General features: G+C 71.5%; 50 protein-coding genes (2 of these 50 only partly in view). 30 read left to right on the top strand and 20 right to left on the bottom strand.

The window, feature by feature from the left end; genetic code table 11:
* A protein-coding gene (locus ACWDXC_RS15385; RefSeq protein ID WP_219519098.1) for a tyrosine-type recombinase/integrase crosses the window boundary here: on the top strand, window positions 1-90 show its final stretch. 930 nt of this gene lie to the left of the window's left edge; 90 of the gene's 1,020 nt are visible here — the last part of the coding sequence; the start codon falls outside the window, past its left edge; the stop codon is at window positions 88-90.
* On the opposite strand, the gene ACWDXC_RS15380 is transcribed toward ACWDXC_RS15385, so the two are convergent.
* Window positions 12-641 (bottom strand): hypothetical protein, encoded by a 630-nt coding sequence (locus ACWDXC_RS15380; protein ID WP_449981880.1) that lies wholly within the window; start codon window positions 639-641, stop codon window positions 12-14. The genes ACWDXC_RS15385 and ACWDXC_RS15380 overlap by 79 nt on opposite strands.
* Window positions 638-1,483, bottom strand: a complete 846-nt coding sequence (locus tag ACWDXC_RS15375; RefSeq protein WP_449981878.1) for a MerR family transcriptional regulator — start codon at window positions 1,481-1,483, stop codon at window positions 638-640. The genes ACWDXC_RS15380 and ACWDXC_RS15375 overlap by 4 nt, the downstream gene beginning before the upstream one ends.
* Before the next feature lie 77 nt (window positions 1,484-1,560).
* Here ACWDXC_RS15375 and ACWDXC_RS15370 point away from each other — a divergent pair, with 77 nt between their 5' ends.
* From ACWDXC_RS15370 to ACWDXC_RS15360, 3 genes are read left to right on the top strand one after another with little or no spacing between them, the layout of a single operon-like run.
* The gene (locus tag ACWDXC_RS15370; RefSeq protein WP_449981876.1) at window positions 1,561-2,322 is read left to right on the top strand and encodes a MerR family transcriptional regulator; all 762 of its coding nucleotides are present in this window, start codon (window positions 1,561-1,563) and stop codon (window positions 2,320-2,322) included.
* Window positions 2,323-2,362: 40 nt separating this feature from the next.
* Window positions 2,363-2,683, top strand: a complete 321-nt coding sequence (locus ACWDXC_RS15365) for an ArsR/SmtB family transcription factor (RefSeq protein ID WP_219519086.1) — start codon at window positions 2,363-2,365, stop codon at window positions 2,681-2,683.
* Window positions 2,680-3,507, top strand: a complete 828-nt coding sequence (locus tag ACWDXC_RS15360; RefSeq protein ID WP_449981873.1) for an SRPBCC family protein — start codon at window positions 2,680-2,682, stop codon at window positions 3,505-3,507. The genes ACWDXC_RS15365 and ACWDXC_RS15360 overlap by 4 nt, the downstream gene beginning before the upstream one ends.
* A 29-nt stretch (window positions 3,508-3,536) precedes the next feature.
* Here the strand turns inward: ACWDXC_RS15360 and ACWDXC_RS15355 are convergent, their stop codons facing one another.
* From ACWDXC_RS15355 to ACWDXC_RS15340, 4 genes are all read right to left on the bottom strand, one after another.
* Window positions 3,537-4,580, bottom strand: coding sequence for a DUF4037 domain-containing protein (locus ACWDXC_RS15355; RefSeq protein ID WP_449981871.1), 1,044 nt, complete (start codon window positions 4,578-4,580; stop codon window positions 3,537-3,539).
* Window positions 4,581-4,683: 103 nt separating this feature from the next.
* Entirely contained in the window at window positions 4,684-5,337 is a 654-nt protein-coding gene (locus ACWDXC_RS15350) for a GNAT family N-acetyltransferase (protein ID WP_449981869.1), read from the bottom strand.
* Window positions 5,338-5,486: 149 nt separating this feature from the next.
* The gene (gene purB, locus ACWDXC_RS15345) at window positions 5,487-6,917 is read right to left on the bottom strand and encodes an adenylosuccinate lyase (RefSeq protein ID WP_449982046.1); all 1,431 of its coding nucleotides are present in this window, start codon (window positions 6,915-6,917) and stop codon (window positions 5,487-5,489) included.
* Between the two features lie 118 nt (window positions 6,918-7,035).
* Entirely contained in the window at window positions 7,036-10,269 is a 3,234-nt protein-coding gene (locus ACWDXC_RS15340) for an efflux RND transporter permease subunit (RefSeq protein WP_449981867.1), read from the bottom strand.
* 108 nt (window positions 10,270-10,377) lie between these two features.
* On the opposite strand from ACWDXC_RS15340, the gene ACWDXC_RS15335 reads away from it, so the two are divergent.
* Window positions 10,378-10,824, top strand: a complete 447-nt coding sequence (locus tag ACWDXC_RS15335) for a MarR family winged helix-turn-helix transcriptional regulator (RefSeq protein WP_449981865.1) — start codon at window positions 10,378-10,380, stop codon at window positions 10,822-10,824.
* Window positions 10,825-10,891: 67 nt separating this feature from the next.
* Here ACWDXC_RS15335 and ACWDXC_RS15330 read toward each other — a convergent pair whose 3' ends face one another.
* Window positions 10,892-13,177: a HelD family protein gene (locus tag ACWDXC_RS15330; protein ID WP_449981863.1), complete on the bottom strand. Its 2,286-nt coding sequence runs from the start codon at window positions 13,175-13,177 to the stop codon at window positions 10,892-10,894.
* A gap of 159 nt (window positions 13,178-13,336) precedes the next feature.
* Here ACWDXC_RS15330 and ACWDXC_RS15325 point away from each other — a divergent pair, with 159 nt between their 5' ends.
* The 3 genes from ACWDXC_RS15325 (at window position 13,337) to ACWDXC_RS15315 (ending at window position 15,803) form a co-directional block, all read left to right on the top strand.
* Window positions 13,337-13,798, top strand: coding sequence for a hypothetical protein (locus tag ACWDXC_RS15325; RefSeq protein WP_449981861.1), 462 nt, complete (start codon window positions 13,337-13,339; stop codon window positions 13,796-13,798).
* A gap of 85 nt (window positions 13,799-13,883) precedes the next feature.
* Complete coding sequence (locus ACWDXC_RS15320) at window positions 13,884-14,939, top strand: hypothetical protein (protein ID WP_449981859.1); 1,056 nt, start codon at window positions 13,884-13,886, stop codon at window positions 14,937-14,939.
* A 45-nt stretch (window positions 14,940-14,984) separates the two neighbouring features.
* Window positions 14,985-15,803 carry an alpha/beta fold hydrolase gene (locus tag ACWDXC_RS15315; protein ID WP_449981857.1) on the top strand — a complete coding sequence of 273 codons (819 nt, stop codon included), beginning with the start codon at window positions 14,985-14,987 and terminating at the stop codon, window positions 15,801-15,803.
* Between the two features lie 16 nt (window positions 15,804-15,819).
* Here the strand turns inward: ACWDXC_RS15315 and ACWDXC_RS15310 are convergent, their stop codons facing one another.
* Entirely contained in the window at window positions 15,820-16,401 is a 582-nt protein-coding gene (locus tag ACWDXC_RS15310) for a TetR/AcrR family transcriptional regulator (RefSeq protein WP_449981855.1), read from the bottom strand.
* Window positions 16,402-16,493: 92 nt separating this feature from the next.
* On the opposite strand from ACWDXC_RS15310, the gene ACWDXC_RS15305 reads away from it, so the two are divergent.
* Both ACWDXC_RS15305 and ACWDXC_RS15300 read left to right on the top strand, forming a co-directional pair.
* Window positions 16,494-17,357 carry an NAD(P)-dependent oxidoreductase gene (locus ACWDXC_RS15305; RefSeq protein ID WP_449981853.1) on the top strand — a complete coding sequence of 288 codons (864 nt, stop codon included), beginning with the start codon at window positions 16,494-16,496 and terminating at the stop codon, window positions 17,355-17,357.
* A 104-nt stretch (window positions 17,358-17,461) separates the two neighbouring features.
* Window positions 17,462-18,223, top strand: a complete 762-nt coding sequence (locus tag ACWDXC_RS15300; RefSeq protein WP_449981851.1) for an SDR family NAD(P)-dependent oxidoreductase — start codon at window positions 17,462-17,464, stop codon at window positions 18,221-18,223.
* A gap of 18 nt (window positions 18,224-18,241) precedes the next feature.
* Here ACWDXC_RS15300 and ACWDXC_RS15295 read toward each other — a convergent pair whose 3' ends face one another.
* The gene (locus tag ACWDXC_RS15295; RefSeq protein ID WP_449981849.1) at window positions 18,242-18,709 is read right to left on the bottom strand and encodes a pyridoxamine 5'-phosphate oxidase family protein; all 468 of its coding nucleotides are present in this window, start codon (window positions 18,707-18,709) and stop codon (window positions 18,242-18,244) included.
* Between the two features lie 54 nt (window positions 18,710-18,763).
* On the opposite strand from ACWDXC_RS15295, the gene ACWDXC_RS15290 reads away from it, so the two are divergent.
* The 3 genes from ACWDXC_RS15290 (at window position 18,764) to ACWDXC_RS15280 (ending at window position 20,679) form a co-directional block, all read left to right on the top strand.
* Window positions 18,764-19,363: a TetR family transcriptional regulator gene (locus ACWDXC_RS15290; protein ID WP_449981847.1), complete on the top strand. Its 600-nt coding sequence runs from the start codon at window positions 18,764-18,766 to the stop codon at window positions 19,361-19,363.
* A 147-nt stretch (window positions 19,364-19,510) separates the two neighbouring features.
* Window positions 19,511-20,272, top strand: a complete 762-nt coding sequence (locus ACWDXC_RS15285; protein ID WP_449981845.1) for an FHA domain-containing protein — start codon at window positions 19,511-19,513, stop codon at window positions 20,270-20,272.
* Window positions 20,269-20,679 carry a DUF5955 family protein gene (locus ACWDXC_RS15280; RefSeq protein WP_449981843.1) on the top strand — a complete coding sequence of 137 codons (411 nt, stop codon included), beginning with the start codon at window positions 20,269-20,271 and terminating at the stop codon, window positions 20,677-20,679. The genes ACWDXC_RS15285 and ACWDXC_RS15280 overlap by 4 nt, the downstream gene beginning before the upstream one ends.
* Here ACWDXC_RS15280 and ACWDXC_RS15275 read toward each other — a convergent pair.
* Entirely contained in the window at window positions 20,676-21,455 is a 780-nt protein-coding gene (locus ACWDXC_RS15275) for a hypothetical protein (protein ID WP_449981841.1), read from the bottom strand. The genes ACWDXC_RS15280 and ACWDXC_RS15275 overlap by 4 nt on opposite strands.
* Window positions 21,456-21,550: 95 nt before the next feature.
* Window positions 21,551-22,555 (bottom strand): LacI family DNA-binding transcriptional regulator, encoded by a 1,005-nt coding sequence (locus ACWDXC_RS15270; protein WP_449981839.1) that lies wholly within the window; start codon window positions 22,553-22,555, stop codon window positions 21,551-21,553.
* A 248-nt stretch (window positions 22,556-22,803) separates the two neighbouring features.
* Between ACWDXC_RS15270 and ACWDXC_RS15265 the strand changes: the two genes are divergently transcribed.
* The 5 genes from ACWDXC_RS15265 (at window position 22,804) to ACWDXC_RS15245 (ending at window position 27,749) form a co-directional block, all read left to right on the top strand.
* Window positions 22,804-24,081, top strand: a complete 1,278-nt coding sequence (locus tag ACWDXC_RS15265; protein ID WP_449981837.1) for an ABC transporter substrate-binding protein — start codon at window positions 22,804-22,806, stop codon at window positions 24,079-24,081.
* A gap of 78 nt (window positions 24,082-24,159) precedes the next feature.
* On the top strand, window positions 24,160-25,086 hold the full coding sequence (locus tag ACWDXC_RS15260) for a carbohydrate ABC transporter permease (protein ID WP_219517199.1): 927 nt from the start codon (window positions 24,160-24,162) through the stop codon (window positions 25,084-25,086).
* Window position 25,087: 1 nt separating this feature from the next.
* Window positions 25,088-25,939: a carbohydrate ABC transporter permease gene (locus tag ACWDXC_RS15255; RefSeq protein WP_219517198.1), complete on the top strand. Its 852-nt coding sequence runs from the start codon at window positions 25,088-25,090 to the stop codon at window positions 25,937-25,939.
* The gene (locus ACWDXC_RS15250) at window positions 25,936-27,297 is read left to right on the top strand and encodes a GH1 family beta-glucosidase (RefSeq protein ID WP_449981834.1); all 1,362 of its coding nucleotides are present in this window, start codon (window positions 25,936-25,938) and stop codon (window positions 27,295-27,297) included. Before ACWDXC_RS15255 ends, ACWDXC_RS15250 begins: the two co-directional genes overlap by 4 nt.
* Window positions 27,294-27,749, top strand: coding sequence for a hypothetical protein (locus tag ACWDXC_RS15245; RefSeq protein ID WP_449981832.1), 456 nt, complete (start codon window positions 27,294-27,296; stop codon window positions 27,747-27,749). The genes ACWDXC_RS15250 and ACWDXC_RS15245 overlap by 4 nt, the downstream gene beginning before the upstream one ends.
* A gap of 37 nt (window positions 27,750-27,786) precedes the next feature.
* Here ACWDXC_RS15245 and ACWDXC_RS15240 read toward each other — a convergent pair whose 3' ends face one another.
* From ACWDXC_RS15240 to ACWDXC_RS15220, 5 genes are read right to left on the bottom strand one after another with little or no spacing between them, the layout of a single operon-like run.
* Entirely contained in the window at window positions 27,787-31,242 is a 3,456-nt protein-coding gene (locus ACWDXC_RS15240) for a hypothetical protein (protein ID WP_449981830.1), read from the bottom strand.
* Window positions 31,239-32,051 carry a carbohydrate ABC transporter permease gene (locus tag ACWDXC_RS15235; RefSeq protein ID WP_364170951.1) on the bottom strand — a complete coding sequence of 271 codons (813 nt, stop codon included), beginning with the start codon at window positions 32,049-32,051 and terminating at the stop codon, window positions 31,239-31,241. The genes ACWDXC_RS15240 and ACWDXC_RS15235 overlap by 4 nt, the downstream gene beginning before the upstream one ends.
* Window positions 32,048-32,914 (bottom strand): carbohydrate ABC transporter permease, encoded by an 867-nt coding sequence (locus tag ACWDXC_RS15230; protein ID WP_449981828.1) that lies wholly within the window; start codon window positions 32,912-32,914, stop codon window positions 32,048-32,050. Before ACWDXC_RS15230 ends, ACWDXC_RS15235 begins: the two co-directional genes overlap by 4 nt.
* Before the next feature lie 5 nt (window positions 32,915-32,919).
* On the bottom strand, window positions 32,920-34,224 hold the full coding sequence (locus ACWDXC_RS15225) for an extracellular solute-binding protein (protein WP_449981826.1): 1,305 nt from the start codon (window positions 34,222-34,224) through the stop codon (window positions 32,920-32,922).
* A 1-nt stretch (window position 34,225) separates the two neighbouring features.
* On the bottom strand, window positions 34,226-36,751 hold the full coding sequence (locus ACWDXC_RS15220) for a glycoside hydrolase family 78 protein (RefSeq protein ID WP_449981824.1): 2,526 nt from the start codon (window positions 36,749-36,751) through the stop codon (window positions 34,226-34,228).
* Between the two features lie 183 nt (window positions 36,752-36,934).
* On the opposite strand from ACWDXC_RS15220, the gene ACWDXC_RS15215 reads away from it, so the two are divergent.
* From ACWDXC_RS15215 to ACWDXC_RS15200, 4 genes are all read left to right on the top strand, one after another.
* A complete protein-coding gene (locus tag ACWDXC_RS15215; protein ID WP_449981822.1) occupies window positions 36,935-37,672 on the top strand; it encodes a DeoR/GlpR family DNA-binding transcription regulator in 738 nt (245 codons plus the stop codon).
* Between the two features lie 108 nt (window positions 37,673-37,780).
* Complete coding sequence (locus ACWDXC_RS15210) at window positions 37,781-39,205, top strand: arabinose isomerase (protein ID WP_449981820.1); 1,425 nt, start codon at window positions 37,781-37,783, stop codon at window positions 39,203-39,205.
* 347 nt (window positions 39,206-39,552) lie between these two features.
* Window positions 39,553-40,158, top strand: a complete 606-nt coding sequence (locus ACWDXC_RS15205) for a response regulator transcription factor (RefSeq protein WP_449981818.1) — start codon at window positions 39,553-39,555, stop codon at window positions 40,156-40,158.
* A gap of 133 nt (window positions 40,159-40,291) precedes the next feature.
* A complete protein-coding gene (locus ACWDXC_RS15200) occupies window positions 40,292-42,085 on the top strand; it encodes a sensor histidine kinase (RefSeq protein WP_449981816.1) in 1,794 nt (597 codons plus the stop codon).
* Between the two features lie 80 nt (window positions 42,086-42,165).
* Here ACWDXC_RS15200 and ACWDXC_RS15195 read toward each other — a convergent pair whose 3' ends face one another.
* Window positions 42,166-42,765 (bottom strand): hypothetical protein, encoded by a 600-nt coding sequence (locus tag ACWDXC_RS15195; protein WP_449981814.1) that lies wholly within the window; start codon window positions 42,763-42,765, stop codon window positions 42,166-42,168.
* 414 nt (window positions 42,766-43,179) lie between these two features.
* On the opposite strand from ACWDXC_RS15195, the gene ACWDXC_RS15190 reads away from it, so the two are divergent.
* The 5 genes from ACWDXC_RS15190 (at window position 43,180) to ACWDXC_RS15170 (ending at window position 50,195) form a co-directional block, all read left to right on the top strand.
* Window positions 43,180-45,729: an ATP-binding protein gene (locus ACWDXC_RS15190; protein ID WP_449981812.1), complete on the top strand. Its 2,550-nt coding sequence runs from the start codon at window positions 43,180-43,182 to the stop codon at window positions 45,727-45,729.
* Between the two features lie 184 nt (window positions 45,730-45,913).
* A complete protein-coding gene (locus ACWDXC_RS15185; protein WP_449981810.1) occupies window positions 45,914-46,564 on the top strand; it encodes a hypothetical protein in 651 nt (216 codons plus the stop codon).
* A 181-nt stretch (window positions 46,565-46,745) separates the two neighbouring features.
* Window positions 46,746-48,293, top strand: a complete 1,548-nt coding sequence (locus ACWDXC_RS15180; protein WP_449981808.1) for an MFS transporter — start codon at window positions 46,746-46,748, stop codon at window positions 48,291-48,293.
* Between the two features lie 30 nt (window positions 48,294-48,323).
* The gene (locus ACWDXC_RS15175) at window positions 48,324-48,755 is read left to right on the top strand and encodes an N-acetyltransferase family protein (RefSeq protein WP_449981806.1); all 432 of its coding nucleotides are present in this window, start codon (window positions 48,324-48,326) and stop codon (window positions 48,753-48,755) included.
* A gap of 240 nt (window positions 48,756-48,995) precedes the next feature.
* Complete coding sequence (locus tag ACWDXC_RS15170; protein ID WP_449981804.1) at window positions 48,996-50,195, top strand: MFS transporter; 1,200 nt, start codon at window positions 48,996-48,998, stop codon at window positions 50,193-50,195.
* Between the two features lie 99 nt (window positions 50,196-50,294).
* Here the strand turns inward: ACWDXC_RS15170 and ACWDXC_RS15165 are convergent, their stop codons facing one another.
* Window positions 50,295-50,483 carry a hypothetical protein gene (locus ACWDXC_RS15165; protein ID WP_449981802.1) on the bottom strand — a complete coding sequence of 63 codons (189 nt, stop codon included), beginning with the start codon at window positions 50,481-50,483 and terminating at the stop codon, window positions 50,295-50,297.
* A gap of 81 nt (window positions 50,484-50,564) precedes the next feature.
* Here ACWDXC_RS15165 and ACWDXC_RS15160 point away from each other — a divergent pair, with 81 nt between their 5' ends.
* The 3 genes from ACWDXC_RS15160 to ACWDXC_RS15150 all read left to right on the top strand — a co-directional run bounded on the left by ACWDXC_RS15160 (window position 50,565) and on the right by ACWDXC_RS15150 (window position 55,272).
* Window positions 50,565-52,106, top strand: a complete 1,542-nt coding sequence (locus ACWDXC_RS15160) for an MFS transporter (RefSeq protein ID WP_449981800.1) — start codon at window positions 50,565-50,567, stop codon at window positions 52,104-52,106.
* 68 nt (window positions 52,107-52,174) lie between these two features.
* Window positions 52,175-52,756, top strand: coding sequence for a dihydrofolate reductase family protein (locus tag ACWDXC_RS15155; protein ID WP_449981798.1), 582 nt, complete (start codon window positions 52,175-52,177; stop codon window positions 52,754-52,756).
* Between the two features lie 296 nt (window positions 52,757-53,052).
* On the top strand, window positions 53,053-55,272 hold the full coding sequence (locus ACWDXC_RS15150) for an ATP-binding protein (RefSeq protein WP_449981796.1): 2,220 nt from the start codon (window positions 53,053-53,055) through the stop codon (window positions 55,270-55,272).
* Here the strand turns inward: ACWDXC_RS15150 and ACWDXC_RS15145 are convergent.
* A complete protein-coding gene (locus ACWDXC_RS15145) occupies window positions 55,269-55,712 on the bottom strand; it encodes a hypothetical protein (protein WP_449981794.1) in 444 nt (147 codons plus the stop codon). The two genes, ACWDXC_RS15150 and ACWDXC_RS15145, sit on opposite strands and share 4 nt — an antisense overlap.
* Window positions 55,713-55,914: 202 nt before the next feature.
* On the bottom strand, window positions 55,915-57,671 hold the 3' portion of the coding sequence (locus ACWDXC_RS15140) for an alpha/beta fold hydrolase (protein WP_449981792.1). Its footprint extends 163 nt past the window's final position; 1,757 of the gene's 1,920 nt are visible here — the last part of the coding sequence; its start codon lies off the right edge, out of view — the gene reads right to left on this strand; the stop codon is at window positions 55,915-55,917.

Raw genomic sequence — 57,671 nt, 5'->3', positions numbered from 1 at the left:
ACGCTGGGCCGCTACCGTGACGAGCTGCCGGGTGAGCTGGAGGTGGCGATGCGCGCCCACCCGCTGCTGCGTGAGCCCCGCGAGCGGTGAGGCCCGCGGGGCCCTTCCGTTCCGTCAGAGGGAACTGTCTTCGCGGACCGGCTGGCGCAGCAGGGTGCGGGGCCGGGGGCGTCCAGCGGCGTCAGGTAGATCTCGTGGTGGGGGCCGTTGGGCACCAGGTGGTGGGCGGTCATGTAGGCGTCCATGACGGCCAGCGTGCGGTGCTCCTCGCTGAAGGGGCCCTCGTGCGTTAGCTGCACGCACTCCCCCTCGGTGTGCACGCTCACGCGCACCCGGTCGACGGCGGCGCCGGAGGGGCGGGCCTGTTCGCGGGCGCTCTCCAGCAGTCCCGGCTCCGGCATGCCGGGCAGGGGCAGCAGCAGGTGCCAGCGCCACAGTTCGCGCGGCACCCGCAGCGGCGGCCGTTCGTCCTCGGCCCACCACAGTCCTTCCAGCGGGCCGGCGGGGCCGCCCAGGCCGGCGGCGACCGCGTACAGGGCGCCGATCGCGGTGGTGTGCTCGCCGCCGCCGGGCTCGCCGAGCCCGGTGACGCTCAGGCAGACGAGCGGGCCGAGGGTGACGCGTTCGGGGGTGCCGGTCATCGTTCCTCCTGCAGGGCGATCATCAGATGGGTGACGAGCCGCTCCGGTGGCGTCACCGCCGGGTCGGAGACGTACACTTCGCGGATCGGGCCGCGGGCCCGCAGCCGCCGTTCGGCGCACCAGGCGAGCACGGCGTGCGCGGTGAGGGCGATCTGCCCGTACGGGCCGACGTGGGTGGCCATGGCGAACGTGCCGCCGGGCAGCACCTCGGTGCGCACCCCGGCGGGGGGCTCCTCCCAGGGGTCGCCGGGCTCCAGGACGAGCGCGACGGCCACGTCGACGACGTCGCCGAGGTCGGCGGGGAACAGGCCGATCAGCCGCACCTGCCCGCCGCCCTGCCCGCCGCCCTGCCCACCCCCTGGCCCGCCGGACGGGCCGCTCGCGTGGCGGGCGGCCATGAGGCGGGCGACCGCGGCCGAGGTGGCGGCGCCGATGCCCTCAGGGCCGGCGGCGGGCTCGCGCACCACGGCGGCCCGGTGCGCGCTCTCCTCGACGACCCGCACCGGCGGCTCGGGCAGCCCTTCGGCCATGACGCGTTCCAGCGCCGCCAGGGCCTGGCGTCTGCGGGCCAGCTCGCTCTCCAGGGCGTCCCGTACCGACTCCAGAGCGCCGGGCCGCCCGGCCAGCACCTCGCCCACAGCGGGCAGCGGCACGTCGAGCGAGCGCAGCAGCCCGATCGACAGCGCGGTGCGCGCCTGCGACGGCCGGTAGTAGCGGTAACCGGTGTCGCCGTCCACGTACGCCGGCTCCAGCAGGCCCAGCTCGTCGTAGTGCCGCAGTTGCTTGACGCTCAGGCGGCTGAGCCGGGCGAACTGCCCGATCGGCAGCAGATCCTCGTCCACACCCCTCAGCATGGACTCTCCGGCGGGGGGAGAGTCCACTTGCCTCTCACGCCACGTGAGGGTTCATGCTGGAGGGCATGAGTCTGTCTGTCGGCCAGGTGTCCCGGCTCGCGGGGGTGACCGTGCGCACCCTGCACCACTACGACGAGATCGGGCTGTTGTGCCCGGGTGAGCGCACGGCGGCGGGCTACCGGCGCTACACCGACGACGACCTGGTGCGGCTGCAGCAGGTGCTGCTCTACCGGGAGCTGGGCTTCCCGCTGGAGGAGATCGCCGTCATCCTCGACGATCCGCAGGTGGACGAGGTGACGCAGTTGCGCCGCCAGCACGAGCTGCTGTCGCGCAAGTCGGAGCGGCTGCGGGAGGTGATCGCGGCGGTGGAGCGGGCGATCGAGGCGCGTTCCCTCGGGATCGCGCTGACGCCGCAGGAGCGGCTGGAGGTGTTCGGCCGGTTCCGGCCGGAGGACCATGAGGCCGAGGTGGAGCGGCGCTGGGGCGGCACCGACGCCTACGCCGAGAGCCGCCGCCGCGTGGCCTCCTACACCAAGGGCGACTGGGTGGAGCTGAAGGCGGAGGCGGAGGCGATCGGCGCCGAGCTGGCGGCGGCGTTCACCGGCGGGCTGCCGGCGGGCGGGGTGCGGGCGATGGATCTGGCCGAGCGGCATCGGCTGCACATCTGCCGGTGGTTCTACCCGTGCACGTACGACATCCACCGCTGCCTGGGTGAGCTGTACGTGTCGGACCCGCGGTTCACGGCGGCCTACGACGAGGTGACGCCGGGGCTGGCGGGGTACGTGCGGGAGGCGATCGCCGCGAACGCGGACCGGCACTCCCCCTGACACATTCCCATCCCGGTATATAACCGGTAGAGTATGAAGCATGCGTTTCGACGTTCTGGCGGAACCGGCCCGGCGGCAGATCCTCGACCTGCTGCTGGAGCGCCCGCGCCTGGTCGGCGAGCTCACCCAGCGCCTCGGCCTCACCCAGCCCGGCACCTCCAAGCACCTGCGCGCCCTGCGCCAGGCCGGCCTCGTCACCGTCCGCAAGGACGCCCAGCGCCGCTGGTACGAGCTGCGCCCCCAGCCGCTGGCCGAGATCGACGCCTGGCTCACCCCCTACCGGCGGCTGTGGGCCGGCAGCCTCGACCGGCTCGAACACCACCTGGACACCATGCCCGACGACCCTCCGGAGGAGCCGTGAACGAGCACCTGACCACCCGCCCCGACGGCCGCACCGAACTGCGCATGCAACGCCGCCTGCCCCACCCGCCCGCCAAGGTGTGGCGCGCCATCACCGAGCCCGGCCACCTGCGGCACTGGTTCCCGGCCGAGATGAGCATCGACGGCGACCGCGTCAGCTACGGCTTCGGGCCCGACGGGCGCGTCGTCGAGCTGCGCCCGCCCCACGTGTTCGCCCACACCTGGGGGGAGGACGAGCTCCGCTGGGAGATCCACCCCGACGGCGACGGCTGCGTCCTGGAACTCACCCACACCTTCGGCGACCGCTTCGGCGCCGCGAGCTTCGCCTCCGGCTGGCACACCTGCGTCGCCGTGCTCGCCGCCCACCTCGACGGCCGCCCCTTCACCCCGCCCGCCCCCGGCCGCCTGCACGAGGACTACGTCGCCATCCTCGGCCTCGTCCCCGGCACCGTGGAAGAGACCGGCGACGGCGGCGCCGTCCTGCGGATCGAACGCCAGCTCACCCGCCCGGCCGCCGACGTGTGGGCCGCCCTCGACGGCGGCCGGGCCACCCCCGGCGCGCCGCCGCCCGCCCCGTTCACCGCCTCCGGCGTCCCCGCCGGCCCCGTCACCCGCGTCGAGCCCGGCAAACTCCTCGAATTCGAGCTCGAGCACGACAGCGAGCACGAGAGCGAGGGCGGCGTCATCCGCTGGGAGCTGGCCGAAGGCACCGGCCACGGCGCCCGCCTCGTCCTCACCGGCACCGGCCAGGCCGCCGCCCTGCGCGCCACGCTGCCCGCCTGGCGCGCCCGCACCGAGGAGCTCGCCGCCGCCCTCGCCCCCTGACCGGCACACCGGCCAGGGTCGCGGGAGCCTCAGGCGCCCAGGCCGAGCGCCGCCGCCGTCACCGCCCGCGCCCGCCCCGGCGCCATCAGCAGATCCGTCGAATCCGACAACTGGTCGACGCACCCCATCAAGGGCAGCGCCCTGACCACCGGATCGGCCACCTGACCCAGCAGCGCCTCGGCGAACCGGTCACCCCCGATCACCTCGAACGGCCGATCATGGAAGGCCCGCACCCGCTCGTCCAGCCGCACCGCCAGCCCCGCCCGGTTCTGCAGCGCCGCCAGCCGCGCATACGCCGACGACAGCCCCTCCTGCCGCTCCCGCCACGACCGCGCCGCCAGCGCCACCCCCAGCGACTCGCCCAGCTCCACCGACCCGGGCAGCCGCGCCAGAGCGCTGCCGAGCCATTTGGCGTACGGGGGATAGCGGCGGCGCAGCAGCAGCGCCAGCCGCATCACCTCCCGCGCCAGCCGCGCCCCCACGACCGCCGACCCCAGCTCGTCGCCGACCTCGCCGCACCGGCCGGGGAACGCCTCCTCCTGCGCGATCCGCCGCCACTGGCAGGCCAGCACGTAGCGCCACACGTCACGCGGATACCAGCGCAGCGTCCGCCGCACCGCCTCCAGCCCGCCTTCATCCAGCCGCCCGCCATCCGGCCCGCCGGCGGGCAGGCCGTCGTGGAACACCTCACCGCACGTCACCTCCGCCAGCCGCTGCCACGGCGCCGACAACCAGTCCAGCACCGACACCCCGCCACGCGGATCGAACCCGAGCTGCCCCCGCAGCCACTCCCCCAGATCCGCCACCACCACCCCCGGCCGCACCTCACCGTGATAGTCGAACACCGTGGGAAACCCGCCGAAACGCTCCGGCAGCCGGCGCGTCACCGCCGCCTCCACCTCACCCACCAGCCCCCCGGGCACGAACACCAGCACCCGAGGCCCCCAATCATGATCAGCCGAACGGCTCGTGTCGAAGGCCAGCACCTCCGACCCCGGCCCCACCAGCGCCGCACTGTGCCGCACACCCGCCAGCAGCGGCGCCACCGCCTCCCGATAGAAGGCACGGGACAATTCGATACCAGGCACAAAATCGGTCATCACGCGTCCACTGTGCCTGACGCCACCCGCAACCTCACCCGAATTAATTTTCGACCCGGACGACACCCCGGAAGGTTCAGGCAGCCACATGAGCGGCCAGCACCGGACGGCGCACGTACCCGATCCGCCCGTACACCGACAGAGCCGCCGCGTTGTCGTCGTCCACCATCAGCGCCGCCCGCCCGTGCTCGGCCACCAGCTCCCGCGACACCCACCGGCACACCCGCTCGGCCAGCCCCAGCCCGCGCCGGCTCGCCACCGTCGCCACCCCCGCCAGCAGCCCCACCGACGGCGCCGACCACGCATCGGCCGCCACCGCCGCCAGCTCCCCGCCGATCCGCACCCCCGCCCACCGCCGCACCCCGGCCGCACCCGGCACCGCGTACGAGTCGGGCGCGTGCCCCGCCAGCAGCGCCGCCACCTCACCCTCCGCCGCGCCCCCCAGCCAGCCCACCCCCGGGCCACCCGCGTCGTCGTACGGGACCGGGCCGCCGGGCAGGCTCATCCACGAGAACGCCCCCGACACCTCCACCCCGTCCAGCTCCGCCACCACCCGCGACACCAGCTCCCGCTCACCCAGCGGACGATAGGACGGCCCCAGCTCGGCCAGCGCGAACCGCACCAGCCGCACCGCCGCCACCACAGACGCCGACCCCACCGACGCCGGCCCCGGACCCGCCCACACCGCCAGCCGGTCCCGCCGCGAGATCGCCGGAGCCGACGCCACCACCGCATCACCCAGCGCCCACGCCCGAGCCCCACCCGTCAACCGCTGAGCCGCCCACACCACCAGATCGTCATCCCCGCACGCCGCACGCACCTCAGCCGGCGACCCCAGCTCCCGCACACCCCCGCGCACGAAAGCCGGCGACACCGACGTCACAGGATCGCGCCCGGCCGATAAGCCGCCGCCTCCGGACGAGCCGCCACCACCTCACCCACCTGCCGCACCACCGACGCCACCTGACCCGCCGCCGCCCCCGTGAACGACACCCGATCCGCCAGCAACCCTTCCAACGCCGCCCGATCCAACGGGAACCGCTCATCAGCCCCCAGCCGATCCAGCAGCTCATTGGCCGCCCCCCGCGACCGCATCGCCAGCGCCGACGCCACCGCATGCTCCTTGATCAGCTCATGCGCCTGCTCACGCCCCACCCCCGCACGCACCGCCGCCATCAGCATCTTCGTCGTCGCCAGGAACGGCAGATACCGATCCAGCTCCGCCGACACCACCGCCGGGAACGCGCCGAACTCCTCCAGCACCGTCAACATCGTCTCCACCAGCCCGTCGAAGGCGAAGAACGCATCCGGCAACGCCACCCGGCGCACCACCGAACACGACACATCCCCCTCGTTCCACTGGTCACCCGACAGCTCACCCACCATCGAGGCGTAACCCCGCAACACCACCGTCAGCCCGTTCACCCGCTCACACGAGCGCGTGTTCATCTTGTGCGGCATCGCCGAGGAGCCCACCTGCCCCTCCTTGAACCCCTCCGTCACCAGCTCGTGCCCGGCCATCAACCGGATCGTCTTGGCCAGCGACGACGGCGCCGCCGCCAGCTGCACCAGCGCCGTCACCACCTCGAAGTCCAGCGACCGCGGATAGACCTGCCCCACACTCGTGAACCGGTGCGCGAACCCCAGATGAGCCGCCACCCGGCCCTCCAGCTCCGCCAGCGCCCCCTCGTCACCGCCCAGCAGATCCAGCATGTCCTGAGCCGTCCCCACCGGCCCCTTGATCCCCCGCAACGGATAACGCCCCAGCAGCTCCTCCAGCCGCCGATACGCCACCAGCAGCTCATCGGCCGCCGACGCGAACCGCTTGCCCAGCGTCGTCGCCTGCGCCGCCACATTGTGCGAACGCCCCGCCATCACCGTCGCCTCATGCCCGGCCGCCAGCTCCGCCAGCCGCGCCAGCAACGCCACCACCCGATCACGCACCAGCAGCAGGCTGTCGCGCACCTGCAACTGCTCCACGTTCTCCGTCAGATCACGCGACGTCATGCCCTTGTGCACCTGCTCGTGCCCGGCCAGCGCGTTGAACTCCTCGATCCGCGCCTTCACGTCGTGGCGCGTCACCCGCTCCCGCGCCGCGATCGACTCCAGATCCACCCGCTCGACGACCTTCTCGTAATCATCGAGCGCCCCCTCCGGAACCGCCACCCCCAGCTCCGCCTGAGCCCGCAGCACCGCCAGCCACAGCCGCCGCTCCGCCACCACCTTGTACTCGGGAGACCACAGGCGCGCCAGCTCCGGCGAAGCATAACGAGCGGCGAGAACATCAGGGATACGAGGCTTCGAAGTCACGTTGGACAAGTGTATTCACCACCCCCCACCCCGCACCCCACCCCCCGCCCAACGCCGGCGGGCGCCTCCCCACCCCCAGGAAGACGCCCGCCACACATCACCGGCCCAGGCCAGCAGGTCAGGCCGGCTCCAGCACCTTGCCCGCCTTCGGCTCCTGCGGCGAACGCCGCAACCGCTCCTTGGCCCGCTCCACCATCGTGTACAGCGTCGGCACCAGCACCAGCGTCAGCAACGTCGACGTCACCAGCCCGCCGATCACCACGATCGCCAGCGGCTGCGAGATGAACCCGCCCGACCCCGTCACACCCAACGCCATCGGCGTCAACGCGCAGATCGTCGCCACCGCCGTCATCAGGATCGGCCGCAACCGCTGCCGGCCACCCTCGATGACCGCCTCCACCACACCCATCCCCTGATCCCGATACTGGTTGATCAGGTCGATGAGCACGATCGCGTTCGTCACCACGATGCCGATCAGCATCAACATGCCGATCAACGCCGGCACACCCATCGCCGTGTCCGTCGCCACCAGCAACCCCACCGCGCCCGTCGCCGCGAACGGCACCGACACCAGCAGGATCAACGGCTGCACGAAACTCCGGAACGTCGCCACCATGATCATGAACACGATCGCGATCGCCGCCAGCATCGCCAGCCCCAGATCCGCGAACGCCTCCTGCTGATCCGCCGACGCGCCCCCGATCTCGTACGACGCACCCGCCGACAACCCCAGACCGTCCAGCTTCTCCGTCAACGCCTGCGTCACACTGCCCAGATCAGCAGCCGTCGCCTTCGCCGACACCGTCGCCGACCGCTCACCGTCGATCCGCGTCACCTGCGTCGGACCCGCGACCCGCTCCACCTCGGCCACCGACGACAACTTCACCAGACCCGCCGCCGTCGGCAACCGCAGATCCTCCACCGCCTTCACGTCCTCCGGCGCGTCACCGCCCCGCAGCACCAGATCACTCGCCCGCCCGTCCAGCGTCAGCTGACCCAGCGGCGCGCCCCGGAACGCCTGCGCCACCGCCTGACCCACCGCCGCCTCCGACAGACCACGCTCGGCCGCCTCCTCACGGTCCACCCGCACCTCGATCCGAGGCGCCGACGACTCCAGGTTCGACGACACATCACGCAGACCCGCGACCTCACCCATCGCCGACGCCACCGCGTCCGCCGCCGACCGCAACGCCTGCTCGTCCGGCGCCCGCACGATCACCTCGACCCCGTCGGAGGAGAAACCCCCCGCACCCGCGGCGCCGACCGTCACCTCACCGATCCCCGACACCGCCGCCAGCCGCTCACGCAACGCCTGCTCCACCGCCGGCGCGTCCACACCCTCGGCCAGCGTCACCGAGTACGACGCCCGATCCGCGCCACCCCCGGCCCCGCCCATCATCGCGTTGCCGCCACCCACGGTCACCTGGTACGACTCCACACCCTCCAGACCGGAGAGCACGTCCTCCACCTTCGCCGCGGCCTCGTCCGTCGTCCCCAGATCCGTGCCCACCGGCATCCGCTGGCTCAACGACACCGAATTCTGCCCCGACGAATCCAGGAAGTTCGTCTGCAGACCACCCGCCAGCCCCATCGTGCCGACGAACACCGCCACACCGATCAGCACCGTCACCAGCTTGAACCGCGTCGCGAACCGCAACACCGGCAGATACGCCCGCTGCAACAGGCTGCGCCGCTCCTTGGCCTCGGCCACCTCACGCTGCTGACGCGCCTCCTCAGGAGACAGCGACGGCGTCTTCAGGAACCAGAACGCCAGCACCGGCACCACCGTCAGCGACACCACCAGCGACGCCAGCAACGCCACCGACACCGTGATCGCGAACGGGCTGAACAACTCACCCACCATGCCGCCCACGACCGCGATCGGCACGAACACCGCCACCGTCGTCAACGTCGAGGCCGTCACCGCCCCCGCCACCTCGCGCACACCCGCGAGGATCGCCGACAGCTTCGCCTCCCCATAACCCAGATGACGCTTGATGTTCTCCAGCACCACGATCGAGTCGTCGACCACCCGGCCCACCGCGATCGTCAACGCGCCCAGCGTCAGCATGTTCAGCGAGTAATCACCCGCCCACAGCACCAGCAGCGCGATCACCACCGACAGCGGGATCGACACCGCCGTCACCAGCGTCGAACGCACCGACAACAGGAACACCAGGATGACCAGCACCGCGAACACCAGGCCCAGCACGCCCTCGGTCGTCAGGTTCTCGATCGACTCCTCCACGTACGGAGCCTGATCGAACACCACCTCCACCGCGGTGTCCGAACTGTCACCCAGCGCCCGCGTCAGCTCCGGCAGCTTCTCCCGCACCTCGTGCGAGATCGCCACCGCGTTGCCGTCCGGCGCCATCGTCACCGACACGCCCAGGCTCGTCTTGCCGTCCGTACGCGTGATCGTCGTCGCGTCGGCCAGGCCACGCTCCACCGTCGCCACATCACCCAGCCGCACCGGCTTCAACGGCCGGGGCTGCGCCACCGCCTGCGGCTGACCCTGCCGTGCCTGCTGCTGGGCCTGCGGCTGACCCTGACCAGGACGCGCCTGACCCTGCTGTCCCTGCTGGACCTGACCCGGCTGCGCCTGCGGCTGAGCCGGCGTCAGATACAACCCCTTCAGCTCCGCCAGCGAATCGACCCGCGACCCCACCTGCACCGTCAGCGACTTGCCGTCATCGACCAGCGTACCCGCCGGGATCGGCGTCCCGTTCGCCCGCAACACCTCGGGAATCTGCGCCGCCGACACCCCCGCCAGCGCCATCTTCTTCACATCCGGCGTGATCGTCACGACCTCGTCACGCGTACCCGTGACCTCGGCCTCCCGCACACCCTCGACAGCCTGCAGCTCCGGCACCATCACCTGACGCAGCTTGTCCGCCATCGCCCGCGGATCCCCGCCGTCACCCACCGCCAGCACCAGCACCGGCAGGTCATCGGTGTTACCCGCCACCACCTGCGGCTCCACATCAGCCGGCAGCCGGCTCTGCACCCGGCTCACCGCCTGCTGCATCTTGCTCACCGACTGCTCGATGTCCGTCCCGAACGCGAAAGCCACCTGGATCTGCGCCAGGCCCTCCTTCGACGTCGACGTCATCGACTCCATCCCGGCCAGCCCCTGGAACGCATCCTCCAGCGGCTCGGTGACCTGCTCCTCCACGATCTCCGGAGAAGCACCCGGATACGGCGCCACCACGAACGCGCCGGGAAAGGACAAGGACGGCAGCAACTGCTGCTTCAGCTGCGGGATCGTGAACGCGCCGAAGGCGCTGAGCACGACCGCGATCAATATCACAAGGCTGCGGTTGGCAAGGCTCAACCGGGCGAGTGCGGTCATGGAGGTGTCCCCTTCAAGAGTTCGCCCCGAGACTAACACTTCGCCTGATACGAATATTTAGCCCTACATGACTTTCCTGATAACCTTCTCAGGAACCGAGAGGTGTATGTGAACGACGAACGCGAAGACCTGATCCAGCGGATCTCCGAAACCCAGCGCGGCCTCGGCCGAGTCTTCGCCCAGCACAAATCCCCCCTGTTCACCTCCAACCTCACCATGCGCCAGCTCAAGGTGATCATGCTGGTCGCCGTCAACGGCTCCGCCACCGGCCAGGACCTCGCCCACCACCTCGGCGTCGCCCTCGCCACCGTCACCGGCCTCGTCGACCGCCTCGTCGCCCACGGACTCGTCAGCCGCCACGAGGACCCCCACGACCGCCGCGTACGCCGCGTCGAGCTCACCGAGGCCGGCGCCAAGCTCGTCGAAGAGATCAACAACGTCGGGCTGCGCCAGTACCGTCGCATCATGGAGCACCTCGACACCGAGACGCTGCGCTGCCTCGACCACGTCACCACCCGCCTGCGCGAGGTCGCCGAGAAGCTCTACAAGGAGTGAGGCTCCCCCGTCGTTGACTGGTTGTTGTGCCGGGGCGATTCCGTGGAATCGCCCCGGCAGGCCCCCTTTACATTGTAGATTTCTCGGTCAGGCCGGACAGCACCTCCGGCAGCTCGCCCTCGTAGGCCACCGTGAGCCGCCGCGTCGCCCGCGTCAGCGCCACGTACAGGTCCCGCAACCCCATCGGCGACTGCCCCGCGATGCCCGCCGGATCCACCACCACGACCGCGTCGAACTCCAGCCCCTTGGCCTGCGTCACTGTCAGCGCCACCACCGGCGCGTCCAGGTCGCCGCCCGGGAACAGCTCCGCGGCCCGCTCCCGCAGCGCGTCGGGCACCAGCACGCCCACTCGGCCCTCGCCGATCGCCGCCAGCTCCTCGGCCGCCAGCGCCGGCACCCCCGCCAGGCCGCACCGCACCGCCCGCGGCGGCGCGTCACCCTCGCGCACCGACTCCGGCGGCCGCAGCCCCGGATTGATCGCCCGCAGCACCCGCGCCGCCACCCGCATGATCTGCGCCGGCGTCCGGTAGTTCACCTCCAGCCGCTCCACCCGCCACCGGCCCGCCAGATGAGGATCCAGCACGTCGCCCCACGAACGCGCGCCCGCCGCCGACCCCGTCTGCGCGATGTCGCCCACCACCGTCAGCGACCTGGCCGGAACCCGCCGCATCACCATCCGCCACGCCATCGCCGACAGCTCCTGCGCCTCGTCGACGATCACGTGCCCGTACGCCCACGTCCGGTCGGCCGCCGCCCGGTCCGCCGTCGTCAGATCGTCACCGCCGCCGTCATGCCGGTCGGCCAGCATCGCCGCCTCGTTGAACACGCCCTCGTCCAGCAGGCCCGTCGTCGCCAGCACCTCGTAGGCGTACAGCTCCTGCTCACGCCGCTCCTCCAGCGCCGCCCGGCCCGCCACCCGCTCGGCCGAGTCGTCGCGCCCCAGCAGCTCGGCCGCCTCGTCCAGCAGCGGCACGTCACCCACCGTCCACCCCGCCTCGGGCGGGCGCACCAGCGCCCGCCAGTCCAGCCCCGCCGGCGCCAGCGCCCGCAACGTCCCCGGCGAGGACAGCAGCTCCGCGACCAGCCGCTGCGGCGTCAGCTCCGGCCACAGCGCGTCGACCGCCCGCCGCACCGCCGGCTCGGCCCACAGCCGCCGCGAGGCCAGCGCCACGTCCACCTCGTCCAGGTCACGCTCCAGGTCCAGCGGCTCGAGCAGCTCCGGATCCTCCAGCTCCATCTCCGCCAGCCGCAGCCCCGCCTCCAGCGCCCGCGCCTCGGCCAGGGCCAGCTCCTTCAGCAGCTCGGTCACGTACAGCTTGCGCGCCATGTTGTGCGGCAGCCGCACCGCCCGCGCCCGCTCGCGCAGCCGCCGGCACACCTCGCCCGGCACCCGCAGCGTCAGCCCGTCGGCCACCACCTCCAGGTCGCCGTCCGGCACCCGCTGCCGGTCGCGGACCGCCGCCGCGACCAGCTCCGCCATCCGCGCGTCCCCCTTGACCGCCGCCGCGCGCGGCGCGTCGGCGGCCGTCGCCCGCACGCCCGGGAACAGCTCGCCGAGCGTCGCCATCACCACCTGCGTCTCGCCCAGCGCCGGCAGCACCTGGCTGATGTAACGCAGGAACATCGCGTTCGGCCCCACCACCAGCACGCCGCGCCGCTCCAGCGTGTCACGGTGGGTGTAGAGCAGGTAGGCGGCCCGGTGCAGCGCCGCCACCGTCTTGCCCGTGCCCGGCCCGCCCTGCACCACCAGCGCGCCCTGCAGCGACGAGCGGATCACCCGGTCCTGCTCGGTCTGGATCGTCGCCACCACGTCGCCCATCCGGCCCGTCCGGCCCCGGCGCAGCGCCGCCAGCAGCGCCGCCTCGCCCACCAGCGAACGCCGGTCGCCGTCGCTCATCCCCTCCAGGTCGAACACCTCGTCGTCCAGCCCCACGACGGTACGGTCCCGCGTGTGCAGATGGCGGCGCCGCACCAGCCCGCCCGGATCGGTCGCCGTCGCCAGGTAGAACGCGCGGGCCGCCGGCGCCCGCCAGTCGATCAGCACCGACTCGTGCTCCTCGTCGCGCAGCCCGATCCGCCCCACGTACGTCGTGCGCCCCGCCCGGTCGTCGACCCGGCCGAAACACAGGCCGCGCTCGACCGCGTTGAGCTGCGCCAGCCGGCGCGCCTGCTCGGCCGCCAGCGCCTCGCGCTCCACCCTGGCCTGCCGCGACCCGCCCGCGTCACGCCCGTACACGTCGCGCAGCAGCTCCGCCGTCCGCCGGCGGGCCTCGTCCAGCCTGGCGTAGAGCGCCGAGACGACACCCTGCTCGGTGTCAAGGGCTTCCGCAAGAGCATCTTGACGATTCGCCATTCTGTGATACACTCCTAACAGGAGGTTTTGTAGGCTGTCGCCATTCTGAGCGATCGAGCCTACCCCTTTCCGCGTGTCCGCGGCAAGCCGAACGGCGTATCCAGGTTCATCCCGCCGCCATCCCCAGGCTCGCGGCATGACAGGACGGACACGGGCCTGGTGCGAGGCGAGACCGCCCGCGACCACCGGACCTCCAGGGCATCCCCTACGCCGCTCGCGCAGCAGCCGCTCCTCCTCCCCGGCTACGGCAACGCCGTGCCCGCCGATCCCGCCACCGTGTTCGCGCAGGGCCGCTTCCACCGCGTGCCGATCCTCACCGGCATCACCCGTGACGAGGGGACGCCGTTCACCACGCTGATCTTCCCCGGTCTCACCGAGCAGGAAGACCAGCAGGGCCTGCGGGACCTCTTCGGCGACGACGCCGCGGCGATCGCGGCCACGTACCCGTCCCGCGGGCGGCCCGCGCAGACCGTGGCGGCGATCATGAGCGATCTCGACTGGGCCTGGCCCCGGTCCCCGGCGGCGTCGGCAGCTACGACCAGGATGCCCTCCACAACCTGGCCTTCTGGGAGCGCCTGGCACATCGACCATAGGTGGCCGATCAGTGGGCATGCGTGGTGAATCCGTGGCCACCACGCATGTCCCGCACCACCACCCCGGCACATACTGATCTCCACGACCCCGGACGAGGACGAAGGAGACCACCGTGGCCGGCGACGTACTGAACGAGGCCTACGCACGATTCCACCGCACCGGCCCCGAATGGGGCGAGAACCAGCTCACCAACCACGGCCCGATGGCCGTCGAGGTGCTCGTGCGCCGAGGCCACGCCGACCGCGTGGACCGCTGGATGACCGGCTACCTCGACCGGCTCGACGACCTTCCCGGCCGCACCGCCGACATCGACGACGCCACCTGGGCCGAAGCGCTCGGCGACGGACGGCGCGTCGGCGACTGGACCGCGTACTTCACCCGCCTGCTCGCCGAACAGCCCTGGCGCGACGTGCTCGCCACCTGGTGGGCCCGCCTGCTGCCCGGCGTCCTGGCCGGCACCACCCACGGCGTCATCAGGGTCGGTCACGCCACCCGCGCCCTCCTGGCCGGCGCCGAAGGCCCCGCCCCGCTCGGCGAACTCGCCCACGGCCTGGCCTTCTGGGCCGCCCGCTCCCATCCCGTGCCCGCCGTCGGCCGCCCCTCCGGGACGCTCGACCCGCACGCCGCCCTGGACGCCCTGCCCCGCATCCCCGACCAGAGCGGCTACGTCGCCGACCGGCTCGGCCAGCTTCCCGGCCTGCCCGGCTGGGACGCCACGGTCACCGCGCTGCGCCCCGCCGCCACCCCCGACGACGTACGCGCCCGCCTGGCCGACCTCGTCACCGCGGCCACCCTGCGCTACCTCACCCACGGCCACGGCGCGCCCGTCCTGCTCGTCCACACCGCCACCGCCCCCAACGCCGTCCTGCACGCACTGCCCGCGCTCCCGCCCGAGCTGTGGGAACCCAGCCTGACCGCGATCTGGACCACCACCGCCGCGATCTTCTCCGCCTACGCCCCCGCGCGCCCAGCCCCGGCCGAGACGCTGCCCGGCGCACCCACCGACTCCGACGGGGCCGCCGACGTGGTGGAGCGGGCCGTCGCGCACGCCGACGAGCACGTCATCAAGTTCACCGACACCGCGGCCGAGGTCTACACCCGCACCGGAGACCCCCGCGCCCTCGCCGCCTGCCTGCGCGCCGGCGCCCTCATCGAACCACCCCGCTGAAGCACCCGCCCGCGTCGAACCGCCCCGCAGAGAGGACAGACCCCCGTGAACGACACCGTCACCTCCGCCGACGGCACCCCCATCGCCTGCACCGTGATCGGCTCCGGCCCCGCCCTGGTCGTCGTCAACGGCGCCCTCGCGCACCGCGACTCCCACCCCACCGAGGGCATCCTCGCCCGCTCCCTGACCGACCGGCACACCGTCATCACCTACGACCGGCGCGGGCGCGGCGCCAGCGGCCCCGCCGGCCCCGCCCTGCCCGCCGCCGACGCCGTCGCGGCCGAGATCGCCGACGTCGCCGCCCTCATCGACCTGGCCGGGGGCAAGGCCGCCGTGCTCGGCCTGTCCTCCGGCGCCGTCCTGGCCCTGGAAGCCGTACGCGCCGGGCTGCCGATCACCGCGCTCGCCCTGTGGGAGCCCCCGTTCGTCGTCGACGGCGCGCGCCCGCCGCTCGGCCCCGGCTACCGCGAACGCCTCCAGCGCGCCCTGGCCGAAGGCCGCCCCGGCGACGCGCTCGCCCAGTTCTTCGTCGAGGCCGCCGGGTTCCCCGCCGAGGCCGTCGCCCCGATGCGCGCCGAACCGTTCTGGGCCGGCATGGAACGGCTCGCGCCCTCACTCGCCCACGACGCCGCCGTCATGGGCGACACCCAGAGCGGCGACCCGGCCGCCCTGGACCGCTTCGCCGGCGTCGGCGTCCCCGCCCTCGTCATGTACGGCGGCGCGAGCGGCCCCTGGCTCGCCGGCGCCGCCACGGCGCTGGCCGCCGTGCTGCCCGACGCCACGCTGCGCGAGCTGCCCGGCCAGGACCACGACGTGGCCCCCGACCTGCTGATGACGGCGCTCACCACGTGGCTGCCCGCCTAGTGACCGGGAGGGCGCCTCAGCGGTAGGAGTCGATCAGCCGGGCCAGGTGCCTGCCCGCCACGAGCAGCGGCGTCCGGCTCTGCGACACCTGCGCGGACATCTCGGCGCCCTCCAGCGTGTTGACCACCGTGTGCGCGAGGTCGGCCGCCACGTCGTCGGCGAACCCCGACCGGCGCAGCCTGGCCGCCACCACGGCACGCCAGTGGGCGAACGCCTCGTCGGCGGCGCGCTGGATGTCGGGCGCCCGCCCGGAGCTCTCCAGCGCGGTCGTGGTGATCGGGCACCCGTCCAGCCAGCCGGAGTCGCTGAGCCCCTGCGCGAGGCGTTCGGCGCACACGATCATCGCCTGCGCCGGGTCGTCCGCCTCGTCCAGGACCTCACGCAGGAAGGCGGCGAACTCCTCGTCGCCGTGGCGCACCGCCGCGACCGCCAGCTCCGCCTTGCCGCCGGGGAAGAAGTGGTAGACGGAGCCGAGCGTGGCCCGCGCCTCCTGGGAGATCTGCTTCAGCCCGGTCGCCTCGTAGCCCCGCCGCTGCATCAGCCGGGAGGTGGCCCGGACGATCCGCTCCCGGGTGCCGAGCTCGTGCGTCGTCGTCATGCCGCCATCCTACTGAGTAGAACGCTCGTTTTAGTCGTGCTAGGGTCCTCCTCATTGAATAGAACGTTCGTTTTAGCCAGAGGAGTCCCTTCATGACCGCCAAGTCCGTGACCGTGATCGGCCTGGGCCCCATGGGCCACGCCATGGCCACCACCTACCTCGACCAGGGCTACGACCTCACCGTCTGGAACCGCACCCCCGCCAAGGCCGACGCCCTCGTCGCCCGCGGCGCCCGCCTCGCCCCCACCGTCGAGGACGCGCTGCGGGCCAACGACCTCGTCGTGCTCAGCCTGACCGACTACACCGCCGTGTACGCCATCCTCGAACAGGCCCCCGCCGCCCTGGCCGGCCGTACCGTCGCCAACCTCACCTCCGACACCCCCGCCCGCGCCCGCGAGGCGGCCGCCTGGCTCGCCCGCCACGGCGCCGTCCAGCTCACCGGCGGCGTCCAGGTACCCCCGCCCGGCATCGGCACCCCCGGCGCCATGACCTACTACAGCGGCCCCGCGGAGGCGATCGAGACCCACCGGGCCGCCCTCGAGACGCTCACCGGCATCGACCACCTCGGCGAGGACCCCGGACTGGCCGCCCTGTACTACCAGATCGGCATCGACATGTTCTGGATCGGCCTGACCGGCTACCTGCACGGACAGGCGCTGGCACAGGCCAACGGCATCTCGGCGCAGGACTTCCTGCCACGCGCGCTCAAGACGATCGACTTCCGCTACTTCCTGGAGTTCTACGCGCCCCGCATCGACGCCGGCAACCACGCGGGCGACGTGGAGACCCTCTCCATGGCCGTGGCCAGCCTCGAACACGTGGTGCGCGCCGCCGAGGAGTCCGGCGTCGACGCCTCGCTCCCCGCGGCGGCCCTGGACCTCTTCCGCCGCGGCGTCGCGGCCGGCCGCGACCGGGACAGCCTCACCAGCCTCGTCGAGGTTGTCCGGAAGGGCTGATCGCGGTTCGCCGTACCGGCCGGGCGCCTTTACAAAGTAGATTCACCGCGCCCGGCCGCCCCGCCCGGCGGTCCGGCGCCCGCGCCGTGCTAGCTTCTTCGGCCATGTCCGACTACTTGCGCGAGCTGTTCTCCCTCGACGGCCGCCGGGCCCTGGTCACCGGCGGCAGCTCCGGCATCGGCTACGAGATCGCCGAAGCCCTCGGCCGGGCCGGCGCCGAGCTCGTCATCGTCGCCCGCAGGCAGCCCGAACTGGACAAGGCCCTCGACCGGCTCGCCGGCCACGGCGTCCGCGCCACCGCCATCAGCGCCGACCTGGGCGAGCGCGCCGCCGTCCGCCGCGTGTGCGAGCAGGCCGGGCAGATCGACATCCTCGTCAACGACGCCGCCAACAACATCCGCAAGCCCATGGCCGAGCTGACCGAGGACGACTACGACCGCACCATCGCCGTCAACCTGACCGCCCCGTACCTGCTCGGCCAGCACTACGGCCCCCGCATGGCCGAACGCGGCTGGGGCCGCATCATCAACATCGGCTCCCAGCAGACCGTCAGCGCGTTCGGCGACAGCGGCGTCTACGGCGCCGCCAAGGCCGCCATCGGCGGTCTGACCCGCTCCCAGGCCGAGGCGTGGTCGCCGCGCGGCGTGTGCGTGAACACGATCATCCCCGGCTTCGTGCTCACCCCGCTCACCGAGCCGGCCCAGGCCGTCCCCGGCCGCGTCGAACAGCTCGCCGCCCGCCACATGACTGGCCGCAACGGCGTGCCCGCCGACTTCGCCGGCGCCGCCGTGTTCCTCGCGGGCGACGCCTCGGCGTTCGTCACCGGGCAGATGCTGTACGTGGACGGCGGGTTCTCCGTCCACTGACCGCCTTTACAAAGTAGATCACTTACGCCGGACCTGGCGGACGCCACTGCCCAGGTGCCACATGTCGATGACCAGCTCGTCGCCCTCCACCCGGGTCAGCGCCATCTCCGTCACCTCGATCCTGAACAGGTGCGAGCCGGTGCCCGGCAGCTCGAACGCCGCCAGCGTCGCCTCGTCGGTGATCTCCTGGGCCCGCCCGGCGAGCTTCGCGTCGCCCTCCCAGACGCCGCCGCCCGGCGGCTCGGGCGGCGTGGCGACGTGCAGCGCCATGCGCGGGTCGCGGCGCAGGTCGAGCGCCTTGACCGCGCCGGGCATCGACCCCATCCACAGCTCGCCGTCGCGGAACTGCGTCTCGGTGCCACTCACCCGGGGCGACCCGTCCGCGCGCAGGGTGGCCAGCACCTTGTGCCGCTGGGCCTCCAGCAGCCGCCGCACCTTCGCGGCCAGCTCGGGAGCCGCGGCTTCGACATCGGTCCATGAAGTCATGCGCACCACATTAGTAAATGTATGCTCATTTACAAACCCGGACGAAGGAGCGGCATGGCCAGACCCCGCACGACCAGCGACGAGGCGATCCTCGAGGCGGCCGCCCGGGCCATCGGCCGGCACGGGGCGCAGGGCTTCACGCTGGCCGCAGCCGCCCGCGAGGCGGGGCTGGCGGCGGCCACGCTCGTGCAGCGGTTCGGCTCCAAACGCGGGCTGCTGCTCGCCGTGGCCGCCCACTCCGCCCGCACCGTCGCCGCCCCCTTCGAGCGGGCCAGGGGCGAGCACCCGGCGCCGCTGGCCGCCCTGCACGCCGCCCTGGAGGAGCTCGCCTCCGGCGTCGCCACGCCCCACGAGCTCGCCCGCAGCCTCGGCTTCCTGCAGCTCGACCTGACCGACCCCGGCTTCCGCGAGCACGCCGCCGAGCACGCCCGGCGGATGCGGCGGGAGATCGCCGCCCTGCTCGCCGACGCCGTCGCCGCGGGCGAGCTCGCCGCCGGCACCGACGTGGCGGCGCTGTCGCGCGCCGTGCAGGTCACCTACAACGGGACGCTCATCGTGTGGGCGCTGTCCGGCGACGGCACCCTGGCCGCCGCCCTGCGCGACGACCTGGCCGAGACCCTGCGGCCGTACGCGGCGGACGGCGGGAAAGCCTGATCGACATTTCCCACTATCAGCCGATAAAAGGGGATTTATCGAATGGGTTGTTGAGCCGGGGAGTAGGTTATTGTTACCTCCCGAATACTGTCGACGCAGTATTTGCGGGCTGGAAGCTTATCGCGCTGACCGCAAAAGGGGGTGCATATGTCCTACAATGACGCTATTCAGCCGTGCCTGGTCGTCACCAGCCGGCCGATGGCGGGCGCGAGTTTCGAAATCTTCACCGGTCACACCGAGATCGGCAGCGCTCACGGCGCCGGCATCCAGCTGGACTACGACGGGGTCAGCCGTCGCCACGCCTCCATCGACAACGACGGCCGCCGCACCGTGATCAGCGATCTCGGCTCGCTCAACGGCACCTGGGTCAACGGCCGCAAGCTCACCTCCGGTCACGTGCTGCGCGACGGCGACCAGGTCCGCATCGGCTTCGCCACGCTGCGGTTCATGCAGGCCGAAGAGCCCGAGCCGGACTACGGCCACCGCTTCGGCGACGTGGCCGGGCCGGTCAACGCCGGCAGCGGCCACCTCAACGTGGGCGGCAGGCAGCAGATCGCCGGGGGCGACATCTACGGCGACGCCGTCCACGTCACCGACGACTACGACCCGTGGGACGAGGTGTTCCAGGGACGCGGCCCCGGGCGCGGCATCGCCGTCCTCGGCGCGTGCGTGTCACTCCTGGGATTCGCGCTTTTCGCCGGGGTCATCTTCAGCGGATTCTCCGGAAAACTCCTCGACGATCCTTTCGCACAGGAATTGGTGTCCGGAATACCGTCGGCGCCCGCCGGATTCGCGCTGTTCCTCGGCGGCGGACTGCTCGCCGCCCTCGGCCTGTCCATGGCGAAAGCCGCCCGCAAAAGGACCGAGCCCCGTAAAGGGCGGCGGCGGCAGAGAGGCGGCGCCCGATGAGCGGCGAGACCTTCCGGTTCGGCGACGTACGCGGCCCGGTCAACGCCGGCAGCGGCAACCTGAACATCCACGGCCACCAGCAGATCGCCGGCCGCGACCTGCACACCGACCCCGCCACCGCGCTCCGTGCCGACCTCGGCACCCTGCGCCGCGCCCTGGACGAGCTGCGGCTCACCCCCGCCGAGCACCGCACCGCCGAGACCGAGCTGACCGCGCTGGAGCACGAAGCCGCCCAGCCCTCCCCCGACCCCGGCCGCATGGGCCGCCACCTCCAGGCGTTCACCACCACCCTCGAACACGCCGGAGCCCTCGCCGGAGCGGGCCTCGCGGTCATCCAGGCCATCACCGCCATCGCCACCTGGCTCGGCCCCGCCGGCCACCAGGCCCTCTCCCTCCTCGGCCTCTAGGACCTCAGCCCGTCAAGGCGTTCCACCTCCCCCTTACGCCGCCGGGCCTGCCGCCACAGCAGGTAGCCGGCCGGCAGCACGAGCACCAGCAGCCGGGCGGGGTCGTCGCGGAGGCCGTCGAACCGGAGCAGGCTCAGCAGGCCGACGCGCAGGGAGTCGTCCCCGGTGAGGAGCGGGGCCAGCGCCACCAGCCCCCACACCACCAGGACGTCCAGGACCGCCGCCGCCGCCCGCCGCCCCGGGACCGGCGGCGCCTGGGAGCCGCAGGCGAGCAGCACCAGCAGGGCCGCCACCAGCAGGCACAGCTCCCAGAGCCCCCAGCCGCCGGGCAACGCCCAGAACCACTCCGCGCCGAACACCGGCAGCGAGCCGGAGCAGATGCCGTCCCCCCGGTAGTCGGCCGAGAGCGGCCGGACGAGCGCGACCAGCGCCAGCACCCCGGCGGCACGCGGTCCCGCCGTCGCCGAACGCCGCCGCACGAGGGCGACCAGCACGGCCACCACCGGCACGGCCCAGACGATCGCCAGCTCGGTGAGCGTGGCGAGGTCGTCGCGCAACGGCAGGAACGGCGAGCGGTCGATCGCGTCGTACGGGCGTACGCAGCGGATGACGCCCTCGGTGAAGCCCCCGTCGTAATCGCTCGCGTCGTGTTCCTCGTGAAGACTGGCCGCCACGTACAGGGAGGACCGGTCGAACCAGCTCTTCCAGGCGTCCCAGGTGGGGTAGCTCGCGGCGGCGATGGCCGCCGGCCAGGCCCACGGGGCTGAGGATGACACGTCACGGGCTCCTTCGCTTCCCGGCGAACCCTACCGGTGATCTTGGGCCCCACGGCCCTTCCCCATCACAGGGATGACGGCCGCCCGCCCGAGGTCTACCCGGTGGAGCCCCGGACGACCAGGGAGGTCGGCAGGATCCGCGGGGCCGGGGCGGCGCCTTCGTTGATCATCGTGATGACCGCCGCGGCCGCCGCCGTCCCGAAGCCCGCCTTGTCCTGGGCCACGGTGGTCAGCCCCGGCGGCACCAGGGCGGCCAGCTCGATGTCGTCGAACCCGACCAGCGCGATGTCCTCGGGCACCTTCAGCCCCGCCTCGGTCACGGCCCGCAGCGCGCCGATCGCCATCTCGTCGCCCGCGGCGAACACCGCGTCGGGCCGCTCCTCCAGCTCCAGCAGGGCGCGCATCGCGGTGTAGCCGCCGGACAGGTAGAAGTCGCCCTCGACGACCAGTTCCGGCCGGTGCGCCAGGCCGAGCGCGGCCAGTTCGTCCAGGTAGCCGCGCAGCCGCTCGGCGCCCGGCCTGGTGCCGGCCGGGCCGGTGATGGTGGCGATGGCCCGGCGCCCGCTCGCGTGCAGGTGGCGGACCGCCTCACGGGCCCCGCCCACGTTGTCGGAGGTCACGTAGGTGGTCCACGGTCCCCGTACGGGCCGGTCGAGGGAGACGCACGGCACCTCCGACTCCGCCAGCGGCTGGAGCGAGGGGTCGGCTCTGCCGTTGTCTATGAAGACCACGCCGTCGAGGTTGTGCCTGCGCACGGCGCGGAGAAAGCTGTCGGGCGTGCCGTCCTCGCTGGTGGCGAGCATGAGCAGGTGGTAGCCGCGCTCGCTCAGCGCGGTCTTCAGCCCGATGAGGATCTCTTGGAAGAACGGGTGCCGCCAGCCGGGGCGGCGGTGGTCGGTGTCCCAGATGAGGCCCACCATGTGGGACCTCTTGGTGGCCAGGGTGCGGGCCGACTCGTTGGGCAGGTATCCGATGCGTGCCGCGGTGCTGAGGATCAGCTCGCGGGTCTGGGCGTTCACCACCTCGGGGTTGTTGAACACGCGGGAGACAGTCGCCGGTGACACCCCGCAAAGGCGCGCCAGCTCTCGAATCGTTGCCACGGACGTACGCTATCGCATCTCGCTGAAACCGGTTTCATGTAACCGGTTGCATGAAACCTATGTGAGGGTCCATCCCCTGTCAATCAATCACCGTCGATTTCCGACACGTGACGTTTCTGTGACTTGACAGGCGGTGGCAGCAGTAGGTGAGATGACGCTCTAACAGGCCGATGCCGCACCGTTGCCGCGGGGCTCGGCCTTCATCGCATCTCGCAGTCACCCCTTCTCTCCCTTCGAAGGAGTCCCAGGTGTCTGCTGGACGAACCCGTCTCGCCGCCGGAGCGCTGGTCATCGGCATGCTCGCCGCCGGTTGCGGCGGCTCCCCCTCCGCCGGCTCCACGCCGACCGGCGGCAAGATCACACTGACGCTCAACCTGTTCGGGAACATGGGCTTCAAGGAGCTCTACGCCAAGTACGAGGCCGCCCACCCCAACATCAAGATCGTCGAAAGGACGTCTGCGTACAACGACCACCACCGCAACCTCGCGGCGCACCTGGCCACCCGCAGCGGCGCCGCCGACGTCGAGGCGATCGACACCGGCTTCATCGCCCAGTTCAGGAACCAGCCCCAGCACTTCGCCGACCTGCGCCAGCACGGCGCCGACCAGCTCAAGGACCGCTGGCTGCCGTGGAAGTGGGAGGCGTCGCTGGCCAAGTCGGGCGCCCAGATCGGCTACGGCACCGACGTCGGCGGCCTGGCCATGTGCTACCGCCGCGACCTGTTCGAGAAGGCCGGGCTGCCCACCGGCCGTGACGAGGTCGCCAAGCTCTGGCCCGACTGGACGTCCTACTTCGAGACCGGCAAGCGCTACACCGCCAAGAAGCCCGAAGGCGCCGCGTTCTTCGACGGCGGCCCCCAGGTGTTCAACGCGATGGTCGGCCAGATGGAGACCGGCTACTACGACACCCAGGACAACGTCGTGGTCGCCACCAACCCGGCCATCCGCTCCGCCTACGACCAGGTGCTCGAGGCCGTGGCCGACGGCCAGTCGGCCAAGCTCGTGGGCAGCTCGCCCGCCTGGAACACCGGCTTCGCCAAGAGCCAGTTCGCCACCATCGCCTGCCCCGCCTGGATGCTCGCCAAGATCCAGGACCAGGGCAAGGCCTTCGCCGGGCAGTGGGACGTGGCCGCCATCCCGGGCGGCGGCGGCAACTGGGGCGGCTCGTACCTGACCGTCCCCGCCCAGGGCAAGCACACGAAGGAGGCCGTGGCGCTGATCGCCTGGCTGACGGCGCCCGAACAGCAGATCGAGGTGTTCACCAAGCACGGCATCCTGCCCTCGACCGTGGCCACGTACGACAAGCCCGAGGTGACGGGGCTCAAGCACGAGTTCTTCAACGACGCGCCGATCGGCCAGATCTTCACCACCGCCGCCCGCAATCTCAAGCCGCAGTACCAGGGCCCGAGGGCCGGCGACATCCAGACGGCCATCCGCGACGCGATCAACCGCGTGGAGGAGGGCAAGCAGGACGGCGCCGAGGCGTGGACGCAGATGCTCGGGGACGTCGAGCGCATCAGCAAGTGACGCTCGCCGACCTGTGAAAGCCGGTGACGGCGGGCGGTCAGGGCCCGCCGTCACCACCCGCCCCCCGAGGAGCCGACCATGACCTCCGTCAGATCAGGGCCCCGGCGCCGCTGGGCCTACCAGCTCGACGTCAAGGGCTCGCCGTACCTGTACATCGCGCCGTTCTTCCTGCTGTTCGGCCTGGTGGGCATGTTCCCGCTGCTGTACACCGCCTACGTCTCCCTCACCGACTGGAACCTGCTGGACCCGGCCCACGAGTGGGTGGGCCTGGCCAACTACGCCGACCTGCTGGCCGACGACTACTTCTGGAACGCGCTGTTCAACACCGTCAGCATCTGGCTGTTGTCCACCGTGCCCCAGCTGCTGGCCGCACTGTTCATCGCCCACATGCTCAACCGCAGGCTGCGCGCCCGCACGCTGTTCAGGATGGGCGTGCTGCTGCCCAACGTGACCTCGATCGTCGCGGTCACGATCATCTTCGCCCAGCTCTTCGGCCGCGACTTCGGCATGGTGAACTGGGCCCTCGAACTGGTGGGCCTGGATCCGATCGACTGGCAGGCCGGCACGCTCTCGTCGCACGTGGCGATCTCGCTGATCGTCATCTGGCGGTGGACCGGCTACAACGCCCTCATCTACCTGGCCGCCATGCAGACCATCCCCGAGGACCTGTACGAGGCGGCCCGGCTGGACGGCGCGAGCCAGTTCACCCAGTTCCGGAGGATCACCGTGCCGATGCTCCGCCCCACGATCATCTTCACCGCCGTCGTGTCCACCATCGGCGGCTTCCAGATCATCGCCGAACCGCTGCTGTTCCAGGCCGGCACCGGCAACCCGACCGGCGGCTCGGACCGCCAGTTCCAGACCGTCGGCCTCTACCTCTACGAGCAGGGCTTCAGCCTGTACGAGTTCGGCTACGCCTCGGCGATCGCCTGGACCCTCTGCATGATCATCGTGGTCATGGCGCTCGTCAACTTCGCCATCACGCGCAGGATCAGGAGCAGCTGACATGGCCGCCGTCACCGCCGTCCGACGCCGCTTCCATCCCCAAGGAGCGGGGTTCTGGACCTACGCCGCGCTCATCGCCGTCCTGCTCGGCTCGCTGTTCCCCGTCTACTGGTCGCTGGTCGTGGCCTCCCACGACAACGACGCCATCGCCAGCGTCCCGCCGGTCCTCACCCCCGGCGGCCACCTGTTCGAGAACATCGCCCGGGTCTTCGACACCACCGCGTTCGGGCAGGCGATGCTCAACTCCGTCCTCGTCTCCAGCTCGGTCACCGTCTCGGTCGTGCTGTTCTCCACGCTGGCCGGATTCGCCTTCGCCAAGCTGCGCTTCCGCGGGCGCAACGTGCTGCTCGTCATGGCCATCGCCACCACCACCGTGCCGCAGCAGCTCGGCATCATCCCGCTGTACATCCTCATGGCGGAGCTCGGCTGGACCGGCAGGCTCGAGGCGGTGATCGTGCCCGGCCTGGTCACCGCGTTCGGCGTGTTCCTCATGACCCAGTACCTGTCCAGCGCCATCCCCGACGAGCTGCTGGAGGCCGGGCGCATCGACGGGTGCAGCACGCTGCGGCTGTTCTGGCACGTCGTGCTGCCCGCCGCCCGCCCGGCCGCCGCCGTGCTCGGGCTGTTCACCTTCATGCAGGCCTGGAACGACTTCTTCTGGCCGCTGGTCGTCCTCACCCCGGAGAACCCGACCGTCCAGGTCGCGCTCTCCAGCCTGGCCAGCGGCTACACCACCGACTACGCGCTCGTGCTCACCGGCACCGTGCTCGCCATCGTGCCGATCGTGGCCGTCTTCGCCGCGCTGGGCCGCCAGATCATTGGGGGAATCATGTCAGGAGCGATCAAGGGATGACCCGGGAACGTACCGCCTTTCCCCCTGGATTCGTGTGGGGCACGGCCACCGCCGCCTACCAGATCGAGGGCGCCGTGGCCGCCGACGGGCGCGGGCCCTCCATCTGGGACACGTTCTGCCGCGTCCCCGGCGCCGTGGCCGGAGGCGACAGCGGCGAGCACGCCTGCGACTTCTACCACCGCTGGCCGCAGGACGTGGAGCTGATGGACCGGCTCGGCGCCGGGGCCTACCGCTTCTCGCTGGCCTGGCCCAGGATCATGCCCGACGGCGACGGCCGGGTGAACCAGCGCGGCCTCGACTTCTACCGGAAGCTCGCCGGCACCCTGCGCGAGCGCGGCATCGAGCCGTACGTCACCCTCTACCACTGGGACCTGCCCCAGGCGCTGGAGGACCGCGGCGGCTGGCGCGCCCGCGACACCGCCGCGCGCTTCGCCGACTACGCCGAGGTCGCGCACGAGGCGCTGGGCGACACGGTGACACGGTGGATCACGCTGAACGAGCCGTACTGCTCGTCCATCGTCGGCTACGCCGAAGGCCGCCACGCGCCCGGCGCCCGCGAGGGACACGGCGCGCTCGCCGCCGCCCACCACCTGCTGCTGGGCCACGGCCTCGCGGTGGCCAGGCTGCGGGCGCGGGCACGGCCGGGGCAGCAGGTCGGCATCACGCTCAACATGTCGCCCACCGTGCCCGCGACCGGCTCGGCCGCCGACGCGGAGGCAGCGCGCAAGATGGACCTGCTGGTCAACCGGCAGTTCACCGACCCGCTGCTGCTCGGCGCCTACGCCTCCGACATGGCGGAGGTCTTCGGCGCGATCAGCGACTTCTCCTTCCGCCGCGAGGGCGACCTGGACGTCATCGGCGCCCCGCTGGACTTCCTGGGGGTCAACTACTACTACCGCATCCACGCCGCCGCGGCCCCGTACCAGCAGGCGGACCCCGCACTGCGCTCCGCCTTCGACCTGGGCGTGCGCAGCGTCACCCCGGACGGGGCGGCGACCAGCGGGCTGGGCTGGCCGATGGAGCCGCACGGGCTTCACGAGACCCTGCTCGGCCTGGCCCGGCGCTATCCGGCGCTGCCGCCGATCTTCATCACCGAGAACGGCTACGGCGACGACGGAACCCTCGACGACACCGGCCGGGTCGGCTTCCTGCGCGACCACCTGGCCGCCATCCGCACCGCGATGGCCGACGGCGTGGACGTGCGCGGCTACTTCTGCTGGTCGCTGCTGGACAACTTCGAGTGGGCCCGCGGGTACGCCGCCCGGTTCGGGCTCGTCCACGTCGACTACGAGACCCAGGTCCGCACGGAGAAGGCGAGCTTCCACTGGCTGCGCGAGTTCATCAGGAACCAGGAGTGAACACCCTGGCGGATCGCCGTCCGCCCCCCTCCCGATCATCGCCGGACCGGGCGGGCACGGCCACGGCCGCCCCGGGCCTGCTCGCCGTCACCGGCACGATCGGGCCGGCCGAACCGCACGCACACGCCGCAGTGCAGGTCCTGCTGGTGCTCGACGGCGAGGTGATGCTGACCGACCGGCACGGCGGTCAGCATCGGGCCCGGGCCGCGATCATCCCGGCCGGTGTCCGGCCCGGCGTCGGGGACGTCAACTTCGGCCTGTTCACCCTGGCCTGGGACCACCTCCTGGGCACCTTCTCCTACGACCCGGCCCGCCGCTTCACCTCCGGCCAGCTCGGCATGGCCGCCGAACCCGACTACCCCACCGCCTATCCGGCCCAGCTCGCCGAACCCTTCCGCGCCTCCGGCGCCTGCCAGGCCGAACCCGCCGTCCAGGAGCAGGCGGTGAGGTGATCCGGCCCCCTGGGATCGGCTTAGCAGGGGCGTTCGGTCATCGGCGGGCGGCCAGCGTGACCGGGCCGAACAGGCCCGTGACCCGCTGGCCGGGGAAGACGAAGTGCGTCGGGCTGACCTCGTCCAGATACGGGCCCAGCGTGCCGAGAACCAGGATCTCCAGCGTATTGTCCCCTTCGTCCAGGGCGACGTCGAAGGTGTAGGGCGAGCACACCCGGACGCCGCACGGCCTGCCGTTCACCGTGACCTCCGCCGTGCCACGGACGCGGCCGAGGTCGAGGCGGGCAGGCCCGGCGGAGCCGGTGAGCGTGGTCCGGTAGCGCACGCCGCCGCTGTAACCCGCCAGCCCGCGCTCCTCCCAGTCGCCCAGCCGCATCCGGCCGGGACCGCAGGTGAAGCGGACCGGGCCGGTCAGCGCCGCGCCCCCCTGCGCCCCTGGCCCGGTGGCGACCTCCAGCTCCGCGCCGTCCACCCGGGCCGCGCCGAGAGCCGCGTCCACCTCGATCGCGGTCACGCCGGGCGGCGGGTCCAGGCGGTAGCGCGCGGCACCCGGCCGCGCGCCGGGCACGGCGAACGTCGCGGGCAACGCCACCGGCCGCCCGTCGAGCCAGTCCGCCCCGGGCAGCGGGTGCGGGCGCGGGCGCAGGTACAGCGCCGCCGGGTCGCCGTTCTGGCGTCGCCGCACGCGCGGGCGCGAGTCCCAGCTCGGGCCGGACACCACGAGCCCGTCGACGAGCACCCAGCCGTCCGACTCCACCCGGATCACGTTCGCGCCGGGCCGCAGCAGGTGAGCGACGTCGTAGCGGCGCAGGCGCGGGATGTCGGCGTCCGCGTACGGGTCGAAGCCGCCCTGACGGCCCGCCTCCTGCCCGTTGACCAGCACCCGGCAGGGCGCCACCGAGGCGACCTGAAGCACCTCGTACGGCGGCGCGCCCACGGTCACGGTGGTCTCCATCGGCGCGCCGCTGATCCACTCCGGCCGCGCCGCGTCGCCGGGCTCGGCGACCACGCACACGTACGCCCGCAGGTCCAGCTCCTCGTCGGGGACGAGGTCGAGTTCCAGCAGGTACGTGCCGGGCTCCAGCCGGTCACGCGAGACGGCGGCGTAACCGGTGTCCTCGATCGGCAGCTCCGCCCCGTCCAGCCGGACGGTCTTGGCCGCCGGGGCGCCGAGCGCCAGCAGCCCGCCGTCGCCGGGGACGGTGAGCAGGCTGCGGAAGCGGGCCCGCTCCCCCGCCGCGACGCGGCCGAGCGCCAGGAACTCCGACGGTACGTGCCCCTTCGGTCCCAGCGTGTCGCGGTGCACCGGGTCCTTGTGCAATCCCCGCGAATCTGACCACACCGACGGCGTCCAGGGGCCGTCGCCCGTGCGCTGCTCGCCCTTCGGCCCGAAGGTGGCATGCACCCGTACGCCGTCCACGCCGGTCAGCGTCCAGCGTTCGACGGTGGCGGTGCCGGCGCCGAAGTCCGACCAGGTGTCGTCCAGGGTCGGCACCAGCTCCACGTCCCATTCCTCCCCCAGGTCGACGGGGTCGGCGAGGACCGCGGGCGGAGCGGGGACGGCGGTGCCGCCGTCGAAGATCAGCAGGGCGGCGGGGCCGTCGTCGAACGGCACGTCCACCTCCATCGCGTCGCCGATCACCCGGTGCGGCAGCGGCCTCGGCTCCGCGCCGAACAGGCCCGCCAGCAGGGGCGTGCCCGTCACGCCGGTGACCTTGACCCGCATCTCGCGGGCGTACCTGGCGGGCTCGAAGTCGATCGAGGCGTCCAGCCACCCCAGCTCCACGCCGCGCTCGCCGGGCCGCGCCACGCCGACCCTGCTCGCCATCGGGAACGCGGCGGTCAGGAACACCAGCGTGGTGTCACCCACCGAGCGGACCAGCGGCGGCACCGGCGCCTCCACCCGGCGCTCCAGCCCGGCCAGCGCCTCCCCCAGGTCCCCGGCCGTCGGCGCGAACCGCGCCTCACCGGCCGCGAACCGCGCCCTGAGCCGCGGGGACTCCGGCAGCGCCTCCACGGCCACCAGCAGCCCCCCGGCGGCGACGAACTCGTCCAGCCGCTCGGCCACCTCCTCCTCCAGCACGGTCACGGCGGGCAGGACGACCACCCGATAGGCCTCGTCCGCGACCGCCAGCCGCGGCCCGGACCGGGCGGGGCCGTCGCCACGCGTCAGTGCGGCGGCGCGGCGGACGGAGTCGTCGTCGATGACGTCGGCGTCGAGGCACAGCAGGTCGAGGGCGCCGGGCTCGGTGGCGAACCAGGCCATGTCGCCCACGATCTCGCGGTACACCCGCTGGGCCCGTCCGGCGTCGGCGGTGGCGGGGGCGGCCCCGTCGGCGGGGGTGCCGGCGCGGGCGGTGGTGGCGGGCAGCAGGACGGCGACGTCGCACTCGTGGCGCCCCAGCGAGAGCGCCGCGCAGAGCCGGGTGACGGCGTCGGCGAAGACGCGGTGGTGCCGCCAGTACGGCTGGCGCCAGTCGGTGGACGGCGGCGCCCACTCCCACCAGCCCCGCCGGGTCGTGTAGTAGACGGCGTGCGGGTTGTAGAGGTTGGCGCCCGCCCGCAGCCACGGCAGCAGCCAGTCGAGGGTCTCCTCCAGCGTGCCGCCCCACCCGCTGGAGTGGAACGCCTCGATCCAGGTGCGCGGCCGGCCGTAGAGGTGGGCGAGCGAGGAGTGCAGCCGCGCGTCGCCGTGATGGTCGGAGCCCGGCGCGCTGAACCAGCGGTGGGTGCGCGCGTAGTCGGCGTAGAGGCGCACCCCGTCGACGGGGTGGCCGGCGCGGGCCGGGTCCTGCTGGTCGCAGCCGTTGAGCAGGCCGTGACGCCGGTGCCAGTCGGCCAGCGGCCGGAAGAACGCCTCTTCGGCCAGTTCGGCGCGGGTCAGGTGGTAGGCCTGCCAGTCCGGTTCGGTGAGGGAGAACGAGTGGCCGCGCCGGGCGGCGTACTCGGCGGCGAAGGCGGCGGACCAGGTGGGCAGCGTCGGCAGTTCGTCCTGGAAGGAGCCCGCGATCACGCGGCCGAACCAGTGGCCGACGCGCCGCTCGAACTCGCCGTGCACCCGGTCGAGCAGGACGGCGCAGGCTTCGGGCGACAGGTAGTCGAAGCCGCGGGTGGTGATGGTCCCGTCGGCGCCCAGCCACTGGCCGGCGAACTCCGGGCGTTCCTGGACGAGCCGGGCTTGCAGGTCGGCGCCGGAGAAGCCGAGCTGGTCGTAGAACCACAGGTGGGCGCCCAGCTCGAAGGCGTCGGCGCAGACGCCGTCGAGCAGTTCCCACCACGCCTCCGACAGGAACGGCGGATCGTCGGCGTCGGAGCCGAACAGGGGCCCCGACGGCGCCAGGTTGAGGATGACGAGGTTGCGGACGCCGCCGGCGACGAGGCGTTCCATCTGCCAGCGCAGCCGGTCGCGGCGCAGCGGCTCGCCGCTCCACCACCAGATGGCCGCCGGCGAGTGGCTGGCGGGCGGCTCGCGGAGCACGTCGTGGACGTTCATCCCTTGAGCCCGCTCGAGAAGCCCTTGATGACGTAGCGCTGCAGGGCCAGGAACACGCCGACGATGGGCAGCGCGCCCAGGACCAGCCCGGCGAAGACCAGGCCGTGGTCGGAGACGTACTGGCCGACGAAGGCGAAGACGCTGACCGGGACGGTCTCGAAGCCGGAGCCGCCGAGATAGAGCAGCGGGGTGAAGAAGTCGTTCCAGATGAAGACCGCGTTGAGGATCAGCACGGTGCCGGTGATCGGCCGCAGCAGCGGGAAGACCACGCGGGTGAACGCGGTCAGTTGCGAGGCGCCGTCGATCTGGGCGGCGCTGGCGTAGTCGCGGGGCAGCGCGCGGATGAAGCCGGTGTAGAGGAAGACGGTGAACGGGAGCTGGATGCCGGTGTAGAAGAGGATCATCCCGGCGTGCGTGCCGATCAGCCCGAGGTCGGTGACCAGTTCGTAGAGCGGGATCATGCCGAGCTGGAACGGCAGCACGATGCCGAGCAGGAACAGGATGTAGAGCCCGTAGCCGAGCCGCGTCTGGACCCTGGCCAGGTAGTAGGCGGCGAAGGAGCCGAGGGCGATCAGCGCGACGAGGCTGACCACGGTGACGACGGTGCTGTTGATCAGGGACGGGCCGAGCGCGGCGGCGGTCCACGCCTTGCCGAAGTTGTCGAACGTGGGCGGGTCGGGCAGGGCCAGCGGCGCCTGGGAGATCTGCGCCGGGTCCTTCAGCGACAGCGAGACCAGCGTGTAGACCGGGAAGAGGAACGCCACGGCGACCGCCACCATGACGATCTCCAGCAGGAACGTCCTTCTCATGCCGTCACCTCCCGGCTGCGCAGGTAGTAGACCTGGACGAGCGAGACGGCGGCCACGAACAGGGCGAGCACGAGCGCGATCGCGGTGCTGTAGCCGAACTTGCCGAACACGAACGCCTGCTTGTAGAGCACGGTGGAGAGCGTCTCCGTCGCGTAGCCGGGGCCGCCGTTGGTCGCGGCGAAGACCTGGTCGAACAGCTTGAGCCCGCCGATCGTGGAGAGCATCAGGTTGATCGTCACCGCGGGGGCGAGCAGCGGCCAGGTGACGTAGCGGAAGCACTGGAAGGTGCCGGCCCCGTCGATCATCGCGGCCTCGTGCAGCTCCTTGGGCACGCCTTCGAGCCCGGCCAGGAAGATGACCATGGAGTAGCCGGCGTACTGCCACACGACCATGCCGGCGATGGACCACAGCGCGACCGACGGGTCGCCGAGCCAGTCGACACGCAGGCCGAGCAGCCCGTTGAGCCCGGCGGACGGGTCGGGGTTGTAGACGTACTTCCACAGGAACGCCACCATGACGGGGCTAACGACGACGGGCGCGAAGAAGATCACCCGTAGCAGCGCCCGGCTCTTGAGCCTGGCGTTGACGCCGAGGGCCAGCAGCAGCCCGACGCCGTTCTGCACGATCATGATGGCGACCGTGAGCAGCAGGGTGTTGCCGATGGAGCCGGTGGCCTGGTCGTCGCCGAGGAGGGTGGCGAAGTTGTCCAGGCCGACGAACGACATGTCCTGGCCGATGCCGCTCCAGTCGGTGAAGGCGTAGACGACGCCGCCGGCCGCCGGGTAGAGCACCACGACGGCGTAGACGACGAGCGCGGGGGCGGCGAACAGCCAGGGCGGGGTGGTCAGGCGGGCACGTTTCACGCGGATCACTTCCGGTACGCCTCGTCCATCTTCTTCAGCGCCTCGTCGATCGACGACTTGCCGGCCAGCAGCTCCTGGACGACGGCGAAGTGGACGGGCTGCACCTCGGCGTTGGGCCAGCGCTGGTCCATGAACGGCACCGCGCGGTCCTTGGTGAACGGCAGGAACGACTGGACCGCGGGGTCCACGACGGAGGTGGCGTCCTGGGTGAGCGGGATGGCGGAGATCGCCTCGGCCCAGGCGTTGATGCTCTCCTGCTTGCCGAGGAAGTCGACGAACGCCTTGGCCTCGGCGACGTTGGCGCCCTTGGCGCCGGCGCCGAGGCCGACGACGACGCCGGCCGGGATCCACACGGCGTCCGCCTGATCGGCTCCCGGCACGGGGAACATGGACAGGTCTTCGGCGGACGCGGCGGCTGCCTTGCGGAAGTCGGGCAGCACGGCGGAGACCTGGATGGCCATGCCGGCCTTGCCGGTGGCCACGAGGGAGATCTGCTGCTCGAACGTGGTGCCGTTCGGGTTGTCGTTGAAGAAGCCGCGCTTCTGCAGCTCCAGGTACATCTCCATGGCCTGGCGCCAGCCCGAGCCGGCGAAGGTCGCCTGCCCGGCGAGCTGCTTGTCGTCGAACGTCGGGTCCTTGGCGTAGACGGTCGAGGGGACGAGCGCGTACGTGATGAGCTGGGTGACCCACGGGGTCTGGGCGCCGAGCGCGATGGGCGCGAGACCGGCCTTCTTCAGCTTGCCGCAGACGGCCAGGAACTCGCTCCACGTGGTGGGCGGCGCGTCGATGCCGGCCTTCTCGAAGACCTTCTTGTTGTAGATGGCGCCGATGACCGTCGATCCCGCCGAGTGCATGTACGTCTTGCCGTCGAGCTGGAAGGCAGGCTTGAACCCGTCCGGGATGCTCCGCGTCCACGCCTGGTCGGACAGGTCGGCCAGCAGCCCGGCCTTGGCGATCTGCGTCATCGACATCGCGCTGCCGTTGCCCGGGTAGACGACGTGCAGGTCGGGGGCGTTGCCCGCGCCGAGCTGGGTGCGTACGGACGTCTGCACCTGGTCGGTGGGGGCGTAGGAGGTGGTGAGCCGGACGCTCGGCTTGACCTTCTGGTAGGCGGCGGCCAGTTTGTCCATCGGCGTCATCTGGTCGGAGACGCCGACGAACTTCAGCTCGGTGGCGGCGGGCCCGCCGCCGGTCGTGGCGGTGGTCTGCGGCTTGGTCGAGCAGGCGGTGGCGGCCGCGGCGACGGCCAGGCCGCCCATCATGCGGAAGAACTGGCCACGGCTCACGCGGGCATTGCGCAGGTCGGTCATGTCATGACTCCTCGGTCGTGCTGAAGTGGTGGTCCCCCGAGGACACCTGGCGGGTCTGCCCGTCGGGCAGGTGGACGGTGGCGGTGGCGCCCGGCGGGACGGTCACCGCCAGTTGGAAGGCGCCGTCGCGGCGCTCCCAGGAGACGGCGATCCGGCCGCGCGCCGACTCGTACGCGGCCCGCGCCCAGGTCAGGTCGCCGGGCAGCGGGCGGATGACCAGCTCGCGGTAGGCGACCGAGCCGGGCGCCTGGCCGATGCCGGCGACGCCGCCGTACAGCCAGGCTCCGATCGAGCCGAACGCGTAGTGGTTGAAGGAGTTCATGGACGGCGCGCCCCGGCCGTCCCATCGCTCCCAGATCGTGGTGGCGCCGTTGCGTACCTGGTAGAGCCAGGACGGCGGGGTGGTGCGCCGCAGCAGCGTGTGGGCCAGGTCGGCCCGGCCGTGCTCGGACAGGACGGGGCAGAGCAGGCTCACGCCGATGAAGCCGGTCTGCGGGCCGTGCTCCTCGACCAGCTCGGCGAGCCGCCGGGCGGCGAGGGCGACGCCGGAGGCGGGCAGCAGGCCGAAGGCGAGAGCGAGCAGGTAGCCGGTCTGGGTGTCGCCCGCCAGCCTGCCCGAGGCCGATACGAACGTTTTAATGAAGGCCGTGCGAATGTCGTCCGCGAGGGCGCGCAGCCGCTCCGCGTCGCCGGTGCGGCCGTGGACCAGCGCGGCCCTGGCGGTCAGGTCGGCGCTGCGGTGGAAGAAGGCGGTGGCCAGCAGCTCGCGCGGCGTCGCCGGGCCCGGCGCCAGCCAGTCGGCGAAGTGCGGGCCCGTCCTGAAGCGCCAGATCAGGTCGGGATTGTGGCGGTGCACGAAGTCCACCCACGCGGCCATGGAGTCCACGTCGAGGAATCCGGCGTCGCCGTAGGTCTCGTACAGGTGCCACGGGATGATCACCCCGGCGTCGGCCCAGCCGGGCGCTCCCTCTTCGGCGACGCCGCTGATCCGGGGCGCGACGTTGGGGAAGCCGCCCTCGGCGCTCTGCGCGTCGCGCACGTCGTCCAGCCACTTGGCGAAGAACGCGGCGACGTCGGCGTTGAAGCAGGCGGTGGGCAGGAACACCTGCGCGTCGGCCAGCCAGCCGAGCCGCTCGTCGCGCTGCGGGCAGTCGGTCGGGACGCTGACGAAGTTGCTCCGCTGCCCCCACTCGATGTTGCGCCGCAACTGCTCGACCTCCGGGTCGGAGCAGGCGAACGTGCCCGTCCACGGGGTGTCGCTGTGCAGGACCACGGCCTCGACGCCGGCGGGCCGCTCCAGGCCGGTGATCTCGGCGTAGCGGAAGCCGTGGTAGGTGAAGGCGGGCTCGAACACGGTCGCCGGGCCCGCGCTGATGATCGTGTCGGTGGCGTCGGCGGTGCGCAGGTTGGCCGTGTCGGGGCGGCCCTGCTCGTCGAGCGTCTCGGCGTGCCTGAGGGTGACGCGCGTGCCGGGCGGCAGCTCGGGCAGGGTGAGGCGGACGCGGCCCGCGAGGTTCTGCCCGAAGTCGGCCACGTGGGAGTCGGGGCCGGTCCGGGTGAGCGTGACCGCGGGCAGCCGGGTGACCGCCCTGATCGGCTCGTCCGGGGCCGGGACCAGCAGGTCGTGGTCGCGCCCGGTCACCACGACCGGCCGCCAGCCGGTGTCGTCGAAGCCGGGCAGCTCCCAGCCGGGGGTGGCCGCGCGCAGATCGTGGAACTCGCCCTTGAGCAGGTCGGCGTAGCGGACGTGGCCGGGGGCGGTGCGCCAGGCGGCGTCGGTGCCGACGACCCGCGTCGTGCCGTCGGCGAAGGTCAGGTGCAGCTCGGCGATCAGCTCGGGGAAGCGGCCGTAGTGGAAGCCGGGCCGGCGCGGGTCGAACCCGGTGAAGCCGCTCCACCAGCCGTCGGCGAGCGTCACGGCCAGCACGTTCTCGCCGGGGGCGAGCTGGGCGGTGACGTCGTACGTCTGATAGTGCACGCGCCGGTGGTAGTCGGTCCAGCCGGGGGCGAGCTGGGCGTCGCCGGCCCGCGTGCCGTTGACGGCGGCCTCGTACAGGCCCCTGGCGCTGATGCGCAACCGCGCGGCGGTCACCGGCGCGCCGAGCGTGAAGGCGCGGCGGAGCTGAGGGCTGGGCAGCAGGCCGTGGTGGGGCAGCGCCCGCTCGCCCTCGGTGGGCGGGTCCACGTGCTCGACCGCGTCGGGGTCGGCGGCGATCCAGGCGGCCGACCAGCGGTCGTGGGCGGTCTCGAACCAGGAGCGGGCGGTGCTCGTGCTGCCGTCGGCGGCGCGGAGCGTGACCCGCCAGTCGTAGCGGGCGCCCGGGCGCAGCGGCGGCCCGGCGTAGCGGACGGCGATCCCGGCGGGGTCGGCCAGCTCGCCGCTGGACCAGAGGCCGTCCACCTCGACGACGCAGGAGACCGGGTCGGCACCGGCGAGCCGCCAGGACAGGCGTGGCGCGGAGCCGGTCACACCGAGCGGGGTCGTGCGATGGTCACAGCTCAGGCCGTATGCCCGTACCGAGCCCACGCCCCACCTCCGTCCCGCATTGCTGTTAACTTCACAGCCTGCTCTGTTAGATGTGATGGTGGGGGGAGATTAGGAGTCGCCCCAGCGAGGTGTCAAGAGTAGGATTCGCGACCGTCCAGGCGAGGTGGGATTCAGGTGAATGCGCGGCAGCACTCCTCCGGCAGATCCGCGCGGTGGCGGGACATGGCCGAGCTGATCGTGCGTCAGGGGTCGGCATCGGTCACCGAGCTGGCCGAGAGCTTCGGCGTCAGCGTCATGACCGTGCACCGCGACCTCGACGAGCTGGAGCGCCAGGGCATGGTGCGCAAGGTCCGCGGCGGCGTCACGGCCCAGGCGTCCAACGTCTGGGAGAGCAACATCGCCTACCGGCGCCAGGCGCACGCCGCCGAGAAGGACGCGATCGCCCGGGTGGTGGCCGGGCTGATCGAGCCGGGCAGCTCGGTGATGCTCGACGACTCCACCACGGCGCTGGCCGTGGCCAGGCGGCTCGCGCAGATGGCGCCGCTGACCGTGGTGACGAACTTCCTGGAGGCGATCAGGCTGCTGGCCGGCGCCCCCGACATCCGGCTCATCGCGCTCGGCGGGGAGTATCACGCCACGCATGACTCGTTCCTCGGTCTCGGCTGCGTGGACGCGGCCGAGGCGGTCAGCACCGACGTGGTGGTGGTGTCCACCTCGGCGATCTCCGAGCAGTACGCGTTCCATCAGGAGCAGGAGATCGTGCTGGTCAAGCGGGCGATGCTGCGTTCGGGCGCGCGGCGCATCCTGGCCGTCGACGGCTCCAAGCTGGCGCGCGTGGCCCTGCACCGGGTGGCCGCGCTGGACGAGTTCGACCTCGTCGTGGTCGACTCCAACGCGCCCGCCGAATTGCTGCAGCGGTTGCGTGACCATCACCGTAACGTCGAGGTGGCGCCGTTGTAACGGTCAAGGTTGTTATTTTTAACGCGCCTCTTGTTAAGAATGTGACAGCTTGCTACAAAGTGAGGGCTCTGACTGCGGAGAAATCCGCCGGGCGAAGGGAGAGCCCTCATGACCACGTTCACCCGCGTCACCCCGCCCCGCACCAAGGTTGGATTGGTGGCCGGCGGGCTCGGAGCCTACTGGCCGCAGTTCCCCGACCTGCTCCCCCAGCTGGAGCGCTCGTCGGCGCGGGTCGCCGAGCGGATGAAGGCGCTCGACTGCGAGGTGGTCGACGTCGGCTTCATCTCCGACGCCCAGGAGGGCGCCGCCGCGGCCGAACGACTGCGCGAAGCCGGCTGCGATCTCATCGTCGGCTTCCTCACCACGTACATGACCGCCACCATGCTGGTGCCGATCGCGCAGCGCAGCGGCGCGCCCGTGCTGCTGATCAACCTCCAGCCGACCGAGTCGATGGACCACGCCACCTTCGACACCGGCCAGTGGCTCGCCTACTGCGGCGCCTGCCCGCTGCCGGAGATGGCCAACGCGTTCATGCGCTGCGACATCCCGTTCCGCTCGGTCTCCGGCTACCTGGAGGACGAGCGGGCGTGGGAGAAGATCGGCCGCTGGGTGCGCGCCGCCGGGGTGCGGGCCGCGCTGCGCAAGGGCCGGCACGGGCTGATGGGCCACCTGTATCCGGGCATGCTGGACGTGGCGAGCGACCTCACGCTGGTCAGCGCCAACTTCGGCGGGCACGTGGAGGTGCTGGAGTTCGACGACCTGCGGGTCCGCGTCGAGAAGGTGACGGACGCCGAGGCGCGTGAGCGCACGGAGCTGGCCCGCGAGGTGTTCGAACTGGCCGACACCGTCAACGAGGACGACCTGGCGTGGGCGGCCCGCGTCTCGGCGGGGCTCGACCGGCTGGTCGCGGACTTCGAGCTGGACAGCCTGGCCTACTACCACCGCGGGCTCGACGGGGAGATCCACGAGCGGCTGGGCGCCGGCATGATCCTCGGCTCGTCGCTGCTCACCGCCCGCGGCATCCCGGCCGCCGGCGAGTACGAGCTGCGCACGTCGCTGGCCATGCTCGTCATGGACCGGCTGGGCGGCGGCGGCTCGTTCACCGAGCTGCAGGCGCTCGACTTCAGCCGCGGCCACGTGGAGATGGGCCACGACGGACCGGCCCACCTGGCGATCAGCTCCCGCCGCCCGCTGCTGCGCGGCCTCGGCGTCTACCACGGCAAACGGGGCTGGGGCGTGTCCGTCGAGTTCGACGTGGCGCACGGGCCGGTCACCGCGTTCGGGCTGCGGCAGGGGCGCGACGGCACGTTCGGCTTCGTCGTCTCCGAGGGCGCGGTGGTGCCCGGCCCGCTGCTGCGGATCGGCAACACCACGTCCCGGGTGGACTTCGGCTGCGATCCGGGCGAATGGACCGACGCCTGGAGCGCGAGCGGCATCTCGCACCACTGGGCGCTCGGCACCGGCCATCGGGCCGCCGACCTGCGTGCGGTGGCCGATCTGCTCGGCGCCGAGTTCATCCACGTCCAGCCCTGAGCTTTCACCCTGGACGCACGCCACCGCCGGGCCTTGTGAAGGGCATTGGCGCCTGCCACGGCCGCGACCTCCGCAATGCGTACGTTCGGGCGGGTAGCCGCGGACCTTTGCTGGTATAGCATCTTGCTGCCGACCGAGGTCTTGGCCGGCGGCACGGTGCGCGCCCGGCACAGGGCATCGTCTGTCTCCGTCGCCGTGACGGTGTTGCCCTTGGGTCGTTCTCCCGGTTCACGGCCGAGACGCAACCGGGCCCCACGGCCCCGCCGGTTACGGCTGGACAGGCGGACGGCGGCCACGATGCGGTTCCGCTCGAGCAGCACGCCATACGCACCATTCGGGAGGACCAGGTGATCCGGATTCTCATCGCCGAAGACATGCGTATCCTGAGAGACACCCTGACCACTCTGCTCGATCTGGAGGACGATCTCGAGGTCGTCGCCGCGGTCAGCGCAGGCGACCGGATCGTTCCCGCCGCGCTCGAGCATCGCCCCGACATCGCCTTGATCGACGTCGACCTGCCGCAGGTGGACGGCCTCACGGCAGCGGCGGAACTGTCCACCCGGCTGCCCGGTTGCCCCATCCTGATCCTGACCGGGCTGGCCAAACCAGGAACGTTGCGCCGCGCGCTGGCCGCACAGGTGTCCGGCTTCATCGTCAAGGACGCCCCCGCAGACGTCCTCGTCAACGCCATCCGCCGGGTCGTCGCCGGAGAACGGGTCATCGACCCGCAGCTGGCGTTGGCGACGCTCGAGCGATCCGACAATCCGCTCACGCAGCGCGAGGCGGAAGTGCTGAGGCGGCATGCGGGCGGAGCCTCCACGGCCGAGATCGCCGCCGTGACGCACCTGTCGTACGGAACCGTACGCAACTATCTCGCCGCGGCCGTGACGAAACTCGGCGCGCGCAATCGCGTCGACGCGGCCCGCATCGCCGACGAGGCCGGCTGGCTGTAGGCAGGGGGCGAGGCGGACGGGCGGGCGGGGTGGCGCGGTGACACGGCGGGGCGACCTCACGGGCTCGGATCCGGAAACCGGTCCGGAGCCCCGGGGGGCGTGGGTCTTCGCCACCGCGTTCCTATGCCTGCTGGTGCCGGCGAGAGCGTCGTTCGCGGCGTTCTGGGCCGGACCCGGTGGGGTCATCACGACCGTGATGCTGTTCCTGCTGCCTCTGCTGTACACGATCCCGCGTGGCCGAGTCCTCTGGTCGCGTTACCGCGGGCCGCTGCTGGCCGCGCAGGCCGCCCTGACCTACCTGCCCTTTCTCGTTTTCGGCCCCGACTGGGTCGCGGCGGTGTCGGGGTTGCTCGGCGGGCTCATCCTGCTCACCGTCCGGTATCCGCTGTCGTGGCTCGGGTTCTGCGCCATCGTGGTGATCGAGGTGGTGCTGCGGACCGCCGGGGTGCCGGCTCCGGGAGCGCCGTTCGCGCTGTCCGTCAACATGGTCGTCTCCCTGGTGAGCACGGCGCTGACCCTGTTCGGCCTGGTTCGGCTCGCCGACCTTGTCACCGAGCTGCACACCACCCGGCGAAAGCTCGCGGCCGCGGCCGCCGATCAGCAGCGCCGCCGCTCGGCCGGTCGGCTACGGGAGGCGGTCGGCGACCACCTCCAGGCGGTCACCGATCGGGCCCGGGCCGCCCTGGACCTGCTGCCCGGACACGCCGAGCAGGCCCGCGCCCGGCTGATCGAAGGCGGCAGCATCGCCAGGCAAGCGCTCCAGGGAGTCAGGGCAGTGGCAGGTGAGGCCCAAGCCGCCCCGCCGCAAGCCGATGTGGATCCCGACGACGGCATCTTGGCGCCCCGGCTGGCGCGCGCGGTGCTCGTGGTGGTGCTGGCCGCTTTTCTCGTGCAGGTCCTGGCCAACGCCGCGGGGCTGGGCATCACCGTGGCGGCGAGCGTGGCGGCCGTGGTGGTCGTCGTCGGCGGGCTCCAGCTCCATCACTCCGCGGCCTACCGGACGGGTGCTCGGCCTCGCGGGTGGGTGTGGACGCTATCGGCGCAGACGGCCGTGAGCCTCGGGTCGTTCTGGGTGGTCGGTCAGGTCGCGGTGCTCGGGCTGGCGGGGTTCGCGGCAGGATCTGCGCTCCTGCTCGTGCCCGGACGGTGGGCGTGGGCCGTGTTCCTGACCGTCGCCGCCACGGTCGGGGTCATCAGCGGGGCCGTCTCCCCCTACGGGGCCTTCGACGGGGTGTACGCGGCGGCGGGGACGGCGGCCTACGGGTTGGCAGTGTACGGGCTGTCGCGTCTGACCGACCTGGCACGCCAGGTGGCCACCGCGCGCCGGAACCTCGCCATGACGGCCGCGCTGCGGGAACGGTCGCGGCTGGCCAGGGACATTCACGATCTGCTGGGGCTGGGACTGTCGGCAGTGGCGCTCAAGTGCGACCTGGTCGTCCGCCTCATCGGACGTGATGATCGCAAGGCCCGCTCCGAGTTGGAGCAGCTCGTGGCCGTCGCCGCCACCACCGGCAGCGACATCCAGGCGATCGCAGACCGGGGGCACCCGCTGTCGCTGGAGGCCGAACTGGTGTCCGCCGGAGCCGTGCTCGCTCTGGCCGGCGTCCAGGTCCACGTGGAGGTGACGGAACAGTCGGTTCCCTCACCGGTCGCGGCGGTACTGGCGATCTCGCTGCGGGAGGCCGTCACCAACGTCGTACGGCATGCCACGGCGCGAGAGTGCACGATCATGGTAACCATCGAGCGGGACTCTGCCGGACTGCGGGTCGTCAATGACGGGCTCCCCGGCGACCGGCCGGCGACGCCGGAGCGTCCAGGGCACGGCCTGGCCAACCTCGCCGAACGCGCCGAAGCCCTCGGCGGGTCCCTGACCACCCGGTCGGAGCAGCGGCAGTTCGAGGTCGCCATCCGGATCCCGCTGGGCTAGAGGGAACCGCGCACCCTGATTGGCCCCGACCGGTCGCCCAGGAACGACGCGCTGGCTCGCGTACGCCGTAGCTCGATCGTTCATGAAGCGTCTTCGCCGGCCACCAGGACGGCGCCTGCCAAGGCTCGGTGCTGGTAGGAGTGCGGCTCGCCCTGCGCCGTCGTCACCTCGATCGGCCACGCCAATCCGAGTGCCGTGCCGAGCATCGAACTGAGGGCTGAGTGCACCCGCAGCTCGTCGGCCGTGTCGTCCACCAAAGCCACATACAGCCATGTTCCAGCTTCGGCGCTGTCAGCGCTGCTGCGCCACGTGCGATACAGGCCGTGCACGCGTTGTCGTTCGGCCTCGGTGGCCAGGAGGTCATCGGCTCGGGACGGGTCAGGGGCCGAGGGGGGCGCCGTCCGCCGGAAATCGTGCGTCCTGCTCGCCGGCTTGTCCACGACCCGCAGACGGTCGATCTCGGGTGCGTTCGGATCTCCGACCACAGCACGGAGCAGGTCCCGTTCCGCGGGGTCGATCTGGACTTCCTCGATCACCAGGTTGACCAGGAGCGTGTCGTCGGCGAGCCCGTCTTCGCCGACGAAGTAGTAGACCCGGACGGACTCGAGAACCACGTCGGAGAGCCGTCCGGCCAGCCGTCGGCACAGGACTGTGGCATTGGTGTACCTGGTGACGTCCATCGCGCTCCATCTTCGTACGTCGTTGAGCAACCTGAGCAGAGCGCACGACGACGCCGAACGCGCCGCCCCGCCCTGGAGTCGCTTCGGCGCGTACATTTATGCCGGACCGCCCTTGCCAGGAGGGGAGGCGTTCGGCTCCGCGCGGTGTCCCTTCCGCTGTGGGAGCCACGCAATGCAGGAGAACCCAGGGTCCGACATGCCCCACCCTGCCAGCGGGAACCCGGACACATCGGGCTCGCAGTGAGGCGATCAGGTGGAATCAGACAGCATACCCGTCTTCGCGTAGAAATACCGAAAGCATTTCGGAAACGTTGACCCGGTCGCATTACGCACACACCCCGTCCCGCTGTGATTCAACCGTGCCTCGTCCTGGATCAGAGGCGCACTCAGATGACTACAGCACGGAGAAGGTTCATGTCCGAAGAGACCCCTGAGGCAGAGAAACCGGCGCTTGGCCCTCTGCTACGAGCCTGGCGCCGACGAGCACTACTCAGCCAAAGCCAGCTCGCGGACCAGGCCGGCCTGTCAGTGCGGACCATCGGTCGTATGGAAACAAACGCCATGCCGTGCCCACGGACCACGTCAGCGCAGTTATTAGCCGACGCACTGGGGCTGAATCCCCAGGAGCGCGCGTTGCTGGCTTCCGTCATCCACGACGAGAGACCGGTTCCGGCAAAGGCGAAACAAGCCGAGGCGGCAACCGGTTCGGCACCCCCGCCGCGGCAACTGCCTGGCGACGTGGTCGATTTCGTGGGCCGCGTAAGCGAACTTGCGGCCCTCACCACGGCCCCGCCTCCGGCAATTACCGCGATCGACGGGATGGCGGGTATCGGTAAGACCGCGTTGGCCGTGCACGCCGCCCATCAGCTCGCCTCGCGCTTCACTGACGGACAACTCTTCATAGATCTGCACGGATATACCCAGGGCCTGGCGCCAGTAGAGCCGTCCGACGCGCTCGGCCGTCTCCTCAATGCGCTGGGTATCCCGGCAGACCAGATCCCACGAGGTCTCGAGGATCGCGCCGCGCTCTACCGCAGCCGAATAGAGGGCCGGAAGATCCTCCTCGTGCTGGACAACGCCGTCTCGGAGAGCCAGGTCCTTCCATTGCTGCCGGGTGCGAAGGAATGCCAGGTTCTGATCACGAGTCGTCGGCGCCTCACCATGCTGAACGTCGCCCAGACATTGTCCCTGGACGTTCTTCCCGGGGCTGAGGCTGTCGACCTGTTCATGTCCGCAACGGGCGGAGTACGGCTTTCCCGCACGCCGCGATCCGTACTCAGCGAGATCGTGGAATGCTGCGGCATGCTTCCGTTGACGATCCGCATCGCGGCGGGCCGGCTTCGCTCCCGCGTCGCGTGGGACGCATCCTTTCTGCTTGATCGACTGCGCGAGCACGAGCCACGGCTGGCCGCACTGACGGCCGGGCGCCACAACATCACCGTGGCGCTCGACCTCTCGTATCGCGACCTCACTCCTGAGCAGCGACAGGTCTACCGCGTTCTGGGCCTGCACCCGGGGGCCAACATCGGCACACAGGCGGCGGCGGCGCTCTTGGGCATGCCGGTAGTGGAAGTCGAGCGTCACATGGAGGCATTGCTGGATGCCCACCTGCTGATGGAGCCGGTTCCTGGCCGTCATCAGTTTCATGATCTGACACGCCAGCACGCGGCCGGCGCGGCCGCGCGTGACGAACCCGACTCCGATCGCCGCGCCGCCGTGGCGCGGATGCTGGATTACTACTGCTACACGACGTCAGTGGCCATGAGTCACTGCTACCCCTACGAGGCCGACGAACGGCCTGAGGTACCGGCGTTCACCAGTCCGGCTCAACCTCTGCGTGACGCCGAGCAAGCTGCGGCCTGGCTGGATCTCGAGCTGGCCAACTTACTGGCCGCAGCCGAGCTCGCTGCCGCCGGCGGGTGGCCTGACCAGCTCAACCATCTGTCGGCCACCCTGGAACGTTACCTGCGTACGTGCGCGCGGTACGGCGAAGGAGAAACGCTCCACTCGCGGGCGCTGGCTTCCGCCCGGGCCTGCGGTGACCGGGCCGGCGAGGTGGCCGCGTTGCACGCGCTCGGCGACACCAGCTCGCTGCGAGGCAGGCACGACGAGGCGAGTGACTACTTCACACAGGCTCTCGACATCGCTGTGGCCGGCAATATGCGCACAGGCTGGCAACGTGCGCTCAATGGCATCGGGTGGGTACGGCGACGTCAGGGGCTGCATGAACAGGCGGCCGAAGCGTTTCTGCAAGCCCTGGAGATCACCAGAGCCGACAATCGTCGCACCGGCCAACTGGATGCGCTGACCGGACTCGGTGACGTTCTTCGGCTTCAAGGCAAATACCAGCAGGCGAGCGCATGCTTGCTCGAGGGGCTGCGAATCGCGCAAGACATCGGGCATCGCACAGGAGAACTGAAGGCCCTCAGTGGTCTGGGTCATATCCGTCGCGCTCAGGAACTCTACGACGAGGCCGCAGGATATTTCGCACAAGCGCTGCGGGCCGCTCGTGCCACGGGCCATCGAACCGGCGAATTGGACACCATGACCAGCCTCGCCGACCTGCACCGCTTGCGGGGGGACTTCGCCGAGGCCGTCTACAGTTACAACCACGCCCTCGAAGTGGCACAGGAGATCGGCAACCACAACTGGCAGTTCGAGGCACTCCAGGGATTGGGCCGTCTTCACCACGTCTCTGGCCGGTCTGCGGAGGCCCTGGACGCTCACCGGGAAGCCCTGCGCATCGCCACGGATCTTGATCAGCCTGACGATCAGGCCCGCGCCCATGATGGGCTCGCCCATGCCTATGAGGCCCTGGGCCAGTACGAACTCGCCCGCCGGCATTGGCAGCAAGCATTGGACATTCTCACAAAGCTCGGAGCAGAACGTACCGAGGACGAGGAGGCCAATGTCACTGCCATTCGCGAATACCTGGCCAAACTAGGTCGCCCGCGCGTGTCGTGACGCACCAGCCTGGGCTGGGAGGGAGGTCAGCGTGGCCGCTCCTGCCCGGCAGCATGAACCCGCTCCGGCCCCTGATGCTCATGACCGTATGACAATTGTCATGGCTGCGGCAGTGCGTTACCCAGGCGCAGCCGGTGTTCTCGGCACTGGTGGGTCCGACGTGCTCATCTTCAGGATTGGGGACATGGACACCTCTTCCCCGTACCTGGGGACACACCGCGATCCCGAGCCGAGATCCCCTCAGGACGTACAAGAAATGCACGGCGAACGCCGAGCGGCGGGATGGAGTTCGAGCTGGGCCGGCCGGCTGGCGAGGCGCTGGCCAACAGCGCTGGCACTGGCTGCTTCGGCGGCGACCTTCGGCGGGAGCGCGACGGACGAGGGCGTGTGGGGACTGGCCCACGCGTTGATGCTCCTTCCGACGTTGTACCTGGTCATGGCCAAGCTGCGTCAGCCGGCTCTGACGTGGATCGGGCTGGTGGTCGGGCTCGTCACGACGGTCGGTCTGCGCATGACGGAGGTCGTCACACCTTCTGCGGCCTTCGCCATGTTGGCCTTGGCTGTGCTGGTGTGGTCAGGGGTGGACGGGCAGTTGCGCCGCGACGGCACCTTCCGCGCACAGGCGGTCGGCATGCTCGTCTTCGGCGGTCTGGCCGTGGCTGCGCTCTTGGTCGATCCGGCCGTGGGCCGTTACCTGGTAGCGGCGGGCTGGTTCTTCCACGGGGTGTGGGACTTCGCGCATCTGCGGCTGAACAGGCCGGTGGCCCGATCCTTCGCTGAGTGGTGCGGCGTGGTGGACGTACTGGTCGCCCTTCAAGTGCTCTTCATGCTGTAGGACGTGAGCACGCTCAGTCACCGGCAGCGTGGGCCGAGGCGAACTCGGGCGCGGAGCGTGCTCAATCCTCCTGGTCCCCGGCAACCAGCATGTGAAGCGGCCCAGCGGTGAAGTCGGCCAGGCCGACTACGGAATGTGGCCGGCACACGGTGCCCGGCCCGACGACAGAAAGGACGTTCTCGTGACGGCCACCGACATCAGTTCCGCCCGCCGTGCCGGCTTGAAAGAGTGGCTCGGTCTCGGCGTGCTGGTCCTGCCCGCGATGCTGCTCTTCGCGATGCTCACAGTGTTGTTCCTCGCCATCCCGCAGTTGGCCGCAGAGCTCAGGCCGAGCAGCACCCAAACACTCTGGATCATCGACATCTACGGCTTCCTGATGGCCGGGTTCCTGGTCACGATGGGCACTCTCGGGGACAGGATCGGGCACAGACGACTGTTGATCACGGGCGCGGCCGTCTTCGCCATCGTCTCGATCCTGGCGGCCGGCACTTCCGACCCCACGCTGCTGATCGTCTGGAGAGCTGTCCTCGGCATCGCCGCAGCTACCCAGATGCCCGCAACCCTGGGCCTGATCTTCTCCACCTTCACCGACCCGCGCCAGCGCGGCGTCGCGGTCGGAGTGTGGTCGGGCGCCATCTCGGTCGGGACAGGCTTGGGGCCGGTGGTCGGCGGGGCACTCCTGGAGGCCTTTTCCTGGCGTGCGGCCTTTCTGCTGGCGGTTCCCGTCATGGTGCTGGTGGCGATCGGGGCGCCCTTCCTGCTGCCTGCCAACCGTAATCCCGCCGCCGGCCGCGTGGACGTGGTCAGCGTGTTGCTGTCCCTGGCGACCTTGCTGCCGATCGTCTACGGCGCGAAAGAACTCGGAAAGGATGACCGACTCGTTGTGGCGCCGGCCGCCATCGTGATCGGGCTGGCCTTCGGCGCCTGGTTCGTCATCCGCCAGCTGCGCCTGCCCGAACCGCTGCTGGACGTCCGGCTCTTCACTCATCGAGCGGTCAGCGGCGCCCTGGGCGTGTTCCTTCTGGCGGCGACCGCGCTGGGGGGCGTGTACCTGCTGTTCACTCAGTTCCTCCAGCTGGTCGAGGGACTCTCTCCCCTGCAGGCGGGGCTGTGGGTGTTGCCGGCAGCGGCGTTGCTCGTGCTGGTCTCCACCGCCTCGCCCGTTCTGGCCCGGCGTGTCCGCCCGGGACACCTCATCGCCGCCGGGCTGGCCACTCAGGTGATCGGCTACCTGATGCTCACCCAAGTAGGCGCCATCGGTGGCCTGGGACTGCTCATCGCAGGCTTCATGGTCCTGTACCCGGCAGTCGCGCCGTCCATGGCGCTGACCACGAACATCGTCGTCGGCTCGGTCCCGCCCCAGAAGGCGGGGGCAGCCTCTGGGCTTGCGGCCACGTGCAGCGACCTCGGCATCTCGCTCGGCATCGCGATCATCGGCAGCATCGCCGCCTCCGTCTACCGCGGCCAGGCCGGCGCCGAGTTGCCTGACGGCCTGCCGCCACAGGCGCTTGCCGACAGCCGGGACAGCCTGGACGGCGCCGTCGCCGCCGCGCAGACGCTGCCTGGCGACCTCGCCGCAGCAGTGCTCACACCGGCTCGAGCGGCCTTCGCCGGAGGACTCAACACCGCGGCTGCCGTCGCCGCGATCATCGCCGCCGGCGCGGCGGTACTGGCTCTGGTCCGGCTCGGCCACATTCCGCCCACCGGTCCCGGCAAGGCCGGCGAATAACTCCATGCCCGATCCCTGAAAGGAACCAGCGTGATTTCCATACGCCGCGCGACCGTCGAGGACGCCGTTACCGTGCACAACCTGATCCTGGAGCTGGCCGACCACCTCGGCCAGATCGCGTCCATCGGCGTGAGCGTCGCTGATCTCCAGGAGCTGCTGACCCGGCCGGAGATCACGTACCTGCTCGCCGAACGCGACAGCCTGGCCGTCGGCTACGTTTCGTGGATGGAACGGATCAACTTCTGGTCCGGCCAGGACTACCTTCACATCGACGACGTGTTCGTCACCGGCGCGCAGCGGGGACGCGGCGTGGGTGAACAACTGATGCGAGCGGCCTCGGAGGCTGCCAAGGGTCGGCTCATCCGCTGGGAGGTGGCGGAGGACAACCTGGCCGCACAACGCTTCTACACGCGGATCGGCGCCACTCTCACCACCAAGAAGATCGGCCGCTTGGGGCCGTAGGACATCCACGACGTGCGCTGCTGGAGCCTGTCCCGCGAGGTCGGCGGTGGCCTTTGCATCGATGGCTCGACCGGCCGCTGACGAAACGTCCGGCCGATGTCCGATCGCTGTCCTGGGAACCCGGGCCGCCGCATCCCATGCTTTCTGTTGAACCGGAATCCACCCAAGGGAGGCGACCATGCGTGACCGCGAATACTGACACCCGCTGACCGGCAAGAAAGAGAATCCCGCCCAGAACCGATGACCGTCGAAGAGAAGCCGCGCACCACCCTCGGTGAGGTTCTTGCCATCGGCGAGTTCCGCGCGCTGTGGCTGGCCCACACCCTGTCCCTGGTCGGTGACCAGGTCGCCAGGGTCGCGCTGGCCGTCCTGGTCTACGGCCGCACCGGCTCGGTCTCGCTGACGGCGCTCACGTACGCGCTGACGCTGGTGCCGGCGCTGGTCAGCGGGCCGCTGCTGGGCGGCCTGGCCGACCGCTACCCGCGCCGCCGGGTGATGATCGCGGCCGACGTGGTGCGGGCGGTGCTGGTGCTGGCAATGGCAGTGCCGGGGCTGCCATTGCCGGCGATCGGCGTGCTGCTGGTGCCGGTGGTGATGCTGAACGCGCCGTTCAACGCCGCCCGCCTGGCCACCCTCTCCGACGTGCTGCCGGGCGACAGGTACGCCGTGGGGCTCGGCATCACCCACACCACCCAGCAGGCCATCCAGCTCCTCGGCTTCGGCGGGGGCGGCCTGCTGGTGGCGGCGCTCGGGCCCAACGTCGCGCTGCTGCTCGACGCCGCCACGTTCGCCGGGTGCGCGCTCGTGCTGCGGGCGTTCGTCCGGTACCGCCCGGCAGCGGCGACGGGGAAGGCGCCCAGCCGTACGACGCTGGGCGGGATCAGGACGCTCTGGTCCGACCGGCGGCTGCGGTACTACGCCTCGCTGTCGTGGCTGTACTCCTTCTTCGTGGTGCCCGAGGCGCTGGCCGCGCCGTACACCGCGGCGATCGGGCAGGACGCCGCCGCGGTCGGCGTCTTCATGGCCGCCGATCCCGTCTGCTCGGCCGTAGGGACGCTGCTGATCACCCGCCTGCTGCCGCCGGAGCGGCGGGCGCGGCTGATGGCGCCGCTGGCCGTACTGACCGGGGTGCCGCTGGTGCTCTTCGCGTGGCTGCCGGGGATGCCGGCTTCTCTGATGCTGCTCGGGCTGACCGGGCTGCTGTCGAGCTACATGGTGGTGGCGCACGCGCTGCTGTTCCGCGCCGCTCCGGAGGAGCAGCGCGGACAGATCATCGCGGTCGGCTCGGCCGGGCTGGTCGGCGGGCAGGGGCTCGGCGTTCTGGCGGGCGGCGTGCTCGGTGACCTGATCGGGCCGCACCTGGCCATCGCGGGCTGCGCCGCCGTCGGCATCGCCATGGCCGTACTGATCACCGTTTCGGGGAAGGGAGGTGCGAGATGAGGACCAGAGAGGGCTGACCTGAGGAGCGGGCGGGTATGGCATGGGCCCTTACCCGCCCGCATCAGCGTGATCACGCCTCACTGAAGGACTGAGCCTGGTCTACGGCATCGCACGCCACGTGGCGGTCGCCTCCATCGTCGGTGGCGTCGACGACCTGGTGCAGCAGCCCGCCCGCCGTTCCATGGTCGCCGCTGCGTGATGCTCGGCGTCGTTGACGATCGAGGGCCGCCGGGCTGCCGCGGCGATCGCCTCGCCCGGCGGATCGGTGGACCAGGAGCTAAGCACCACAGACTGGAGTAAATCGTGACTACTGGACATGCGAGACGCGGAGCCGGGTGGCGGGAATGGGTTGGGCTCGCCGTGCTCAGCGTGCCCACGTTCCTCGTCACGATGGACTTCTCGGTGCTGTACCTGGCCGTACCACGCCTCACCGCCGACCTCGCGCCCAGCGGCATCCAGCAGCTGTGGATCGTGGACATCTACGGCCTCATGATCGCGGGCTTGCTGGTCACCATGGGCACCATCGGTGACCGGATCGGCCGGAGGAAGCTGTTGCTCCTCGGCGCCGCGGTGTTCGGGATCGCCTCTGTGGCGGCGGCGTTCTCCACCAGCCCGGAGATGCTCATCGCCAGCCGTGCGCTGCTCGGCGTGGCGGGCGCCGCGGTGACGCCGTCGGTGCTGGCCCTGATCACCGGCATGTTCACCGACCCGCAGCAGAGCCGCCGCGCTCTGGCCATCTATCTGGCCTGTTTCATGGGCGGGGCGACGCTCGGCCCGCTCGTCGGTGGCGTACTGCTGGAGCATTTCTGGTGGGGTTCGGTCTTCTTGGTGTCCGTGCCGGGGATCGTGCTGCTGCTGGCGTTCGGCCCCTCCCTGCTCGCCGAGCAGAAGGCGCCGCAGACCGGCAAGCTCGACCCGGTCAGCGTCGTGCTGGCCCTCGCAGCGATCCTGCCGTTCGTCTACGGGCTCAAGGAACTCGCTCGCAACGGCTGGGAATGGTTTCCCGCCGGGACACTGGTGTTCGGCATCGCGGTCGGGCTGGTGTTCGTCCAGCGGCAGCGACGCCTGGCGCACCCGCTGCTCGATCTGCGCATGTTCGGCAACCGCACGTTCAGCTCAGCTCTGACCTTGATGTTCGTCACCGCCGTCGTGGGCGCCGGCACCCTCCTCCTCGTCACGCAGTACCTGCAGAACGTCGCCGGCCTCACCCCCCTGGCGGCCGGCTTGCTCCTGCTGGTGCCCAACGTACTGATGATCATCGGCAATCTGGCCACTCCTCCTGTGGCGAACCACATCCGCCCGGCGTACCTGATCGCGGGCGGCCTTCTCGTCGCGGGCGCGGGCTACCTGGTCTTCACCCTGGCCGACTCGACGTCCGGCCCGATGACGATCTTCGTCGCGATGTGTGTCGTCATGCTCGGCACAGCTCCGCTGGCCGCGCTCTGCAACCACCTCGCCATGGGAGCCGTGCCGCCGGACAAGGCCGGTTCGGGGGCGTCGATCGTCCAGACGGCCGCAGAGTTCGGGATCGGGTTCGGCATCGCGACGCTCGCAACGCTGGGGACCGCGGTGTACCGGGGCAACGTGGAGGGCGCGCTCGGCACGGCACGACCTGAGGTGGCGGACGCGGCCCGGGAGAGCATTGACCGCGCGCTCGCCGCGGCTGGTGAGCTGCCCGCGGAGCAGAGCGGCGACCTGCTGGCCACAGTCCGCGACGCCTTCACCTCCGGCGTGCACGCGGTGGGCGTCGTCAGCGCCATCATGTATGCCGGCTTGGCCGTTCTCGCTGTGCGGGCGTTCAAACACGTTCGGAACTCGCACGGCGGCGACACGGCGCCGGACGCCGCCCCACTGCCCGCAGCCGAAACGGCCACACCGGCCGCCCCGGGCGATGAGCGCTCGTCGATCTGACGAGCGGAGCTGCCGAACGGATCACCTACGGCAATCACACCCGATCAACCACACATAAGGAGAACATCATGACCGCGACCTACACCTGGGACGTCTATTCCACCCTCGACGGCTACGGCTCCTACAGCGGCGACGGCAACTGGGGCGGCTACTGGGGCAAGCAAGGCCCCGAGTTCCTGGACTACCGCTTCGCCTTGTACGGCGAGGAGCAGCGGATGGTCTTCGGGGCCCGTACCTACCGGGAATCCGTGCAGCTCCTGGACCTGAGCATCGAGCCTGAGGCGCTCGATCCGGTGAACGCCCGGCTGAGGAACCTGCCGACAACGGTCATCTCGACCACACTCGAAGGCCCCCTCGCCTGGCCCGACGCGACCCTCGTGAGCGGCGACGCCGTCGACGTCGTCGCCCGGCTCAAGAAAGAGTCCGACGTGCCACTGCGCTCGCACGGCAGCCTGTCCATGAACCGAGCGCTGATGGCCGCCGGCCTGGTGGACCACATCCAGGTGACGATCTTCCCGGTGATCACCGGACGCACCGGAACGGCCCCGATCTTCCAGAACGCGGCCGACTTCGACCTCGAACTGCTCAAGAGCCGGACACTCGACGGCCGGACCCAAGAGCTCATCTACCGGCCTGCCCTGCACAGCTGAGTCGAGGGCGCCCGGACCTGTCCGCGCCGAGAAGATCGACGCCCTGTCCCGGGTCGGGGCTTTCCCGGCCCGGAAGGCGCAGCCCAGGAACGTGAACGCCGCCTCCTCCTGATCGGAGGCGGCGGTTCACCGGGAGTTGCGCCGATCCGGGCGGGGATACGGTCGCCGCGGAGGTCGCGCGACATGGTGCGGTCAACCGGGCTCGCGCTGCCCCGGTATCCCTGCGCCCGGATCTCACGGACCAGCCAGCACCAGCGATCCGAATTCAGGAAATTCCGTCCACCGGGAGGTGTGCGATGCCCGACGATCAACGTCCGGAGGGCTTAGGAGCACTTCTGCGGGCCTGGCGCGAACGCGCTCTGCTCACCCAGGAGCAGCTCGCTCAGCGGGCAGGCGTCGACGCTCGAACGATCCGCAGACTCGAACGCGACGTCGTGCAGCGCCCGCGCAACGCATCCATCCTTCAGCTCGCCACCGCACTCGGGCTGAACGAGCAGGAGCGCGCCACCTTCACCGCTGCCGCCCAGGGCACGCCCGCACCACCCACCGCCCCGCGCCAGCTTCCCGCAGAGCCGCGATACTTCACCGGGCGCGATCACGAGCTGGCGGTACTGGACGCGAGCACCACGCAGATCTGTGTGCTGACGGGCGCGGGCGGGATCGGGAAGACGTGGCTGGCACTGCACTGGGCACACCAGCGGCTGGATCGCTTTCCGGACGGGCAACTCTTCGCCGATCTGCGTGGGTTCAGCCCGGACAGCCGGCCCTTGGCGGCCACTTCGGTGCTGCGCGGGTTCCTGGGCGCCCTGGGTGTGTCCTCGGAACAGCTTCCGGCGGACGTGCACGCCCAAGCCGCGCTGTATCGCAGCCTCGTCGCCGGTCGCCGGATGCTCGTCGTTCTCGACAACGCCGCCGACACCGACCAGGTCGTGCCGCTCCTGCCCGGCAGCGCCACCTGCGGCGTGCTGGTCACCAGCCGCAGCAGGCTCTCGGGCCTGCTCATCGCATACGGCGCGCGCCCTCTCGCCTTGCGCATGATCAGCGATGCCGAGGCGCGGGAGCTCCTCGTCATACGACTCGGTGCGGAACGGCTCGCCGAAGACCCCGAAGCCGTGGCTGAGCTGCTCACCCGCTGCGGCGGACTCCCTCTCGCGCTCAGCATCGTCGCAGGCAGACCTGGACTCTCACTGACGGCGCTGGTCGCCGAACTGCGCGAGACCGGGCTGTCCGGATTTGCGGAGGGAGACCGCGCCACGAGCCTGCCGGCCGTACTGTCCTGGTCCTACGATCGCCTCACCGAAGCGCAGGCGCACGCCCTCGCCCTGCTCTCGCTCGCGCCGGGAACAGACCTCGCACCGTACGGCGCCGCGAACCTACTCGGGTCGGCCACCGCCGAGACCACGACGCTGCTGCGCGAGCTCGAGCACGCGTCCCTGGTGGAGCGCGACGAGCGGGGCAGGTACCGGATGCACGACCTGATCCGGCAGCACGCCGCCGAGCGCGCGAAGGCCGAGCTGAGAGCGGACGAGCGAGACGCGGCGCTGATGCGGCTCGCGGACTTCTACGTACGGACCGCCCACGAGGCCGACTGGCTGCTGGACCCGCACATGCCCCGGCCGCTCGCCCCGCCCGCGGGCAAGAGCCGGCCGTACCCGCTTGAGGACGAGGAAGCCGCGATGGAGTGGCTCGACGCCGAGTACGCCAACCTGCTCGACAGCCAGCAGGACGCGGCCGAGCGAGGCCGGCACGAGCACGTGTGGCACCTGGCATTCGCGCTGGGCACCTTCCAGGCCAGGCGCGGGCTCCTGCACGACCGTCTGGATGCGTGGCTGACCGGGCTGGAGGCCGCCGCTCACCTGCCCCTCGACGCCGGCGTCGCGGCTCACCGCTACCTGGGCCGCGCCTACGGAGACCTCGGATTGCTGGAGGAGGCGACCGAACAGCTGCACCGCGGCGTCACTCTGGCCGAGCAGGCAGGTGACCTGCGTCAGCAGGCCCAGACCCTGGGCAGGCTCGCCCACACCTGGGAGCGCAGAGGCGACCACGGCAAGGCCATGCACTACGCGGGCCGGGCCCTGGATCTCTTCCGCCGTCTCGGCCTGCCGGTGTGGGAGGCCGCCGCGTTGAACGCGGTCGGGTGGCATGCGGCCCACCTGGGCGACCACGGCGAGGCCCGCAGGCACTGCGCGGCCGCCCTGGAGTTGTATCAGCGCCACCACGATCCAGCCGGCGAAGCCGCGACCCTGGACAGCCTCGGCTGGATCGACCATCACACCGGCAGGCACCACGACGCGATCTCCCACTACCGGCGGGCGCTGGAGTTGCGCCGCCAGCTCGGCGACCACTACGAGGCCGCCGAGTCCCTGGACGGGCTGGGCTACCCGCATGCCGCTCTGGGGCAGCATGCGGAAGCCCGCGCCGCCTGGCGTGAGGCCGAGGCGCTCTACCGAGGCCAGCACCGGATCGCGCAGGCTGACCGGCTGCGGCGCGAGCTGCAGCTGCTCACCGAATGCTAACGGCGCGCCCAGAGCACCTTCCCCGTGGTGGCGCGGACCGTGAAGTTGCCGTCGTTCTGCACGTGCGCGGTCGCGCCCAGGCTGTGGGTGCCGGAATGCCAGAGCGGCAGCTTGGCGGCGGATCTGACAACGAGGTTGCCGTCGCGCTGCATGTACGCGGTGGCGCCGGGATTGCGTCCGGTGGCCGAATGCCAGATCGGCCTACCGGCCTCCAGCAGGACCAGGTTCCCGTCCAGCTGCATGCGCAGCTGGTAGCGGCGGTTGGCGGAGAAGAGGTTCTCCCCCGGGGCCAGCTTGTCGCCGGACTTGAGCATCGAGGTCGACACCGGAGCCGGCTGGGCCGCGGTGGCGGACGCTGCGGCGGAAGCGTTCGCGGTGGCCAGCAGTGAACCGGTCAGCAGAGCGGCGATGGCCAGAACCCGGGCTGGAAGTGCTGTCATGATTCCTCTACGGTCAGGTCTGTCACGTGTCTCGGCTCACCGGACACGATCCTTGCCTGGACGACTCTCGCGGACCCCGGATGCCCTCACCAGGACATTGACCGGACAGATCCACTCGTTCATTGCGGGGCGCTCTTGCAGCGGGCACCGGCGGCGCAGGTCCTCCCGGAGGTGAAGGGGTGTCACGAGCTGCCGCACGCGGTCAGGGCCGGTCCGCGAAGGAGCCGAGGAGGTGGTGTTCGAGCCAGCCGGTGACCTTGCTGATGAACGCGACCCGGTTGGCGACCTGCCGGATGTGATGCCCCTCGTCGTCGAACAGCAGGCTGTCGCAGGGCAGGCCGAGCGCCGCGGCGGCGGCCAGCACCTGTTCGGCCTGGTGGAAGGGGACGTTGGTGTCGTGGCGGCCGTGCACGACCAGGAGCGGGGCGCGCAGCCGGTCGAAGGCGCGCAGCGGCGACAGGGCGCGCAGCAGGTCCCGGTCGGCCTCGGGATGGCCGTACTCGCGGACGGCCGCCGCCGCGACCCACGGGTCGGTGCGTTCGTAGAAGGTGGCGAAGTCGGCCATGCCGCACACCTCGACCCCGGCGCGGAACAGCGCGGGATGGGCGACCAGGGCGGCGAGCGTGAGATAGCCGCCGTACGACCAGCCCATGCAGGCGATCCGGGACGGGTCGGCGGCGCCCAGCCGGACGAGCTCGGCGACGCAGTCGGCCACGTCGTCGACCGCGCGGAAGCGGCGCTCACGGTCGTCGGCCTCGCGGAAGGCGCGCCCGTAGCCGCCGGAGCCGCGCACGTTCGGCGCGAACACGCCGATGCCGTGAGCGAGAAGATGCTGGTAGAGCGGATTGTACGTGGGCCGTTCCTGGTCCTCGGGGCCGCCGTGCAGGTGGACGACGTACGGCGCGGCGCCCCGGGCCCGCGCGGGGCGATACAGCCAGGCGGCCAGGCCGAGGCCGTCGCGGGCCGGGAAGCGCACCGGCTCGGCCTCGACCGCGTCCGGCAGCCGTCCGGCGCCCGCGACGTGCTCGTACGCGCCGGTCTGCAGGTCGCACGCGTACACCTGGGACGGCTGGGCGGGGCCTTCGGCGGCGAGCACGGCCACGCCGCCGTCCAGGGAGACGCGGACGGAGGTCACGACGTCGGCGGGCAGCCCGGGCAGCGGGACGGTGCGGCCGGTGCGCGGGTCAAGGAGCTCCAGGCGGGAGCGGCCGTGCTCGTTCCACACCAGGACGGCGTGCCGGCCGTCGGCGCTGAGCGCGAACTGGTCCAGCTCCGCGTCCGCCCGCTCCGCCAGCACCTCCGGCTCCCCCAGCCCCCGCCGGAGCCCCCCACCCGAGCCCGTCCAGAGACCACCGCCAGAGCCGCCACCGGGGCCACCACCGAGTCCACCATCGGGGCCGCCGCCGGGTACACCATCGGGGCCGCCGAGGGCGCCCCGCCAGGGGCCTTCGTCGGAGGCCTGCCACAGGCCGTCGCCGTGGACGGCCACCAGGGCGGCGCGGTCGCGGCCGGCGTCGGTGAGCAGGTAGGCCGTGTGCCCGTCCGGGGCGAGGATGCCGTAGTCGGTCGTCCCCGGCAGCCCCGCGAGCAGGTCGTGCTCACCGCCCCCCGCGTGCCGCACCGACATGCGGCGCGCCCCGCGGGGCCCGTGCCGCAGCAGGACGGTGGCGTGGTCGCGGCTGACGGCGGCGGGCCGCAGCAGCGGGCCGGAGGCGACGATCTGGCGTCCGCCGGTGGCGGCGTCGACGATGACCGCGTCGGTGCGCCCGCCGGCGTGGGTCTCGGCGACCAGCAGGTCCTCGCCGCGTTCGGTCCATCGGATGAACACCGCCGACCCTCCCGGGGGCGCGGCGAGGGGCCGCAGGTCGCCGCCGTCCGGCCGTACGGTCCAGACCTCGGTGTGCTCGCCGCCGCCGGGGGCGAGCAGGACGGCCAGCCGCGCCCCGGTCGGCGCCCAGT

The organism is Nonomuraea sp. NPDC003214, from assembly GCF_053590035.1.
The sequence above is the reverse complement of the archived record's forward strand: the minus strand, read 5'-3'. Positions and strand labels throughout refer to the sequence as shown.

What these genes read in the sequence shown, in the direction of transcription:
- ACWDXC_RS15145 (WP_449981794.1), bottom strand. Translation starts at nt 55,712, where the DNA reads ATGACAGCACTTCCAGCCCGGGTTCTGGCCATCGCCGCTCTGCTGACC.
- ACWDXC_RS15210 (WP_449981820.1), top strand. Translation starts at nt 37,781, where the DNA reads ATGACCACGTTCACCCGCGTCACCCCGCCCCGCACCAAGGTTGGATTG.
- ACWDXC_RS15305 (WP_449981853.1), top strand. Translation starts at nt 16,494, where the DNA reads ATGACCGCCAAGTCCGTGACCGTGATCGGCCTGGGCCCCATGGGCCAC.
- ACWDXC_RS15185 (WP_449981810.1), top strand. Translation starts at nt 45,914, where the DNA reads ATGGACACCTCTTCCCCGTACCTGGGGACACACCGCGATCCCGAGCCG.
- ACWDXC_RS15330 (WP_449981863.1), bottom strand. Translation starts at nt 13,177, where the DNA reads ATGGCGAATCGTCAAGATGCTCTTGCGGAAGCCCTTGACACCGAGCAG.
- ACWDXC_RS15155 (WP_449981798.1), top strand. Translation starts at nt 52,175, where the DNA reads ATGACCGCGACCTACACCTGGGACGTCTATTCCACCCTCGACGGCTAC.
- ACWDXC_RS15310 (WP_449981855.1), bottom strand. Translation starts at nt 16,401, where the DNA reads ATGACGACGACGCACGAGCTCGGCACCCGGGAGCGGATCGTCCGGGCC.
- ACWDXC_RS15195 (WP_449981814.1), bottom strand. Translation starts at nt 42,765, where the DNA reads ATGGACGTCACCAGGTACACCAATGCCACAGTCCTGTGCCGACGGCTG.
- ACWDXC_RS15285 (WP_449981845.1), top strand. Translation starts at nt 19,511, where the DNA reads ATGTCCTACAATGACGCTATTCAGCCGTGCCTGGTCGTCACCAGCCGG.
- ACWDXC_RS15225 (WP_449981826.1), bottom strand. Translation starts at nt 34,224, where the DNA reads ATGACCGACCTGCGCAATGCCCGCGTGAGCCGTGGCCAGTTCTTCCGC.
- ACWDXC_RS15190 (WP_449981812.1), top strand. Translation starts at nt 43,180, where the DNA reads ATGTCCGAAGAGACCCCTGAGGCAGAGAAACCGGCGCTTGGCCCTCTG.
- ACWDXC_RS15365 (WP_219519086.1), top strand. Translation starts at nt 2,363, where the DNA reads ATGCGTTTCGACGTTCTGGCGGAACCGGCCCGGCGGCAGATCCTCGAC.
- ACWDXC_RS15150 (WP_449981796.1), top strand. Translation starts at nt 53,053, where the DNA reads ATGCCCGACGATCAACGTCCGGAGGGCTTAGGAGCACTTCTGCGGGCC.
- ACWDXC_RS15370 (WP_449981876.1), top strand. Translation starts at nt 1,561, where the DNA reads ATGAGTCTGTCTGTCGGCCAGGTGTCCCGGCTCGCGGGGGTGACCGTG.
- ACWDXC_RS15295 (WP_449981849.1), bottom strand. Translation starts at nt 18,709, where the DNA reads ATGACTTCATGGACCGATGTCGAAGCCGCGGCTCCCGAGCTGGCCGCG.
- ACWDXC_RS15260 (WP_219517199.1), top strand. Translation starts at nt 24,160, where the DNA reads ATGACCTCCGTCAGATCAGGGCCCCGGCGCCGCTGGGCCTACCAGCTC.
- ACWDXC_RS15250 (WP_449981834.1), top strand. Translation starts at nt 25,936, where the DNA reads ATGACCCGGGAACGTACCGCCTTTCCCCCTGGATTCGTGTGGGGCACG.
- ACWDXC_RS15340 (WP_449981867.1), bottom strand. Translation starts at nt 10,269, where the DNA reads ATGACCGCACTCGCCCGGTTGAGCCTTGCCAACCGCAGCCTTGTGATA.
- ACWDXC_RS15170 (WP_449981804.1), top strand. Translation starts at nt 48,996, where the DNA reads ATGACCGTCGAAGAGAAGCCGCGCACCACCCTCGGTGAGGTTCTTGCC.
- ACWDXC_RS15255 (WP_219517198.1), top strand. Translation starts at nt 25,088, where the DNA reads ATGGCCGCCGTCACCGCCGTCCGACGCCGCTTCCATCCCCAAGGAGCG.
- ACWDXC_RS15300 (WP_449981851.1), top strand. Translation starts at nt 17,462, where the DNA reads ATGTCCGACTACTTGCGCGAGCTGTTCTCCCTCGACGGCCGCCGGGCC.
- ACWDXC_RS15380 (WP_449981880.1), bottom strand. Translation starts at nt 641, where the DNA reads ATGACCGGCACCCCCGAACGCGTCACCCTCGGCCCGCTCGTCTGCCTG.
- ACWDXC_RS15235 (WP_364170951.1), bottom strand. Translation starts at nt 32,051, where the DNA reads ATGAGAAGGACGTTCCTGCTGGAGATCGTCATGGTGGCGGTCGCCGTG.
- ACWDXC_RS15280 (WP_449981843.1), top strand. Translation starts at nt 20,269, where the DNA reads ATGAGCGGCGAGACCTTCCGGTTCGGCGACGTACGCGGCCCGGTCAAC.
- ACWDXC_RS15290 (WP_449981847.1), top strand. Translation starts at nt 18,764, where the DNA reads ATGGCCAGACCCCGCACGACCAGCGACGAGGCGATCCTCGAGGCGGCC.
- ACWDXC_RS15240 (WP_449981830.1), bottom strand. Translation starts at nt 31,242, where the DNA reads ATGAACGTCCACGACGTGCTCCGCGAGCCGCCCGCCAGCCACTCGCCG.
- ACWDXC_RS15215 (WP_449981822.1), top strand. Translation starts at nt 36,935, where the DNA reads ATGGCCGAGCTGATCGTGCGTCAGGGGTCGGCATCGGTCACCGAGCTG.